General features: G+C 69.0%; 50 protein-coding genes (1 of these 50 only partly in view). 27 read left to right on the top strand and 23 right to left on the bottom strand.

What is annotated here, in order from left to right; genetic code table 11:
* Both ACZ5ZX_RS19665 and ACZ5ZX_RS19660 read left to right on the top strand, forming a co-directional pair.
* Nucleotides 1-450, top strand: partial view of an RsmB/NOP family class I SAM-dependent RNA methyltransferase gene (locus tag ACZ5ZX_RS19665; RefSeq protein WP_465503432.1) — the final stretch only. Its footprint begins 987 nt before the window's first position; the window shows 450 of its 1,437 coding nt (coding positions 988-1,437); the start codon falls outside the window, past its left edge; it ends in the stop codon at nt 448-450.
* Nucleotides 447-953: a flavoprotein gene (locus ACZ5ZX_RS19660; RefSeq protein WP_465503431.1), complete on the top strand. Its 507-nt coding sequence runs from the start codon at nt 447-449 to the stop codon at nt 951-953. The genes ACZ5ZX_RS19665 and ACZ5ZX_RS19660 overlap by 4 nt, the downstream gene beginning before the upstream one ends.
* Here ACZ5ZX_RS19660 and ACZ5ZX_RS19655 read toward each other — a convergent pair.
* The 3 genes from ACZ5ZX_RS19655 to ACZ5ZX_RS19645 form a co-directional block, all read right to left on the bottom strand.
* Nucleotides 950-2,065, bottom strand: coding sequence for a serine hydrolase domain-containing protein (locus tag ACZ5ZX_RS19655; protein ID WP_465503430.1), 1,116 nt, complete (start codon nt 2,063-2,065; stop codon nt 950-952). The two genes, ACZ5ZX_RS19660 and ACZ5ZX_RS19655, sit on opposite strands and share 4 nt — an antisense overlap.
* 336 nt (nt 2,066-2,401) lie before the next feature.
* A complete protein-coding gene (locus ACZ5ZX_RS19650; RefSeq protein ID WP_465503429.1) occupies nt 2,402-3,061 on the bottom strand; it encodes a response regulator transcription factor in 660 nt (219 codons plus the stop codon).
* On the bottom strand, nt 3,058-4,293 hold the full coding sequence (locus tag ACZ5ZX_RS19645; protein ID WP_465503428.1) for a sensor histidine kinase: 1,236 nt from the start codon (nt 4,291-4,293) through the stop codon (nt 3,058-3,060). Before ACZ5ZX_RS19645 ends, ACZ5ZX_RS19650 begins: the two co-directional genes overlap by 4 nt.
* Nucleotides 4,294-4,438: 145 nt before the next feature.
* Here ACZ5ZX_RS19645 and rpe point away from each other — a divergent pair, with 145 nt between their 5' ends.
* The 5 genes from rpe (at nt 4,439) to ACZ5ZX_RS19620 (ending at nt 8,134) form a co-directional block, all read left to right on the top strand.
* Nucleotides 4,439-5,107 (top strand): ribulose-phosphate 3-epimerase, encoded by a 669-nt coding sequence (gene rpe / locus ACZ5ZX_RS19640; protein ID WP_061980667.1) that lies wholly within the window; start codon nt 4,439-4,441, stop codon nt 5,105-5,107.
* 111 nt (nt 5,108-5,218) lie between these two features.
* Nucleotides 5,219-5,842 carry a riboflavin synthase gene (locus tag ACZ5ZX_RS19635; RefSeq protein ID WP_037320883.1) on the top strand — a complete coding sequence of 208 codons (624 nt, stop codon included), beginning with the start codon at nt 5,219-5,221 and terminating at the stop codon, nt 5,840-5,842.
* A 53-nt stretch (nt 5,843-5,895) separates the two neighbouring features.
* Entirely contained in the window at nt 5,896-7,170 is a 1,275-nt protein-coding gene (locus tag ACZ5ZX_RS19630; protein ID WP_177242276.1) for a bifunctional 3,4-dihydroxy-2-butanone-4-phosphate synthase/GTP cyclohydrolase II, read from the top strand.
* Nucleotides 7,167-7,673: a 6,7-dimethyl-8-ribityllumazine synthase gene (gene ribH, locus ACZ5ZX_RS19625; protein WP_037343973.1), complete on the top strand. Its 507-nt coding sequence runs from the start codon at nt 7,167-7,169 to the stop codon at nt 7,671-7,673. Before ACZ5ZX_RS19630 ends, ribH begins: the two co-directional genes overlap by 4 nt.
* 17 nt (nt 7,674-7,690) lie before the next feature.
* Nucleotides 7,691-8,134 (top strand): PH domain-containing protein, encoded by a 444-nt coding sequence (locus ACZ5ZX_RS19620; RefSeq protein WP_465503427.1) that lies wholly within the window; start codon nt 7,691-7,693, stop codon nt 8,132-8,134.
* A 627-nt stretch (nt 8,135-8,761) separates the two neighbouring features.
* Here the strand turns inward: ACZ5ZX_RS19620 and ACZ5ZX_RS19615 are convergent.
* Together ACZ5ZX_RS19615 and ACZ5ZX_RS19610 are read right to left on the bottom strand one after the other, a co-directional pair.
* Nucleotides 8,762-9,541: an exodeoxyribonuclease III gene (locus ACZ5ZX_RS19615; RefSeq protein WP_465466573.1), complete on the bottom strand. Its 780-nt coding sequence runs from the start codon at nt 9,539-9,541 to the stop codon at nt 8,762-8,764.
* Between the two features lie 94 nt (nt 9,542-9,635).
* Nucleotides 9,636-10,373: a S1 family peptidase gene (locus ACZ5ZX_RS19610; RefSeq protein ID WP_465503426.1), complete on the bottom strand. Its 738-nt coding sequence runs from the start codon at nt 10,371-10,373 to the stop codon at nt 9,636-9,638.
* A 239-nt stretch (nt 10,374-10,612) separates the two neighbouring features.
* Between ACZ5ZX_RS19610 and uvrC the strand changes: the two genes are divergently transcribed.
* From uvrC to whiA, 4 genes are read left to right on the top strand one after another with little or no spacing between them, the layout of a single operon-like run.
* Complete coding sequence (gene uvrC / locus ACZ5ZX_RS19605; protein ID WP_465503425.1) at nt 10,613-12,571, top strand: excinuclease ABC subunit UvrC; 1,959 nt, start codon at nt 10,613-10,615, stop codon at nt 12,569-12,571.
* A gap of 50 nt (nt 12,572-12,621) precedes the next feature.
* Nucleotides 12,622-13,479 (top strand): RNase adapter RapZ, encoded by an 858-nt coding sequence (rapZ, locus tag ACZ5ZX_RS19600; protein ID WP_034311885.1) that lies wholly within the window; start codon nt 12,622-12,624, stop codon nt 13,477-13,479.
* On the top strand, nt 13,466-14,443 hold the full coding sequence (locus ACZ5ZX_RS19595; protein WP_465503424.1) for a gluconeogenesis factor YvcK family protein: 978 nt from the start codon (nt 13,466-13,468) through the stop codon (nt 14,441-14,443). Before rapZ ends, ACZ5ZX_RS19595 begins: the two co-directional genes overlap by 14 nt.
* An 18-nt stretch (nt 14,444-14,461) precedes the next feature.
* A complete protein-coding gene (gene whiA, locus ACZ5ZX_RS19590; protein WP_044850376.1) occupies nt 14,462-15,451 on the top strand; it encodes a DNA-binding protein WhiA in 990 nt (329 codons plus the stop codon).
* A 50-nt stretch (nt 15,452-15,501) separates the two neighbouring features.
* Here whiA and ACZ5ZX_RS19585 read toward each other — a convergent pair whose 3' ends face one another.
* Genes ACZ5ZX_RS19585 through ACZ5ZX_RS19570 form a run of 4 tightly spaced genes read right to left on the bottom strand, consistent with a single transcriptional unit; the run spans nt 15,502 to nt 21,328 of the window.
* Complete coding sequence (locus tag ACZ5ZX_RS19585; RefSeq protein WP_465503423.1) at nt 15,502-16,455, bottom strand: prenyltransferase/squalene oxidase repeat-containing protein; 954 nt, start codon at nt 16,453-16,455, stop codon at nt 15,502-15,504.
* The gene (locus ACZ5ZX_RS19580; protein WP_465503422.1) at nt 16,452-17,159 is read right to left on the bottom strand and encodes a class I SAM-dependent methyltransferase; all 708 of its coding nucleotides are present in this window, start codon (nt 17,157-17,159) and stop codon (nt 16,452-16,454) included. Before ACZ5ZX_RS19580 ends, ACZ5ZX_RS19585 begins: the two co-directional genes overlap by 4 nt.
* Nucleotides 17,153-18,367, bottom strand: a complete 1,215-nt coding sequence (locus ACZ5ZX_RS19575) for a glycosyltransferase family 4 protein (protein ID WP_465503421.1) — start codon at nt 18,365-18,367, stop codon at nt 17,153-17,155. Before ACZ5ZX_RS19575 ends, ACZ5ZX_RS19580 begins: the two co-directional genes overlap by 7 nt.
* Nucleotides 18,368-18,370: 3 nt before the next feature.
* Nucleotides 18,371-21,328 (bottom strand): FHA domain-containing protein, encoded by a 2,958-nt coding sequence (locus ACZ5ZX_RS19570; protein ID WP_465503420.1) that lies wholly within the window; start codon nt 21,326-21,328, stop codon nt 18,371-18,373.
* A gap of 81 nt (nt 21,329-21,409) precedes the next feature.
* Between ACZ5ZX_RS19570 and ACZ5ZX_RS19565 the strand changes: the two genes are divergently transcribed.
* Nucleotides 21,410-22,318: a hypothetical protein gene (locus ACZ5ZX_RS19565; RefSeq protein WP_465503419.1), complete on the top strand. Its 909-nt coding sequence runs from the start codon at nt 21,410-21,412 to the stop codon at nt 22,316-22,318.
* 172 nt (nt 22,319-22,490) lie between these two features.
* Complete coding sequence (locus ACZ5ZX_RS19560; protein ID WP_465503418.1) at nt 22,491-23,495, top strand: glucosyl-3-phosphoglycerate synthase; 1,005 nt, start codon at nt 22,491-22,493, stop codon at nt 23,493-23,495.
* An 8-nt stretch (nt 23,496-23,503) separates the two neighbouring features.
* On the opposite strand, the gene ACZ5ZX_RS19555 is transcribed toward ACZ5ZX_RS19560, so the two are convergent.
* The gene (locus ACZ5ZX_RS19555; protein WP_465503417.1) at nt 23,504-24,376 is read right to left on the bottom strand and encodes a sterol desaturase family protein; all 873 of its coding nucleotides are present in this window, start codon (nt 24,374-24,376) and stop codon (nt 23,504-23,506) included.
* Between the two features lie 84 nt (nt 24,377-24,460).
* On the opposite strand from ACZ5ZX_RS19555, the gene ACZ5ZX_RS19550 reads away from it, so the two are divergent.
* Nucleotides 24,461-25,072, top strand: a complete 612-nt coding sequence (locus ACZ5ZX_RS19550; protein ID WP_465503416.1) for a TetR/AcrR family transcriptional regulator — start codon at nt 24,461-24,463, stop codon at nt 25,070-25,072.
* Here ACZ5ZX_RS19550 and ACZ5ZX_RS19545 read toward each other — a convergent pair.
* The 5 genes from ACZ5ZX_RS19545 to ACZ5ZX_RS19525 form a co-directional block, all read right to left on the bottom strand.
* The gene (locus ACZ5ZX_RS19545) at nt 25,047-25,556 is read right to left on the bottom strand and encodes an NUDIX domain-containing protein (RefSeq protein WP_465503415.1); all 510 of its coding nucleotides are present in this window, start codon (nt 25,554-25,556) and stop codon (nt 25,047-25,049) included. The genes ACZ5ZX_RS19550 and ACZ5ZX_RS19545 overlap by 26 nt on opposite strands.
* Before the next feature lie 230 nt (nt 25,557-25,786).
* Nucleotides 25,787-26,731, bottom strand: a complete 945-nt coding sequence (locus tag ACZ5ZX_RS19540) for a hypothetical protein (protein WP_465503414.1) — start codon at nt 26,729-26,731, stop codon at nt 25,787-25,789.
* A 47-nt stretch (nt 26,732-26,778) separates the two neighbouring features.
* Nucleotides 26,779-27,390: an RICIN domain-containing protein gene (locus ACZ5ZX_RS19535; RefSeq protein WP_465503413.1), complete on the bottom strand. Its 612-nt coding sequence runs from the start codon at nt 27,388-27,390 to the stop codon at nt 26,779-26,781.
* A 215-nt stretch (nt 27,391-27,605) separates the two neighbouring features.
* Nucleotides 27,606-30,164, bottom strand: coding sequence for a PQQ-dependent sugar dehydrogenase (locus ACZ5ZX_RS19530; RefSeq protein ID WP_465503412.1), 2,559 nt, complete (start codon nt 30,162-30,164; stop codon nt 27,606-27,608).
* A 256-nt stretch (nt 30,165-30,420) separates the two neighbouring features.
* Nucleotides 30,421-30,858: a PPOX class F420-dependent oxidoreductase gene (locus ACZ5ZX_RS19525; protein WP_465503411.1), complete on the bottom strand. Its 438-nt coding sequence runs from the start codon at nt 30,856-30,858 to the stop codon at nt 30,421-30,423.
* A gap of 375 nt (nt 30,859-31,233) precedes the next feature.
* Here ACZ5ZX_RS19525 and ACZ5ZX_RS19520 point away from each other — a divergent pair, with 375 nt between their 5' ends.
* From ACZ5ZX_RS19520 to ACZ5ZX_RS19500, 5 genes are read left to right on the top strand one after another with little or no spacing between them, the layout of a single operon-like run.
* Nucleotides 31,234-32,688, top strand: coding sequence for a hypothetical protein (locus ACZ5ZX_RS19520; protein ID WP_465503660.1), 1,455 nt, complete (start codon nt 31,234-31,236; stop codon nt 32,686-32,688).
* A 47-nt stretch (nt 32,689-32,735) separates the two neighbouring features.
* The gene (locus ACZ5ZX_RS19515) at nt 32,736-33,476 is read left to right on the top strand and encodes a hypothetical protein (RefSeq protein WP_465503659.1); all 741 of its coding nucleotides are present in this window, start codon (nt 32,736-32,738) and stop codon (nt 33,474-33,476) included.
* Nucleotides 33,477-33,486: 10 nt separating this feature from the next.
* Nucleotides 33,487-37,953 (top strand): hypothetical protein, encoded by a 4,467-nt coding sequence (locus ACZ5ZX_RS19510; RefSeq protein WP_465503410.1) that lies wholly within the window; start codon nt 33,487-33,489, stop codon nt 37,951-37,953.
* Between the two features lie 47 nt (nt 37,954-38,000).
* Nucleotides 38,001-38,267, top strand: coding sequence for a type II toxin-antitoxin system Phd/YefM family antitoxin (locus ACZ5ZX_RS19505; RefSeq protein ID WP_037320919.1), 267 nt, complete (start codon nt 38,001-38,003; stop codon nt 38,265-38,267).
* Nucleotides 38,257-38,676 (top strand): PIN domain-containing protein, encoded by a 420-nt coding sequence (locus ACZ5ZX_RS19500; RefSeq protein WP_465503409.1) that lies wholly within the window; start codon nt 38,257-38,259, stop codon nt 38,674-38,676. The genes ACZ5ZX_RS19505 and ACZ5ZX_RS19500 overlap by 11 nt, the downstream gene beginning before the upstream one ends.
* Nucleotides 38,677-38,824: 148 nt before the next feature.
* Here ACZ5ZX_RS19500 and ACZ5ZX_RS19495 read toward each other — a convergent pair whose 3' ends face one another.
* Nucleotides 38,825-39,772, bottom strand: coding sequence for an AraC family transcriptional regulator (locus ACZ5ZX_RS19495; RefSeq protein ID WP_465503408.1), 948 nt, complete (start codon nt 39,770-39,772; stop codon nt 38,825-38,827).
* A gap of 87 nt (nt 39,773-39,859) precedes the next feature.
* On the opposite strand from ACZ5ZX_RS19495, the gene ACZ5ZX_RS19490 reads away from it, so the two are divergent.
* From ACZ5ZX_RS19490 to ACZ5ZX_RS19460, 7 genes are all read left to right on the top strand, one after another.
* On the top strand, nt 39,860-40,288 hold the full coding sequence (locus tag ACZ5ZX_RS19490; protein ID WP_465503407.1) for a nitroreductase family deazaflavin-dependent oxidoreductase: 429 nt from the start codon (nt 39,860-39,862) through the stop codon (nt 40,286-40,288).
* 54 nt (nt 40,289-40,342) lie between these two features.
* Nucleotides 40,343-41,524 carry a winged helix DNA-binding domain-containing protein gene (locus tag ACZ5ZX_RS19485; protein WP_465503406.1) on the top strand — a complete coding sequence of 394 codons (1,182 nt, stop codon included), beginning with the start codon at nt 40,343-40,345 and terminating at the stop codon, nt 41,522-41,524.
* 184 nt (nt 41,525-41,708) lie between these two features.
* Nucleotides 41,709-42,713 (top strand): type I glyceraldehyde-3-phosphate dehydrogenase, encoded by a 1,005-nt coding sequence (gap, locus tag ACZ5ZX_RS19480; RefSeq protein ID WP_465503405.1) that lies wholly within the window; start codon nt 41,709-41,711, stop codon nt 42,711-42,713.
* Between the two features lie 9 nt (nt 42,714-42,722).
* Nucleotides 42,723-43,931, top strand: a complete 1,209-nt coding sequence (locus ACZ5ZX_RS19475) for a phosphoglycerate kinase (protein WP_465503658.1) — start codon at nt 42,723-42,725, stop codon at nt 43,929-43,931.
* Nucleotides 43,931-44,716 (top strand): triose-phosphate isomerase, encoded by a 786-nt coding sequence (gene tpiA, locus ACZ5ZX_RS19470; RefSeq protein ID WP_465465766.1) that lies wholly within the window; start codon nt 43,931-43,933, stop codon nt 44,714-44,716. Before ACZ5ZX_RS19475 ends, tpiA begins: the two co-directional genes overlap by 1 nt.
* A gap of 157 nt (nt 44,717-44,873) precedes the next feature.
* Nucleotides 44,874-45,104, top strand: a complete 231-nt coding sequence (gene secG / locus ACZ5ZX_RS19465; protein WP_005152283.1) for a preprotein translocase subunit SecG — start codon at nt 44,874-44,876, stop codon at nt 45,102-45,104.
* Between the two features lie 65 nt (nt 45,105-45,169).
* Entirely contained in the window at nt 45,170-45,511 is a 342-nt protein-coding gene (locus ACZ5ZX_RS19460; RefSeq protein ID WP_034311760.1) for an RNA polymerase-binding protein RbpA, read from the top strand.
* Nucleotides 45,512-45,526: 15 nt separating this feature from the next.
* Here the strand turns inward: ACZ5ZX_RS19460 and ACZ5ZX_RS19455 are convergent, their stop codons facing one another.
* From ACZ5ZX_RS19455 to tkt, 7 genes are all read right to left on the bottom strand, one after another.
* A complete protein-coding gene (locus ACZ5ZX_RS19455) occupies nt 45,527-46,729 on the bottom strand; it encodes a sensor histidine kinase (RefSeq protein ID WP_465503404.1) in 1,203 nt (400 codons plus the stop codon).
* Nucleotides 46,730-47,212: 483 nt separating this feature from the next.
* A complete protein-coding gene (pgl, locus tag ACZ5ZX_RS19450; RefSeq protein ID WP_465503403.1) occupies nt 47,213-47,992 on the bottom strand; it encodes a 6-phosphogluconolactonase in 780 nt (259 codons plus the stop codon).
* Nucleotides 47,989-48,993, bottom strand: coding sequence for a glucose-6-phosphate dehydrogenase assembly protein OpcA (opcA, locus tag ACZ5ZX_RS19445; protein WP_465503402.1), 1,005 nt, complete (start codon nt 48,991-48,993; stop codon nt 47,989-47,991). The genes pgl and opcA overlap by 4 nt, the downstream gene beginning before the upstream one ends.
* A complete protein-coding gene (gene zwf, locus ACZ5ZX_RS19440) occupies nt 48,990-50,519 on the bottom strand; it encodes a glucose-6-phosphate dehydrogenase (RefSeq protein WP_465503401.1) in 1,530 nt (509 codons plus the stop codon). The genes opcA and zwf overlap by 4 nt, the downstream gene beginning before the upstream one ends.
* On the bottom strand, nt 50,516-52,135 hold the full coding sequence (locus ACZ5ZX_RS19435; protein ID WP_465503400.1) for a glucose-6-phosphate isomerase: 1,620 nt from the start codon (nt 52,133-52,135) through the stop codon (nt 50,516-50,518). Before ACZ5ZX_RS19435 ends, zwf begins: the two co-directional genes overlap by 4 nt.
* A gap of 8 nt (nt 52,136-52,143) precedes the next feature.
* Nucleotides 52,144-53,256: a transaldolase gene (gene tal / locus ACZ5ZX_RS19430; RefSeq protein ID WP_465503399.1), complete on the bottom strand. Its 1,113-nt coding sequence runs from the start codon at nt 53,254-53,256 to the stop codon at nt 52,144-52,146.
* 17 nt (nt 53,257-53,273) lie between these two features.
* Nucleotides 53,274-55,376, bottom strand: coding sequence for a transketolase (gene tkt, locus ACZ5ZX_RS19425; RefSeq protein ID WP_465503398.1), 2,103 nt, complete (start codon nt 55,374-55,376; stop codon nt 53,274-53,276).
* Nucleotides 55,377-55,675: 299 nt separating this feature from the next.
* Between tkt and ACZ5ZX_RS19420 the strand changes: the two genes are divergently transcribed.
* A complete protein-coding gene (locus tag ACZ5ZX_RS19420; RefSeq protein WP_465503397.1) occupies nt 55,676-56,656 on the top strand; it encodes a heme o synthase in 981 nt (326 codons plus the stop codon).
* Nucleotides 56,657-57,477: the final 821 nt, after the last annotated feature.

Raw genomic sequence — 57,477 nt, 5'->3', positions numbered from 1 at the left:
GAGAACGTCGTCCAGGGCCTTCCGGTGACGGTCCACGTCGCCGACGGCCGCGAGTCCGGCCTCGAACCGGGTTACGACCGCGTCCTGGTCGACGCGCCGTGCAGCGGTCTCGGCTCGCTGCGCCGCCGCCCGGAAGCGCGCTGGCGCCGTCAGCCCGGCGACATCTCGGACCTGACGAAACTGCAGGGCCAGCTGATCACCGCGGCGCTGGACCTGGTCCGCCCCGGCGGCATCGTCACCTACGTCGTCTGCTCGCCGCATCTGGCCGAGACCGAAGGCGTCGTGGGGGAGACCGCGCGCCGCGCGGGCGCCGAGGTCGTCGACGCGCGGGAATTCTTCCCGGGCGTCCCGAAGCTCGGCAACGGCCCGTACGTGCAGCTGTGGCCGCACCGTCACGGCACCGACGCGATGTTCTGCGCTGTCCTGCGGAAGCCGGATTCCGCCGGGTGAGCAGGGTTCTCGGCCTGGTCGCGAGCTCATGCGGCGGACTGGACGTCCGGTTCGCCGCACAGCTCGCGAAACCGGCCGCGGACCGCGGCTGGGAGCTCGCGATCACGCTCACCCCGACCGCGGCCCGCTGGCTGGAGAAGACCGGCGGACTCGGTGACCTGGAGAAGCTCACCGAGCTGCCGGTCCGCAGCACCGCCCGGCTGCCGGGCGAACCACGCCCGCATCCGGATCCCACGGTGTTCCTGTTCGCGCCCGCGTCCGCGAACTCCGTGGCGAAGCTGGCCTTGGGTATCGCCGACAACCAGGCGCTGACCCTGCTCGGCGACGTCCTCGGCACCCCGGGCATCTCGATCGTGGTCGGCTATCAGATCCAGGACACCCGGGTGCATCATCCGGCGTGGCAGCGGCATCTCGACACGCTCGCGTCGGCGGGTGTCACCACTGCCCGGCTGACGCCCGAAGCGCCCTGGACCTCCGTACTGGACCTGCTCCCGGAGCCTTAGCCGGCGCAGAATCCGGTGTCCAGCGCCTTCGCGAGGTCGTCCGACGCCTTGTCCGGCAACGGATCCTGGTTCACGACCACGTTCACCCGCCTGCCGTGCGGGACAGCGCCCGAAAGGTTCGCGAAACCGCGGATGTTCCCGCCGTGCCCCCAGAACCTGCCGCCGCACGAAAGCGGCACGGACGCGATACCGAGTCCGTACTCCGCGCCGGGAAGACCGACGGGCGCCGGAACGGTCCGTCGCATCTCCGCCAGCTGTGCCCGCGGCAGCAGGTGGCCGTCGACGAGCGCGCCGAAGAAGCGGTTCAGGTCTTCACCGGTCGAAACCAGCCCGCCGGAGGCTCCGGCCGCCGACGGGTCGAATTCGGTGAAGTCGACAAGCCCCGGCGCATAACCCCTGGCATGGGGCGACGGCAGGCGCTCGTCGCCGCGTACCGGCAGATACGTGTCGCGCAGCCCGAGCGGTTCGGTGATCCTGCTCCGGATCTCGGCGGTGACCGGGCGGCCGGTGAGCTTCTCGATGAGCATTCCGGCGATGATGTAGTTCGTGTTGGAGTACGACCAGCTCGTGCCGGGTGCGAACAACGGCGGATGCGCGAGGCCGATCGCCACCAGTTCTTCCGGCTCCGCACCGCGATGCCGCCACTCGTCGATATCGAGGTCACGCACGTAGTTGTAGAGACCGCTGGTGTGCTGGAGCAGCTGCCGGACGGTGATCTTCGTGCCGTCGTTGCCGTTCCCGGTCACGAGCCCCGGCAGATACCGGTCGATCGGCGTGTCCAGCCGGACCTTTCCCTCGGCGACCAGCTGCAGCACCACGACGGCGACGAAGGTCTTCGTGACACTGGCCGCCCGGAACTTCGCGCCGTGCGGGAACGGCGTCCGAGTCTCGACGTTCCCGACGCCTTCGCGTTCCGACCACGTTCGCCCGGAAGCGCTCGTCACGGTCGCCTGAGCGCCGGGAACCCCGTCCTGTACCAAGGTTTTCAGTGCCTTGTCGACTTCGTCGCGCGGCTTGGTCACGGCGAGCGCCGGTGCGGCGGTCGTGGTGCCCAGCAACGCGATCAGTGCGCCGATTGCGATGATCTTCCTGCCTGGCAAGGTTTTTCGCATGAGGCAAAGTTAGGGACACCGGAACCGGGCGGCCATGGGGCAGGCCGCCGCGTCGAAGGGGGGTATACCCCACCACGCGCGTGACCGGCACTCTGGCGAACCTCGCGTCCGCGGGAGAAGTGCAATGAAAGGTCCTTTCCTCGCAAAATTTGCAAGGAAAGGACCTTTCATTGCACGCCACCGCAGGGGTGAGCGCCGTCATTCTGTCGTGAAGGCCCCTGCACCGCGTCCAGCTTAAGGAAGGGGTCCGACATGAGCGGCGGGCGTCGGCTTCGAGAGAGCGCACCCAGAACGCCATGAGAGGACCGATCGCGAGACCGGATCGCTTCGGTACCGTCAGCGCAGGCTGTGCCCCGGCGAGACGATGCCGGTCTCGTAGGCGAAGACCACCGCCTGGCTGCGGTTGGCCGCGCCCAGTTTCCCGAAGATGTTGCCCACATGGGTTTTGACGGTTTCGAGACTTATGACCAGGTGAGCAGCGATGTCCACATTGGACATTCCGGTGGCGATGAGGCGCAGCACCTCGGTCTCCCGTTTCGTCAACGAGGACGGCCGGGGCGCGAGACCCGATTCCGCCGGGCGCGCGGCGACCATCCGCCGGATCGCGTCGGGGAAGAGCAGCGTCTCGCCGGCGGCGATGGTCCGGATCGCGTGCGCGAACTCCTCCTTGCGCGCCCGCTTCAGCAGGAATCCGCTCGCCCCGGCGAGAAGCGCGTCGTAGACGTAGTCGTCGTTGTCGAACGTCGTGATCACGAGGACCTTCGGCGGTTCGGGCACTTCCGCCAGCACGCGCCGGGTGGCCTCGATCCCGTCGACGCCGGGCATGCGGACGTCCATCAGGACCACGTCGGGGCGCGTCCGGCGGACGAGGTCCACCACCTCGCCGCCGTCACCGGCCTCGCCGACCACGGTCAGGTCGGGCTGGTTGTCCAGCAGCGACCGCAGCCCGGCGCGCAGCAGGGGCTCGTCGTCGACGATCAGGACCCGCGATGTCATGAGCGCGACCGTAGCGGGATGGTGGTCACCAGCCGCCACAGCGGTTCCCCGTCCATGGCGGGCCCCGCGACGAGCTCGCCGCGCAGCGCCTCGACCCGTTCGGTGAGACCGGGCAGTCCGTTGCCGCCGCGGCCGGAGTCGGTCGCCGCCTCCCGGAGCGGGTTCACGATCTCGATCCGCAGCGCGTCGGCGAGGACCGCGATCCGTACCGTCACCGGACCGGGATGGGCGTGCCGCAGCGCGTTCGTCAGTCCTTCTTGGACGATCCGGTACGCCTCCCGGGAAAGGGTCGCGGGCAGTTCGGCCGCGGGACCGGTCAGTTCGTAGTCGATCTCCGCGCCACCGGATCGTGCCCGTTCGGCCAGTGCCGCGGCCTCCATGAGCCGTCGCTCGGGCTCGCGGGACGACCTGTCCTCACGCAGCAGGCCGAGCACATGGTCGAGGTCTTCGAGCGCCATCCTCGACGACTCCTCGATGGTGCCCAGCGCCTGCCGGGCCAGCTGCGGTTGCGACTCGACCAGCTCGGCGGCCGCGGCGGCCTGGATGGTCGACGTCGTCAGGGTGTGCCCGATGGAGTCGTGCAGTTCGCGGGCCAGCCGGTTGCGCTGCTCGAAATGGTTCGCCCGGATTTCGGCCGCGGCGACGCGTTCGGCGGCCGACGGACCCAGCAGCGCGACCGCGCTGTACTGGAAGAGCTTGGTGAAACCGGCGAGGACGTACGCGATCACCACGAGCGTGAAGAACCCGATCGGCAGCGTCCACGCTCCGGCGATGCCGGGCTCGATCGTCACCTCCTCGCCGAAGATCGCGATGGGACTGCCGCCGCCCCCCGCCCACACCAGGGTCAGAACGAAGCCGAGGAACAGGAAGCAGCCGAGGCCGAACAGCACCCAGCCCAGTCCGGCGTGCACGACCAGCCAGCCTGCCGAACGCCAGCGTTCCGCCCAGGCGACCTTCGTGTTCGGCAAGGGCTGCGCGATCCGGGTGCCCAGTATCTGGTTGGAGAACCAGATACCGACCCGCCGCATCGGTCCCGGCAAACCCGCCAGCGCGACCAGCACCCCCATCGCGAGCATGCCGTAGAGCAGCTTCAGCCGGACGTCGCCGGGGATGAGGACGGCGGGGATGAGCGCGATCGGGAACGGGATCGCCGTGATCGCCATACCGAGGAAGCCGAACGGCAGGCTCCGATAGCTGCCGATCCGCACCAGGGGTTTGAGGGGGTTGACCATGACGGGAACGCTATTCGGCGGGGCGTGCGCGCACCTCCCACCCCGGTGCCATTTCGCGTCATCCTCAAGACCGGCGCGCCGGTCACAGCCGGTTAGCGGACGTTAGCGGCGCCCTCCTACACTCGGGCGCGTGGCTCACCGACCTTTGATCGCACCCAGCATCCTTTCCGCGGACTTCGCCCGGCTCGGCGACGAGATCCGCGCCGTCGCGGGTGAAGGCGAAACCCGCGCGGACTGGGTCCACGTCGACGTCATGGACGCGCACTTCGTGCCGAACCTGACCCTCGGGCTTCCCGTGGTGAAGTCGCTGCTCAAGGCCACCGACGTGCCGATCGACTGCCACCTGATGATCGAGAACCCCGACAAGTGGGCCATCGGGTACGCCGAAGCGGGCGCCTACAACGTCACCGTGCACGTCGAGGCGGCGCACGACCCGGTCGCGCTGGCGAAGAACCTCCGTGCCGCCGGAGCGAAGGCCGGGCTGTCGATCAAGCCGAACACCCCGCTCGAAGACCACCTCGAGACCCTCAAGCACTACGACACCCTGCTGGTGATGTCGGTCGAGCCGGGCTTCGGCGGCCAGTCGTTCATCACCGATGTCCTGGAGAAGGTGCGCACCGCGCGGCGCCTGGTCGACACCGGTCACCTCAAGCTCGTCGTCGAGATCGACGGCGGGATCAACGCCGACACCATCGAGCAGGCCGCCGAGGCCGGTGTGGACTGCTTCGTCGCCGGTTCCGCCGTCTACGGCGCCGAAGACCCTGGTAAGGCGGTCGCGGCGCTGCGCGAGCAGGCGGCGCGGGTCCGGGGCTGATCCCGCCTCTTGATCCGCCGTCGGGTCAGGAGAAGGAATCGGACCGGATGGGTGTTGGATGAAGGGAGCACCGTTCTCAGCGGCGGTGCGACCAGGAGGAGGGCAGCAGGAGTGTTCACCGGCATTGTCGAGGAACTCGGCGAGGTCACCGCGGTCGAGCAGGTACCGAATGCCGCGCGGCTGACCGTGCGGGGGCCGCTGGTGACCAGCGACGCCGGTCACGGCGACTCGATCGCGGTGAGTGGCGTGTGCCTCACCGTGGTCGCGGTGGCGGGCGGTGAGTTTACCGTCGACGTCGTGCACGAAACCCTGCAGCGCTCCAGCCTCGCGAAGGTGAACGTCGGCGACGTCGTGAACCTGGAACGCGCGACGCCGGCGGGCGGCAGGCTCGGCGGGCACATCATGCAGGGCCACGTTGACGGCACCGGCGTTTATCTCAAGCGGGACGAGCAAGGGCTCACCACGTTCGCCCTGCCAGGGAAACTGTCACGCTACGTGGTCGAGAAGGGATCGATCGCGGTCGACGGCGTCTCCCTCACGGTCGCTTCGGTGACCGACGAGGAGTTCTCCGTCGCCCTGATCCCGACCACCCTCGAACTGACCACCCTCGGCCGTAATCAGCCGGGTGACCTGGTGAACCTCGAGGTCGACGTGGTCGCCAAGTACGTCGAGAAGCTGGCCATGCCGCACCTGCGTACGCAGGGGGACAATGGTGGCGCGGAGGAGCGGGCGTGAGTGAGACGAGTGCGATTCCGGGGTCGGCGGATCTGACCCCCTGTGGAGGCGGGGTGGCAGTGAACGCCAATGCCATCGAGGCGGCGATCGCCGATATCAAGGCGGGCCGCCCGGTCGTCGTGGTGGACGACGAGGACCGCGAGAACGAGGGCGACCTGATCTTCGCGGCGGAGAAGACCACGCCGGAACTGATGGCCTTCATGGTGCGCTACACCTCGGGTTACGTCTGCGTGGCGCTGACCGAGGCCGAGGCGGACCGGCTCGACCTGCCGCCGATGTACCACACGAACCAGGACCAGCGCGGCACCGCGTACAGCGTCACGGTCGACGCCGCCGAGGGCATCACCACCGGTATCTCCGCGGCCGACCGCTCGCACACCATCCGCCTGCTCGCCGACCCGGCGTCGAAGGCGTCGGACTTCCGGCGTCCCGGCCACGTGGTCCCGCTGCGCGCCAAACAGGGCGGTGTCCTGCGGCGCCCCGGCCACACCGAAGCCGCCGTGGACCTGGCCCGCCTCGCCGGGCTGTCCCCGTCCGGCGTGCTCTGCGAGATCGTGTCGCAGAAGGACGAGGGCGACATGGCCCGCCGCGACGAACTCGAGGTCTTCGCCGCGGATCACGACCTCAAGATGATCACCATCGCCGATCTGATCGCCTACCGCCGCCGCACCGAGAAGCAGGTCGAGCGGGTCGCCGAGGCCCGGATCCCGCTGTCGGCGGGCACGTTCCGCGCGGTCGGGTACGACAGCCTGCTCGACGGCATCGAGCACATCGCCTTCGTCTACGGCGAGATCGGCGACGGCGAGGACATCCTCGTGCGCGTGCACTCCGAATGCCTCACCGGCGACGTCTTCGGCTCGCTTCGCTGCGACTGCGGTCCGCAGCTGGAGGCGGCACTGGAGGCGGTGGCCAAGGAAGGCCGCGGCGTCGTGCTCTACATCCGCGGCCACGAGGGCCGGGGGATCGGGCTGCTGCACAAACTGCAGGCCTACCAGCTGCAGGACGCCGGCGCGGACACCGTCGACGCGAACCTGCAGCTCGGCGTCCCCGCCGACGCGCGGGACTACGGCACCGGCGCGCAGATCCTGTGCGATCTCGGCGTCCGCTCGATGCGGCTGTTGACGAACAACCCGGCCAAACGCGTCGGGCTGGAGGGCTACGGTCTGCGGGTCAGCGGCCGGGTGTCGCTGCCGATCTCGCCGAACCCGGAAAATCTGCGCTACCTCAAGACCAAACGGGACCGGATGGGGCACGACCTGTCCCAGCTGGAGCATTTCGACCAGGTCGGCGCCGAGGTCGACCAGGGCAACGGAGGTGGCACGCGGTGAGCGGCGAGGGCCGTCCGGACGTCGAACTCGACCTGTCCGACTGTAAGAACATCCGGCTCGGGATCGTGGCCACGCGCTGGCACACGAAGATCACGAGCGCCCTGCTCGACCGTGCGCTGGAGGCGGCCAAGGCCGCCGACCTGGAGGAAGAGCCGACGGTCGTGCGCGTCGCGGGCGCCGTCGAACTGCCCGTCGCCGCGCAGGCACTGGCCCGTACACACGACGCGGTCGTCGCGCTGGGCGTGGTCATCCGGGGCGGGACACCGCATTTCGAGTACGTCTGCGACGCGGTCACCGCGGGCCTGACCAGGGTGGCGCTCGACGAGAGCACCCCGGTCGGCAACGGCGTGCTCACCTGCGACACCGAACAGCAGGCCCTCGACCGGTCCGGTCTGCCGGGCTCCGTCGAGGACAAGGGTTACGAAGCGACCGTCGCCGCGCTGGACGCCGCGCACGCGCTGCGGAACCTGCGCCAGCCGTGGACCGAGCGGGGCTTCGTGTGAGCGTCGAGGCGGATGTGATGACAGAGCCCGAGATCGTGGTGGTGCGGCCCCGCCGTGCCCTGGTGATGTGCTCGGTGCTGGCGGCGATCCTGCTGGCGACGTTCGTGGTCGTCGCGGTCCTGCTGCGCGGCTCGGACACCGGCGTGATCTTCCAGCCGTCCGACCAGGTGGCGATGATCGGCATCGGCGTCCTGCTCGCGGCGGGCACGATGCTGTTCGCGATGGCGCGCGTGAAGGCCGACGCCGACGGCATCGAGGTCCGGAACGTGCTGATGACCAAGCGGTTCGCGTGGTCGGAGGTGCTTTCGGTGAGCTTCCCGGACGGCGCGTCGTGGGCGCGGCTGGAGCTGCCGGACGACGAGTACTACTCGGTCATGGCCGTGCAGGCCGTCGACCGGGAACGGGCGGTGGCCGCGGTGCGGGCGCTGCGGCGGCTGCACAAGGCGGCCTGGAACGGCTGACGCGCTCTTTCTCGGCGGCGAAGTGTTATGAACGGGACTTTCATTGCAAAATTTGTAATGAAAGTCCCGTTCATAACATGGGTTACCTGGTTCGTGGGTGCTTCTCGGTTGGACCGAAGTTCGGATGACGGCTCGTGAAGACGGGCGCAAGTGAGTCGCCTGGGTACGGCGAGCGCGCCGGTCGCGGCCTTGGTCATGCCTCTCACGGGTCAGCGCCCGCCGCCGGCTCTGTACCGACCACACGTCACCCAGGGCGCCCTGGGACTTTCCGTGGACCCTGGTCGTGAGTGTCGTTCTAACGACACTCACCACTCACGAGTTTCAGCCAGTATTGGGCTCGGCAAGGCGTGAAGGTCGAGTTTCCTCGGCTGAGCCGAGGGAAGGGGGCCTTCACGCGCAGCCGGTGTGACTACTGATGCTGGTGTGCCACATGCGGCGAGCATCGAGACCTTCACGGACCGGGCAACGACACTCGCCACTCACGGCCACCTGCACCCACGACTCACCGCTCGTCTGGACCCCTGCCGCTATGAAAGGTCCTTTCCTTGCAAAATTTGCAAGGAAAGGACCTTTCATAGCGTTCGGGGGGGGGCCTTCACCGACCAGCCTTCACCGATCAGCGACCCCTCAAAGCGACAGATCCACCACGATCGGCGCGTGGTCCGAAGGGCCCTTCCCCTTCCGCGCCTCACGGTCCACATAGGAATCGGTGACCGCGCCCGCCACCACGGCGTCGGCGTAAACGAGGTCGATCCGCATTCCCTTGTTGTTCGGGAAGTTCCCGGCCCGGTAGTCCCAGTAGGTGAACGGGTGGTCGTACTTCAGCGGCCGCGGGAACACGTCGGACAGCCCGAGGTCCCGCAGCGCCGCCAATGCCTTCCGCTCCGGCTCGGTCACGTGCGTCGACTCGGCGAACAGGGCGATGTCCCACACGTCCGCGTCGGTCGGCGCGATGTTGAAGTCGCCGAGCACCGCGAACGGCAGCCCGCGCGCCTGCTCCTCGCGCACGGTCGCTTCCAGCGCCGAGAGCCAGGCCAGTTTGTAGTCGTAGTGCGGGTTCCCCAGCTCGCGGCCGTTCGGCACGTACACCGACCACAGCCGGAGCCCGCCGCAGGTGGCGCCGATCGCCCGCGCGTCGGTCTTGTCCTCGAAGGTGGGCTCGCCGGTCAGCCCCCGCGTGACGTCCTCCAGCCCCACCCTCGACACGATGGCGACGCCGTTCCAGCGGCCGATGCCGTACGCGGCCGTCTCGTAGCCCAGTTCCCGCACCGCGTCGACCGGGAAGGCGTCGGTGCCGGATTTGAGTTCCTGCAGGCACAGCACATCCGGTTGCACCGAGCCCAGCCAGTCAAGGACCCTCGGCAGCCGGGGCCCGATCGAGTTCACGTTCCAGGTCGCGATCCGCATGCCCGCGAGCGTCCCACACCGCACCGACACGACGATGCGAAAGGGCCCCTGCCGCGACGGGTCACGTCGCGACAGGGGCCGGCCGGGGTAGAGGTCAGACCCCGGTGGTCGAGCGGATCCAGGAGCGGGCCGAAGCGACGCTGCCGTAGTTGTTGGTGCCGCGGACGTTCGAGCCGCTCTGGTTCTGCACGGTCGAAGCGACACCGACCTGGACGCCGTTGGAGACCTGAGGGCCGCCCGAGTCGCCCTTCCAGGCCGAACCGTCGATGCCGACGCTCTGGATGGCCGGGCCGCCGTAGGCGTCGGTCGAGCTGCCGGTGACGCGGACGTTGGCCACCTTCAGCGCCGAGGCGGGCGGGCCGGTCGGAGTCTCCCGGCCCCAGCCGTAGAGCTGGTTGGTGCTGCCGACCGACGGGTTCGAGCTGGCAAGGGCGATCGGCGTGACACCGGCGTCGGAGGCCAGGTGCAGCAGCGAGATGTCGGAGCCGGCGGGCGAGGACACCTTGCGGTCGACGGCGATCTCGCGGCCGCCCTGCAGCTGGTTGCTGCCGACGCGGACCCGCATGCCGGTGCCGTCGGAGTCCAGGCAGTGCTTGGCGGTCAGGACCCAGCGCTGGGCGATGACGCTGCCGGAGCAGTTGAAGCCGTCCCACTGACGGCCGGGGGTGTTGACGTAGACCTGGGCGCCCCAGCTCACGGTGGGGGCGGTGCCGCCGCCCACGATGTTGGGCTGGACCCCGGTCGGGGTGCCCGCGGAGGCGACCGCGCCGGCGGTCATGGTGAGGGCTGCGGCGGCGAGGGTGGCGGCGCCCAGTGTACGAAGACGGCTCACGGTGCAGGAGTCCTTTCGAGCGTCATGAGGACGAAGAACCGAGTGAAGTGGCTCTGGGACGGAAAGTAATCACCCGATTCACCCGCTAGGAACCAACGAACGTCTGGTCCGATCGAATATCCGACTTAGGTCGGTATACGTAGTGAAAAGCGGCCCGCATCGTGGTACGTGCCACCCGAATGAGCGCTAGACCCTGGGGGCTCGTAAGACTGTCGGTGGGGCCCCATAGGCTTGGCGACGTGGCTGACCCGACCACCTACCGTCCCTCGCCGGGGAGCATCCCGGACGCCCCTGGCGTGTACAAATTCCGTGACGCCACGAAGAGGGTCATCTACGTCGGCAAGGCGAAAAGCCTCCGCAGCCGGCTGAACTCCTACTTCGCCGACATCACCGGCTTGCATCCGCGCACGCGCCAGATGGTGACGACGGCGGCGAGCGTCGAGTGGACCGTGGTGAGCACCGAGGTCGAGGCGCTCCAGCTGGAGTACAACTGGATCAAGGAGTTCGACCCGCGGTTCAACGTCCGCTACCGCGACGACAAGAGCTACCCCGTCCTCGCCGTCACGATGAACGAGGAGTTCCCGCGCCTGCACGTCTACCGCGGCGCGCGCAAGAAGGGCGTCCGGTACTTCGGGCCGTACGCGCACGCTTGGGCCATCCGCGAGACGCTCGACCTGCTGCTCCGGGTCTTCCCGGCACGCACCTGCTCGGCCGGGGTCTTCAAACGGCACGGCCAGATCGGCAGGCCCTGCCTCCTCGGCTACATCGGCAAATGCTCGGCGCCGTGCGTCGGCAAGGTGTCCGCCGACGAGCATCGCGACATCGTCGAGGACTTCTGCGACTTCCTCGCCGGCCGCACCGACGCGATGATCCGCCGCCTGGAACAGGAAATGGCGGCCGCGTCCGAGGAGCTGGAGTTCGAGCGCGCGGCCCGGCTGCGCGACGACCTCGGCGCGCTGCGGCGGGCGATGGAGAAGCAGGCGGTGGTGCTCGGCGACGGCACGGACGCCGACGTCGTCGCCTTCGCCCACGACGAACTCGAGGCCGCGGTCCAGGTCTTCCACGTCCGCGGCGGCCGCGTCCGGGGTCAGCGCGGCTGGGTGATCGACAAGGCCGAGGAGATGGACGTCAAGGACCTCGTCGACCACTTCCTCACGCAGTTCTACGGCGAACAGGCCGAACGCGCCGACGATCCCGACGGCGGCCCGCCGGTACCGCGCGAGGTGCTCGTCCCCGAACTCCCCGCCGACGCCGAGGCGCTCGGCGAATGGCTTTCCGGGCTGCGCGGTTCGCGGGTGAGCCTGCGGGTGCCGCAGCGCGGCGACAAACGCGCGCTGGCGGAGACGGTGACCCGCAACGCCGGCGAGGCGTTCACCCAGCACAAACTGCGCCGGGCGGGCGATCTCACCGCGCGGTCGGCCGCGCTCGCGGAACTGCAGGACTACCTGGCGCTGGAGACGGCGCCGCTGCGCATCGAATGCGTCGACATCAGCCATATCCAGGGCAGTGACGTGGTCGCGTCGCTCGTGGTGTTCGAGGACGGCATCCCGCGCAAGTCCGAATACCGGCGGTTCGCACTGCGCGAGGCCGCCGAGGAAGGCGACGTCGCTTCGATCGCCGAGGTCGTCCGCCGCCGTTTTTACCGTTATCTCAAGGAAAACGCCGAGGGCGCCGCCGTCGATCCGGACCGGCCCGGCATCGACCCGGAGACCGGCAAACCGCGCAAGTTCGCCTACGCGCCGAACCTGCTCGTCGTCGACGGCGCGGGCCCGCAGGCCACCGCCGCCGCGGACGTCCTCTCCGAACTGGGCATCACCGACATCGCCGTGGTCGGCCTGGCGAAGCGGCTGGAAGAGGTGTGGCTGCCCGGTGATCCCGATCCGGTGATCCTGCCACGCACCTCCGACGCGCTGTATCTGCTGCAGCGGCTGCGCGACGAGGCACACCGCTTCGCCATCCGCTACCACCGGGAGAAGCGGTCCAAGCGATTGCAGGTGTCCGCATTGGACGGTGTGCCGGGATTGGGGCAGGCTCGCCGTACCGCGCTGATCAAGCATTTCGGTTCGGTGAAGAAACTCCGCGAAGCACGGATCGAGGAGATCGAGGCGGTGCCCGGTTTCGGCAGGCGCACCGCGGAAGCGGTCGTCGCGGCGCTCGCAGGGGAGCCCGCGACGACGGGGGAGTCAGGTACGACGTGATCGGGGAAAGGACCATCGTGAGTGCGCAAGAAGAAGGCCGCGGTTCCGGGATGGAGGTCGCGGTCGTCTCCGGGTTGTCCGGGGCGGGCCGCAGTACCGCCGCGAAATGCCTGGAGGACCTCGGCTGGTTCGTGGTGGACAACCTGCCGCCCGAGCTGATCGCCACCATGGTCGAACTCGGCGCGCAGGCGCGGGGTGCGATCACCAAGGTCGCCGTCGTGATGGACGTGCGGTCGCGCGCGTTCACCGACGACCTGGCGTCGGTCATCAAGGACCTCGACGCCCGCGGCTACAAGCCCCGCGTGCTGTTCCTGGAGGCCACCGACGCGGTGCTGGTGCGCCGGTTCGAGGCCGTCCGCCGCGGACACCCGATGCAGGGGGACGGCAGGCTCGCCGACGGCATCACCGCGGAGCGCACGCTCCTGGAGCCGCTGCGGGAAGAAGCCGACCTCGTGCTCGACACGTCGTCGCTTTCGGTGCACGACCTGCGCGCCAAGATCGAGGACGCGTTCGGTTCCGAGGCGAGCACGCAGACCCGCGTCACCGTGCTGTCCTTCGGCTACAAGTACGGCCTGCCGATGGACGCGGACCTGGTGATGGACGTCCGGTTCCTGCCGAACCCCTTCTGGATCCCGGAGCTGCGCGATCACACCGGCCTCGAGGGCGAGGTCCGCAACTACGTGCTCAGCCAGGAAGGCGCGGACGAATTCCTGGACCGCTATCACCAGCTGCTGCGCCTGATCGGCGCCGGTTACAAGCGCGAGGGCAAGCGGTACCTGACGCTGGCCGTCGGCTGCACGGGCGGGAAGCACCGCAGTGTCGCCATTTCCGAGGAACTCGCCCAGCGTCTGTCCAATGAGGACGGTATGGCCGTGAAGGTGGTGCACCGCGACCTTGGCCGCGAGTAGCGCACCGCGCGCGGTCGCCTTGGGTGGCGGGCACGGCCTGCACGCCACCCTCACCGCGTTGCGCCGGGTGACCTCGCAGGTCACCGCCGTGGTCACCGTCGCCGACGACGGGGGCTCGTCCGGCAGGCTCCGCCGCGAACTGGGGCTGCTGCCGCCGGGCGACCTGCGGCAGGCCTTCGCCGCGTTCGCCGCCGAAGACGGCGGGACCTTGTGGGCGGAGGTGTTCCAGCACCGCTTCGGCGGTGACGGCGCGCTCGCCGGGCACGCGGTCGGGAACCTGTTGCTGGCCGGGCTGTTCGAGGTGCTCGGCGATCCGGTCGCCGCCCTCGACGAGGCGAGCAGGCTCATGGGCATCTCCGGCCGGGTCCTGCCGATGTCACCCGAACCGCTGGAAATCCAAGGTGAGGTTTCGGGGCTGGACGCCGAGAATCCCGAAGCGCTCAGGCGGATCCGCGGTCAGGTGGCGGTGGCGACCACACCCGGTCAGGTGCACCGGATCAGCCTGCATCCGACGGGACGGGCCGACAGGCCGCCGCGGGGCTGCGCGGAGGCGATCGAAGCGGTACTCGGCGCGGACGTGGTGTTCCTCGGCCCGGGGTCGTGGTTCACCAGCGTGCTCCCGCATCTGCTGGTCCCGGACCTGCACGACGCGCTGGTCCGGACGAAGGCCACGAAGGTGGTCATTCTCAATCTGATCCCCCAACCGGGGGAGACAGCGGGCTTCTCTCCGGAGAAGCATCTGGACGTGCTCTACGAACACGCCCCGGAATTGCGCGTGGACGCGGTCATCGCGGACCGTGACTCGGTGCCCTCACCAGCCCGGTTACGGGAAGCGGCCGAGAGACTCGGCGCACGGGCGTTGCTGGGGGCGGTGGCTGACCCGGTCGTGACGGGGCGGCATGATCCTGATGCGCTCGCGGGCTGTATGCGAGACGCTCTGGAGTCTCACCGGGGGAGGAGCTGAAGGTATGGAGGGGCAGCGATGGCGATGACCGCCGCCGTGAAGGACGAGCTGAGCCGGCTGGAGATCACCAAGATCGGCCCACGCCGCGCGGAGGTCGCGTCGATGCTGCGATTCGCGGGCGGGCTGCATATCGTGGCCGGCCGCGTCGTGGTGGAGGCCGAACTGGACACCGGTTCGGTGGCGAGGCGGCTGCGCAAGGAGATCCACGAACTGTACGGACATCAGTCCGACGTCCACGTCATCTCCTCCAGCGGCTTGCGCAAGGGCACGCGGTACGTCGTCCGGGTGGTCAAGGACGGTGAGGGCCTCGCCCGGCAGACCGGTCTGATCGACCAGCGGGGCCGTCCGGTGCGCGGGCTGCCCGCCGCCGTCGTGTCCGGCGGGGTCGCCGACGCCGAAGCCGCCTGGCGCGGCGCGTTCCTGGCGCACGGTTCGCTCACCGAACCCGGCCGCTCGTCGTCGCTCGAAGTCACCTGCCCGGGCCCGGAGGCCGCGCTGGCGCTCGTCGGCGCCGCCCGCCGGATGGGCATCCAGGCCAAATCGCGTGAGGTGCGCGGAGCGGACAGGGTCGTGGTGCGCGACGGCGACGCCATCGGTGCCCTGCTGACCCGGCTCGGCGCGCACACGAGTGTGCTCGCGTGGGAAGAGCGGCGGATGCGCCGCGAGGTGCGCGCCACCGCGAACCGGCTCGCGAACTTCGACGACGCCAACCTCCGGCGCTCGGCCCGCGCGGCCGTCGCGGCGGCGGCCAGGGTCGAGCGGGCACTGGACATCCTGGGCGACTCCGCGCCGGATCACCTGCTCGCCGCGGGCAAACTGCGGCTGTCGAACCGGCAGGCCTCGCTTGAGGAACTCGGCCAGCTGTCCGACCCGCAGATGACCAAGGACGCCGTCGCCGGCCGGATCCGCCGCCTGCTGGCGATGGCCGACAAGAAGGCGAAGGAACAGGGCATCCCGGACACCGAATCCGCCGTGACCCCGGACATGCTGGAAGAGGACGAGGCCTGAGCACCCCGCGTTTAGTCCTCTGAATGCGTGTACCGGCCGCATTTAGAGGACTAAACGCGGTGTTCGCCGAAGACGTCACAGGTGGCCGGGTCGCCGTCGAGAGCCGCGGTGGCCAGCAGGACGGCGCCCGCGGTCCACGTGGTGCGCTCGTCCGGCCAGAACTCGTCGTCCGCGAACTGATAGCCGGTCCAGTACGAACCGTCCTCGTGCCGTAGCCGGGCAAGGCACGCGAGGAGTTCGGCGGCGCGGGCACGCTCACCGCGGGCGGCGAGGGTCAGGCAGAGTTCGGCGGTCTCCCCGCCGGTGACCCACGGTTCGTGGTGCACACAGCGCACCCCCAGCCCGGGTTCGACGAACCGGCTCCAGCCCGCGGCCAGCCGTGCCGTGGCGTCGGGGCCGGTCACCACCGAACCGAGGATCGGGTAGTACCAGTCCATCGCGTGCGGTTTCGCGGCGAACAACCCCGGCTCGCCGGTCAGCGCCTCGCGGAGACGGCGAGCCGAGTCCCGCCATCGCGGACGGCTCAGGCCCAGCGAAGCCGCGAGGGCGATCGCCTGGGTCAGCGCGTGATGGATGCTGCTGCACCCGGTGACCAGCCGGACGCCGGGATCGGCCCGCCAGGCGACGGCACCCGACGGTTGCTGCCGGGTGAGGACGGCGTCGATGGCCTTGTCCACCACCGGCCACATCCGCTCCAGGTACGCGGGGTCTTCGCGCAGCAGAAAGTGGTGCCGGACCCCGACCGCGACGTAGGCGGTGAAGTTCGTGTCCATAGTGGACGAACTGATCCCGCCGTCGCGGTACTCGGCCGCCCACGAGCCATCGGAGCGCTGGTTGCGCGCCAGCCAGTCGTAGGCGGCTTCGGCCTCGGCGTGCCGCCCCGCGACGTCCAGTCCCATGGCGGCTTCGAGGTGGTTCCACGGGTCGAGGTGGCCGCCGGACCGCCAGGGGATCCCGCCGTCCGGCCGTTGCGCGGCGGCGATGGTGGCCGCGGTGTCCTTCACGGCTTGCGGGCGTAGACGACGAGGCTTTTGCCGAGTACCGGATTCAGCACGCGCTCGGCGAACCTCACCGGGCGGGGACTCCGCATGATGTCCCACACCAGGAACCGGTGGTACAGCGTGCAGAGCCGGTGGTCTTCGTCAGGGCCGACGGCGCATTTCAGCCACCAGTACGGCGAGTGCAGCGCGTGCGCGTGATGGCCGCCCGTCGGCCGCAGCCCCGCCTCCCTGAGCCTGCCGAGGAGTTCCCGGCGCCGGTAGATCCGGATGTGCCCGCCCTCGACCTCGTGGTAGGAATCCGAGAGCAGCCAGCAGATCCGCTCCGGCCACCAGCGGGGAACGGTCGCCACCATCCGGCCACCGGGCGCCAGTACGCGGCTGACCTCCGCGAGGGCCGTCCGGTCGGCGTGGAGGTGTTCCAGCGTCTCGGCCACGATCACCCGCGTGAAGGAGCCGCTCGGGAACGGGAGCCGCAACGCGTCGGCACGGACGGCCAGCGCCGACGCCGAGGCCGGTGCCTCGCCCGCCTCCGCGAGGTTGGCGAACATGTCCCGTACGTACTTCAGCGCGGTGTCGTCGAGGTCGGCGGCGACCACGTCCGCGCCGCGTTTGTAGGCCTCGTACGCGTGCCGTCCGTCCCCGCAGCCGAGGTCGAGCACCCGGTCGCCGGGGCCGACGGGGAACCGGTCGAAGTCGACGGTCAGCACTCGGCACGCTCCTGCCCGAGGAGCCGCCGGTAGTGCGCGGCGGTCTCCTCGGCGGTGCGCCGCCAGCTCAGCGCCTTCGCCGTTTCCAGACCGCGGGCCGCGAGATCGGCACGCAGGTGTTCGTCGCCGAGGACCTTGGTGAGGGCCTCGGCGAGCGCGGGCGCGTCACCCGGCGGCACCAGGATCCCCGCGTCACCCACGACTTCGGGAAGGGCACCGCCGGTCGTCGCGACCACCGGGGTGCCACAGGCCATCGCTTCGACGGCCGGGAGCGAGAATCCTTCGAACAGTGAAGGCACACAGGCGATCTCTGCCGAGCAGAGCAACCGTGCCAGTTCGTCGTCGGTGAGTCCGGTGACGAAGCGGACGTCGGCACTGGGGCCGAGCCGGGCGAGCGCCCGCGCGGCCGGGCCGTCCGGTTTCGGCCTGCCCACGACCACCAGCTCGCCGTCGATCCGGTCCCAGGCAGCCAAGAGGTGTTCGAGACCCTTCAACGGTTCGTCAGCGCTGGCGGTGGCCACCACCCGGCCCGGCACGCGGTCGATTTCAGGCCGTGGCCGGAAGAACCGCGTGTCCGCGGCGAGCGGGACGACGTGGATCCGGTCCTGGAGCACCCCCATTTCACGGCTGATCGCCGTGCGGGAGGCGTGCGACACGGTCAGCGTGGGGAGCCGCCGCGCGACGCGGTGCTGCATGTCGACGAAGCCGTACCACCGCTTGACCCTCGCCGCCTCCCGGCCGGTGACGGTGGCGAGCTTCAGATCGCGGTCCACGGCGATCGGATGATGGATCGTGGCGATGGTGGGTAGTCCACAATGGAGAGTTCCGTAGCCGAGCCCTTGGTTGTCGTGGACGAGGTCGAACTCGCCCCGGCGCTTCGCGAGATGGCGGGCGGCGCGCAGGGAGAACGCCAGCGGTTCCGGGAAGCCACCGCGTCGCATGCCGAGGAACTCGACCCACGACGCCACGTCACGCAGTTCTCGCGGTCGCGGGGTCCGGAACGGATCCGGCTCCGCGAACAGGTCGAGTCCCGGGAGCTTCGTCAACCGCACGCCGTCATCGACCTCCGGATAGGGCGGCCCGGACAGGACCTCGACCCGGTGTCCCAGTGCGGCGAGTTCGCGGCTCAACTGCCGGACGTACACCCCTTGACCGCCGCTGCGGGGGTTTCCCCGGTAGGTCAGGAGCGCGATCCGCAACGCGCTCACCGCTCACTCCCTGGCACCCCAGTATTCGAGCTGCGTACGGATCTTGCGGGTTTCCTGATGCCGTTCGCCGCGGACTTCGACGGAATCGCCGAGCAACTGGGTCCAGGCCGAGAGGGCTTCGGTGACTTGACCGGCTTTGGCGAGGGTGAGAGCGAGCCCGAACCGGAGGTCGAGGACGTCGGGATGCCGGTCATTCAGCCGTCCCGTCGCTTCGTCGAGGAGCCGTCGGTACTCCGAAACAACGGGGGGGGGGTGCTCGATTTCGGCGCTCCAGAAAGCGATGTTGTGCCGGATGTGGCTGACGATCTCGTCGTCGCCCAAGGCCTGTTTCGCCTGCGGCAGCAGTTCTCGTGCCAGCCGGAGGGCTTCCTCGCCGTTCCCGGTCTTGCCCGTCGCCACTGCGAGGAAGTGCCGCGCGTGCAGCGTTTCGCGATGGTCGGGGCCGAGTGCCCTGGTCGCGTCCTGGACCAGGGCTTCGAACGCGGCCCGGGATTCCTCGAGGCGGCCGAGTTCGGCGAGGAGGTGCCCGATGTTGTTGCGGACGCTCAAAACGTCTTCGTCGCCTTCGCTCAGTGTGGCGGTGACGATCGGCAACAGCTCCTCGAACCGCGTGAGTGCCGTGGCGGCGTCCCCTGCCTTGCCGGTCCAGGTGGCGTGCCTTGCCTTGCAGCGCAACGTGATCCGGTCGGTCTCCCCGAGTTGCCGGGCCGCGCGGTTTGCCCAGGCGGCCCAGCGTTCCCGGTTCTCGACGGGAATCGGAGAGGCCCGGCGCTCCAGCGCCCGCAAAGCGTCTTCGTGCAGATCGGCGAGCCAGAAGTACTCGGCTTCGTTGGCACCGGCGTAGCTCTGTTCGAGGGTCGGCTCGTCGTCTCCGGTCACCGGCGGCACCTCCGAGGTCGCCTCCGCCAGCCGGACCCGCAGGGTGCCGGCCGCGCCGGTGAACAGCGAAGACAGGGCGCCCGTCCACAGAACGGTTTCGTCGGCCAGACCCGCCTGCGTCCGGCTGACGGAGTCACCGAGTTCGGCGAGGAAGTCGCGGACGTGCACCTGCCTGTCCGGGCCCCCGCTCGCCGCGCTCGCCTTGGTGAGGATCGAGATCGGGATGGGGCCACGGCCCGCGGCCACCTGCAGCAGGTCCAGGAGAACCGCCCGTGCGGGCTGGGGCGCGGCCGTCGCGCCGGTGTCCTCATCGGACTCCGGCCAGGCTTCCTCCTGGGTGACATTGATGAAGGTGACCGTCGAATCGCCGAGCCGGACGACGTCGCGGTGGGTCAGTACGGCGTTCAGCACGCGGCGCCCGTTGACGAAGGAGCCGTTGGCGGAGTCGAGGTCGGTCAGCCACGCTGTCTCGCCGTCCCAGCGGATCTCGCAGTGGAGCCGGGAAACCCGCGAGTCGTTGAGGCGGAGCGCGGCCTTCCTGCTGCGGCCGAGGGTGATGAGCCCGTAGGACAGTTCGTGCGTGACCGGCGGCTGGCCGGGGACGTCGATGATCAGGGTGCCGGGCGTGAGCTTCGGCGAGGTGGGCGAACCGCCGGGTCGTTGCACTTGTCCCGGCACCGGCCGCGTCCTGCCGTGCACCACCTGAGTCCGGTCCGGCTCCGGTCGGGTGCCGGACACCCGATTACGCCCCGTGGGATACATGTCGACAGTGACGGCGGCGGCCGTGAGGCTGCTCCGCTCACGTGTCGACAGCACCGTTTTGACCCACTCCAGCGCCGGATCGGCCGACAGGATCCGGAGAAAGTCGCTCAGCCGGGCGCCGACGTCCGGGTCGAGGTCGTCGAGCCCGTCGACCGCGATCCGCACGTGGTCGTTCGTCCACTGTGGAGCGAGGGTGCGCAGGGGGCCGAGAAGGACCAGATCGAAAGCGCTTGCGCCGTTGCGCGCGTCGTCGTCGAGCCCACTCGAAAACGTCTCGGACGCCTCGGCGAAACCGGGCACGGTGCGCCGCAACTGGCGGGCCAGTTCCCTCGCGAGCTGCTCCGCGGACTGGCCGCGCGCGGCGAACAGTACGGCGTGCAGGAAGTCCGGCGGCACGTACGCGCCGGCCACCGACGGCCGCGCCAGCGCGGCGAGCATGGTCGACTTCCCGGACTTCTCCCCGCCAGTGATCGCGACCAGGCGCGCCCCGGTGAGCAGATGCCCGACGGTTTTCCCGAGCCGTGGGTCCGGCTCGTAGTCCTCGGTCAGCCGCTCGATCAGCGGGGCGGCGGGGTTGCCGGCCAGCGGCGAACGTCGCCACGCGGGGGAGGAGTTGAGCGCGATCCAGAGTCCCTGATCGGCCTCGGTCACCTCGCGGGTGCCGTCGAAACCCAGGTGCACGGCGGTCTGCATCGGGCAGAGCCCGGCGATGACCCGTTTGAGATCCGCGCAGCGGACGCGCTCGCCGAGGCCTTCGTGCCCCGAACGCAGCACGGTGACCAGCGAGCGGCTGAAGCAGCCGTTGGCCGCGACGCGGTCGTCGGACGCGGTGAGCAGGTCGAACCGTTTCCCCGCCTCGCCGACGATCCGCAGCCAGCGCCTGCCCGCCTGCAACGCCCCGATGCCGGCGTGGCAGGTGTCGAGCAGGATCACCAGGCCGTCCAGCATCGAGTAGCGGCCGAGGAGTTCCTTGATCCGCTGGGCGAACAGGAACGATCTCCGGCTGTCCACCGGCAGGCTGGTGTCCTTCGTGAGGAAGTAGAAGTCGTCGTCGGCGTATTCGCCGTGCCCGACGAGAGAGAGGAAGAGCGTCGCCTCGTCCTCCGACGCGCGCTCGAACGCTTCGGCCAACGCGTCGTCGAGTTCGACCATGGTCGGGTCGACGAGCAGTCCGCGTCCGTCCGCGAGAGCGGGGACGCAGCCGCCGATCTCGGAATCGAGCAAAGCCGCCGAAACCTGCTCGCCGGCGTCCGGGAGGAACGACAACAGATTCAACGCCTCGCACTGCGACGCGACGACCAGTGACCTCCGCTCTCCCACGGAGATCACTTTGTCTCATCGAAGGGTCACCGGCAAGGGCATACGCGATACTGTGCGTGTCGATACGGGAAAGGGGTGCCGGTGGCTCGGATCGTTCTGGTGCACGGCATCGCCCAGGAACAGAAGTCCGCGGACACCCTCGAGGCGGAATGGCTTCCGAGCCTGGCGGGCGGGGTCCGGCTCGCCGGTGACCCGGCGCTGGCCGACGACCTCTGGCGGGACGCCCGGCCGGGCGCGGCGCGGATGGCTTTCTATGGCGACTTGTTCCTCCGTGACGGTCAGCAGGGTGGCGCGGACGAGTTGACCGCCGAGGAATGGGGACTCGCCGAGACACTGGCCGCGGAATGGCTGCGGAACGCGGCTTCGTCGGCCGCCCGCGAGGCGGACCGGACCCGCGCTCAGGCCGAATTGGCCCGGCTGACGGAGGATCGCGGGGAAGAGCAAGGCGTGCGCGCCGCCGCCCGTCCGGTGCTGAACGCGCTGGTGCGGCTGCGGCCTTTCGCCCGCCTCGGCGTCGCGTTCGCCGAACGCGTGGTGGTCAAGGCACTCAAACAAGTGACGCTGTACCTCACCGACGAGACGATCCGGAAACGCGTCCAGGACCGCGTCGCCGAGCACATCGGCCCGGAGACCGAAGTCATCATCGGGCATTCACTCGGTTCCGTCGTCGCCTACGAAGCCGCGCATCTGCACGGCCGCCCGCTGCCGCTGCTGCTCACCCTCGGCTCGCCGCTCGGCTTGCGCACGGTGGTCTACGAGCGGACCCGGCCGCAGCCGCCGTCCGTCCCGCCCGGGGTCGCGCGCTGGGTGAACCTCGCCGATCGCGACGATCTCGTCGCCGCCCGGCCGGATCTCACTCCGCTGTTCCCCGGAGCGGTGGGTGTTCTCGACAGCGCTTACACGGTCGACAACGGGGCCAAACCGCACGAGGCGGCGTTCTACCTGGCCAAGCGCCGCACCGGTGAAGTCCTTTCCGCCGCGCTGAGCTAGTCCTTCGGTCGCGCGGGTCGTGAGTGGCGATTCGTGTTCTAACCCGAATCGCCACTCACGACCGTTACCTGCCCCCGAAAGGCGTAACGCGGCGGTTTCCGCGGCGACGACGGAAGGAAACAGCGTCCCTCGAAGCTCACTGCCGAGGTGATCTTCGAGGGAAGGGGCAGCCATGCGGGTATCGGCGGAGGTGGGCACGTGGCTCACCCGGCGCAGCAGCCGGGCGGGTGACTGGTGGGCGGCGGATCTGGTCGCCGCCAAACGCGGCACCCGGGTTTCGGTGGTGATCCCGGCCCGCGACGAGGAGGAGACCGTCGGCGCGATCGTCGGCACCATCCGGCGCGAACTCGTCGAACGCGTTCCCCTGGTGGACGAGATCCTGGTGGTGGACAGCCATTCCACCGACGCCACCGCCGAGGTCGCGCGGGCGGCCGGTGCGGACGTCGTCAGGCAGGACGCGGTGTTCCCCGAACTGGAAAGCCTGACCGGCAAAGGGGAAGCGCTCTGGAAAGGGGTCGCCGAAACCACCGGTGACCTCGTCGTCTTCGTCGACGGCGATCTTCGCGATTTCACCGCCGGCTACGTGACCGGACTGCTGGGGCCGTTGCTGACCGATCCGGCGATCGCCTACGTCAAGGGTTTCTACCACCGTCCGCTGATCGGCACGGCGGGCACCGAACCCGACGGTGGCGGCCGGGTCACCGAGCTCGTCGCCCGGCCGCTGCTCAACATGTACTGGCCGGAGCTCGCCGGGTTCGTCCAGCCGCTCGCCGGTGAATACGCCGGACGGCGCGAAGTGCTCGAAGGCATCCCGTTCGTCACCCACTACGGCGTCGAAGTCGGCCATCTGATCGACCTGCTCGAACTGCACGGCCTCGACGCGCTCGCGCAGGTCGACCTCGGCCACCGGACCCACCGGCACCAGGGCACGCAAGCACTCGGCCGGATGGCCGCGCAGATCATGCTGACCTTGATGGACCGGCTGGAACGCGGTGGCCGCGTGATCTCGGCGGCGCCGCCGTCCACCTCGCTCGCCCAGTTCAGGCGGGGCGAAGGGGAAGGCGTCGAACGCGAGCTGGTGCTCACTGACGTCGCCCTCACCCAGCGGCCGCCGCTGGAGAGCCTCCCGCCGGAGATCCGGCCGCGGAACGCACCCGCGTTGCGGAGGACGGCTTAGGCCGTGTCCTAGCGTCCGGCGGGAACCGGCGTCTTCGCGGGCTGCCAGCCGGGCGGGCCGAACACGTACCCGAGTTTGTCCCGCCACGACCTGGCCGCGCGGACGTCGCGCAGGATCGACCCGTACTCGTGGAAGCCGACTTTGAGCAGGTTGTAGGTCTCGATGTTCTTGGTCAGCCCGTAGGTCGGCCGTTTGCCCTCGGGCACGAAACTGCCGAACATCCGGTCCCAGATGATCAGGATGCCACCGTAGTTCGCGTCGAGGTACTCCTTGTCGCTGCCGTGGTGCACTCGATGGTGTGAAGGCGTGTTGAACACGTACTCGAACCAGCGAGGCAGCTTCCGGATCTTCTCGGTGTGCACGAAGAACTGGTACACGAGGTCGATCGACAGGCCGGTGAGGATCATCCACGGCGGGATGCCGGCGAAGGCCAGGATCGACCAGAACGGCAGCTGGAAGTATGGGGTCCACTTCTGCCGCAGCGCGGTCGAGAAGTTGTAGTGCTCGCTCGAATGGTGCACCTGATGACCCGCCCACATGAGCCGGACGCGGTGGCTGGCCCGATGGTAGGCGTAGAAGACGAGTTCCTGGCCGAGCAGCATCAGCACCCAGGTCCACCAGTCGGCCGGGCTGAACTTCACCGGCGCCAGCTCGTAGAGCGCGGCGAACACGAACAGCATGGCGATGCGGAAGACGCCGTTGATCACGACCGCCACCGCGCCCATGGCCATGCTGGTGCGGGTGTCCTTGACGCTGTAGCCGATGACGTTGTCGTCGTGCCCCAGTACGTGCAGCGCGAGGATCTCGATCGCGACGAACAGCAGGAACACCGGTGTCGCCATCAGCACCGGGTCACTCAGATGGGCAAGGAAATCCGCCACCGCACCGCTCCCTCTTCTCGTCCCGGGATCTGACCCAAAGGTAACTTACCCTAGGGTCATTTACCTCAGGGTAAGATAGCCGCCGTGACAGAAGCAAGGGCCGTCGGCACGAAGGGCGTGCCCCGTGAAGAGCGGGAAACGCAGATCGTGCGTGCCGGTACGGAGGAGTTCGGCAGGAACGGGTACGCCGGGGCATCGATGGTGGAGATCGCCCGCCGGGTCGGCGTCACGAAACCCTTGCTGTATCAATACTTCGGCTCGAAGGACGGGCTGTACCTCGCCTGCCTGCACCGAGCGGGGGACAGGCTGACCGAGGGCGTCGCCGAGACGATGGCGCAGGAGAGCGAGCCGCCGGAGCGGATGCCGCTGGCGGTGCTTTCGGCCATCTTCGAGACCTTCGACCACGACCGGTACGCGTGGAAGCTGCTTCGCGACCCGACAGTGCCCTCGACGGGGGAGATCGCCGGGGTCGCCGCGGACTACCGCTTCCGGCTCGACGGATTCGCCCTGGTCGGCGCCGCCCAGCTGATGCGATCGCGCGGGCTTGATGACGAGCGTGACATCGAGGCCATCGCCCAGGTGTGGACCGGGGTCGTCGATTCGCTGATCAGCTGGTGGATCGACCAGCCCGATCAGGACGCCGCGGCGATGACCGAACGGTGCGCGCGGATCATGCGGAACCTGTTCGGCTGGTGAGCGCGGCCGCCGCGGCCTCGCCGTCGGCGAAGGCGAGCGGAGGGCGGTCGTTCAGCGGGAACCAGGCGTAGTCGGAATTCTCTTCCGACAGCACGATTTCCGCGTCCGGCGGGAGTTCGCAGGTGAAGGTGAACGCGATCGTCACCAGGCCGGTGTCGCCGTAGACCGACGGATACGACCCGGCGAACCGGAGGTTCCGGAGTTCGCAGCCGATTTCCTCGAGTCCTTCGCGGACGAGGTTCTCTTCGGCGGTCTCGGCGCCGGAAAGGAAGCCTCCGACGGTGTCCCAGCCGCCCTTCCGGGGCTCATGGGCCCGGCGCAGTAACAGGATCCGGTCGCCGTCGAGGACGAGACCGACCGTGGTCGGCAGCGGGTTGTCGTATTTGGTGAAGCCGCAAGCGGGACACTCGACATGGGCGTCTTCACCGGACCCGGCGAGCCGGGTGCCCGCGCCGCAGCGGGGGCAGAACTTCCAGTCCTTCACCGGCCGGAGCCTAATGGCCGGTGAAGGAGAGAATTCATTGAGGGGTAAGCGAAACGTGTCGTGATGGTGGGCGGCTGTTCGCGGGGGCGGGCAGCGCGAAGGCGTAACTCACGTGCCTGGATCCCGCACTCGGGTGTCTCCAGAAAATCCGTGAAGGCCTCCTTCCCTACCTTGAAAGTAGGGAAGGAGGCCTTCACGGACAACGCCACCCTCGGGGGTGACCTCGCACCTTACGAGCAGCGCCAGTACGAAGGCTCGGGCAAGCCCATCGGCGTGGCGATGATCGCGCCGTCCGCGGTCACGAACGCGTTCGAACCGAAGGGATGGGGCACGTCCGAGAAATTCGGCCTCGGGCCGGTGATCGTGCTCTCGTTCGCCCCGTCGCGCCAGACACTCACGGAATCCCCCGAAGAGGCACCGTGGAATCCGAGCACGACTCCCCGTGAATTGGCCGCCTTCGCGGTCGCGCCGGGAATGGTCGAGACCACGTTGCCCACGGCGTCCCACACCACGGCCACGCGCCCGCCCGCGGCATCGACGCCGTAACCGGCTGTCACGCCTTCGTCGAACTGCGACGCGACGATCCCGGTGAGACCGGGCGGGGTCTGGAGCATGCCCCTGGAGCCGTCGGCGTGGTAGATCTCGCCGGTCGAGGCCACCACGCGTCCCGTTTCGTCGATCCCGACGGGGAATCCATCCCCGAGGATCCGGTAACCCGTGCCACCCGCGGGCCAAGAGATGATCTGGGTCTTGCCCGAGGTCTCCACGACCCCGGTGATGTCCCCGCGATCGTTGAGCCACGAGGGGTAGGTGTGCCCTGTCGCCGGTGACGGCAACCAGCGATAGAACGTCTGGTACACGTACGGAACGGCGTTGCGCGAGTTGTCGACCTTCGCTCCCACGACCACCCCGTTCCGGTTGATGTCCCGGGTGTGGTTCCAAGCGCCGTCGCGGAAGCGCAGCATTTTCCGCGGCTGGCCGTTGTGCCAGATGATCCCGTAGCCGGGCTCGGGGTAATTACTGCCGTTCCCGAGGATCCACTCGGTGCCGGCGGAACCGTCGATGTAGGCATAGTCGATCCCGGAGGGCATCGGCAGCTTGGTCTGTCGCCAGGAGCAGCCGGCGGGGTCCTGAGCGGGCACGGCCTGCGCCGTCTGGACCCCGATCGCCGTCATGAGGAGCGCCGCTCCCAGAACAACGAGTCTCCGGCCGATCGCCATACTCAGAACCACCACTGGTTCTTGGCGCCCGGCACGAACTCCCACAGCTGCACGACGCCGCCGTCACGGCCCGCGGTGCCGAGGTCGGAGTCGAGGTAACGGCCGCTGCGGACGTTCTGCAGACGCAGGAAGCCCTCCGGGTTCTCGGTGACGGTGAACCACTGGTTCGAACCACCCGGCATGTAGTCCCAAAGCTGGATCTTGGTGCCGTTGCGGTCGATCGTGCCGAGGTCGGCGTCCAGGTACCGTCCGCTTTGGACGTTCTGGAGGCGGTAGTGCCCCTCGGGGATCTGGGTGATGTACCAGGCCTGGTTCGCCGGGATCGTGTTGTCCGGGGCGATGAGGCAGGTCCAGAGCTGAACCTTGGTGCCGTTTCCGTTGATGGTGCCCAGATCCGCGTCCAGGCACCGGCTCTCGTCGGAGGCGGGGCCGAGCAGGTACGCCTGCTGCTGGACGCTGAACCCGGCACCGCGCACGTTCGCCGGACGCAGCGACAGCTGCCCGACGTCGACACGCTGCTGCTCGTCCGCCGCCTGCGCGGCGGGCGCGCCGAACAGTGCCGAGAATCCGGCCAGCACTGTCACGGACACGAGAAATCGCTTGAGATTTCGCATTTTTCTCCCCAGATCGCCGCAGGTGTCTCCACTGGGCCCCGACCAGGACAGCCTGCTGACCATGATCTTGCCGTTCGGCCGCCGCCACGTCAATGAGGTTCTTTCCCACGAAAACGCCACCCCGACGGGAAATCCCGGACGAGGTGGCGATCGTCGACGTGCGGGGTGGATACGGCTGGGGTGCCCGGCGCCGCTCCGGGCACCCCAGCCGCGTCTCAGGTCGCGGCCTTGGAATTGCCGCGCAGTTTGACGTTGGCGGTCGAGGCGTTCTTGATCGCCGTCTCGATCTGCGCCATCGTCGAGGACGAGGTCAGGCCGGGCACCGTCGCCGTGTTCAGCGCGTAGAGCGTGAACGTGTACGGGTGGGTTGAGCCGCCGGGGCAGGGGCCGAAGTATTGCTGTGCGTTCGACCCGCTGCCCATGGCCTTTTGCTTGGCGCCGTTCTGGTTCGGCACGGTGAAGCCCGACCCCAGGCCCTCCGGCAGTGACGCCGCGGCCGCCGGGATGTCCCAGATCGCCCAGTGCAGTTTGTTGCCGTTGTTGGCCACGTCGGCGAAGACGACCGCGTAGCCCTTGGCTCCCGTGGTCCCGGCGCCCCACGCCAGCGGTGGCGAGGTGTCCTGACCCGCGGTGCCGTCACCGGCACAGGTGTACTTGTCCGGGATGGACGCGTTGTCGGCGAACGCGGAACTGGTCAGCTTGAACGCGCCGGGCTGCGAGGAACCAGGAAACTTCAGGCGCACCACCACGTTGTCGATCGTGCTCGGCGTGCCACCGTTCTTGTCCGCGTTGGTCGAGGTGACCCACAGGCCGCCGTCCGGGGTCTTGGTGACCGAACGGAGCCTGCCCCAGCGGCCGGAGAACAGCGACTGCACCGAACCGACGCCGTTGCCCGCCGCGTTGATCTGCGTGGCGAACAGCTGCTGGCTGGTGACGGCCGCGACGTAGATCCAGTCGTTGACGATCTCGATCCCGCTCGGTCCGCCGGAACTGGTCGGCCAGGTCTTCTTCGGCGCGACCGTGCCACCGCAGGTGCCCGTGGTGCCCTCGCACTGGGGCCAGCCGAAGTTGCCGCCCTTCTGGATCAGGTTGAGCTCGTCCTGAGTGCCGTCCCCGAACTCCGACGCCCACAGCTGGCCGCGGGAGTCCCACGCCAGACCCTGCGGGTTGCGGTGCCCGTAGCTCCAGACGTACCGGGCGTTCCCTCCGGTGGAGAAGAACGGGTTGTCACCCGGCGCCGATCCGTCGGGGTTGAGCCGCAGGATCTTCCCGTTGAGCGAACCCTTGTTCTGCGCGGTTTCCTTGTTCTGCCCGTCGCCCACGGTGGCGTAGAGCTTGCCATCCGGGCCGAAGCGCAGCCTTCCGCCGTTGTGGTAACGGTTCTTGGCGATCCCGGTGAGCACCGGTGTCGACGTCGACGACAGCGTTCCGTTGTCGTAGGTCATCTTCACGATCCGGTTGTCGCCGGACGCCGTGTGGTACAGGTAGACCGCGTGATCGGTGGCGTAGTTCGGTGAGATCGCGATGCCGAGCAGTCCGCCTTCGCCGCTGGTGCCGACCGCGCCGGGGACCTTGCCCACCGTGGTCTTCTGGCCCGACGGCGTGATCCGCAGGATCTCGAAGCGGTCGCGTTCGGTCGCCAGCGCCGTGCCGTCCGGCAGGAAGTCGACGGACCAGGCGAGGTCGACCTTCGTGATGTCCTTGTCGTACTCGGGAATGCCGCCGCCGGAGGCGCCACCCGTCTTGACGGAGAGCGCGTTGCTCGCCGCGGAGGCGTTGCCGTCGAGGTCCCGTGCCTTCACCGTGAACGTGTACGACGTGTTCGCCGTCAGCCCGGTGATGGTCGCTTCGAGCGAAGGTGTCGTCGCGACCTTCGTGGTGCCCTGATAGACGTCGTAACCGGCGATGGTGCCGCTGTCGTCGGTGGAAGCGTTCCACGCCAAGGAGACGCTGTTCGCGGTCACCGATGTCGAGCGCAGGTTCCCCGGCACGGTCGGCGGTGTGGTGTCCCCGCTGGGCGGCGTGGTGAACTGGACGACATTGCTTTGCTGCGAAGGGTTTCCGGCCGCGTCGAAGGCGCCGACCGAGATGTCGTACGCGGTGTTCGGCGTCAGGTTGTCGACGGTCGCGGTGAGCGTGTTGCCGTCGACGGTCTTCAGGACGTTGCCGCCGCGCATGACCTCGTAGCGGACCACGCCGACGTTGTCGGTCGCGGCCTCCCAGGTGAAGGTGGCGGACCGGGCCTTGACGTCCTTGGCCACCAGGTTCTTGGGCGGCGTCGGCGCTTCGGCGTCGAGCACTCCGCTCGCGGTGAGCTTGTCCGCGTTGGGGCCACCGTTCTCGGTCGTCGCGGTGGTGCGGATCTTGTTGACCCCGGTGGCCAGCGCGACGTCCTTCGTCACGGTCTTCCACGTCGTCCACGCGCCGGTTCCGGGGAAGGACAGTGTCCCGGCGGCGGTGCCGTTGATGCTCAGCGCGACCGGCCGGTCGATCGTGGTTCCGTTGGCATAGCGGAAAGTCAGCGTCTGCGTGCCAGCCTGCGCGGCGTTCACGGTGTACTCGACATAGCTGCCGACGACGTTGTCGAAGTTCACGAACCCGGTGCCGGAATAGCCCGCGTGGTTCGATTCGACGGCGCCTCGGGAGATCGTCGCGGTCTCGGATTCGTAGTCTGCCGCCGCCGCGCCGGCGGGCAGGGCCGGCAGGACGGCGAAGGTGATCGCCGTTGTGGCGGCGCAGGTGAACAGCGCGCGCCAGGGTGGTCGGGGTGCCACTGGTGCCTCCATGCGTGCGGTCGGGGTCGGGGAGGTACAACGGCGGACCGGGCGAGCCCGGCGGGGAGCGAGAGTTTTAGTTAGGAAACTTTCCTATCTATGGTTCAGATCACACACCAGCTCGTGCTTTGTGTCAATAGCCAACCACTGTCAACACGGAGCGTCACCCTAGAACGCAATTAGTCCTCTGGTTGCGGTGCTTGCGCGTGCAAGTACCGCAACCAGAGGACTAATTGCGTTCCGGGAGAAGGAGGGGTCAGCCCGCGATGTCGGCCCGCGCGATCACCTTCGTGATCTTGGCGCGCACCAAGGACTCCTCGGGGACGGCGTTGCGCTTGCCGTAGGCCTCGGCCTTGTCCGCGCCCATGTACCGGCCACCGAGCCGGGTCGCCCACTCGAGCATCTCGTCGTAATCGTGGTGCAGCACGGCCTCGGCGGTGAACTGCACGTACGAGAACGGCGGCTTCTGATCGTCGACGGCCAGCGAGATCCGGCCGTCGCGGCGGATCGCCTTCCCTTTGAGCGTGTCCGTCCCGGTGGTGAAGATCAGCTCGTCACCGTCGGGGCCCTCGTTCAGCAGGAACCACACCGGCGTCACGATCGGCGCGCCGTTGGCCCGGACAAGGCCGAGCATGCCCGTCCGGGTGCCCTCGCTCGCGAACTTCCACCACTCGTCCCGGTTCATCTCACGCATGGGCCGAACGCTACCGGGACTGCCCGTCGTGAGCAGTCCCGGTCACCCGTGGGTGAGTCGTGAGTGGGTGTTTCGCGTGACTGGATGGATGACACGCGGGAGCGGCAGGTTTCGTCGGGTGTTCTCCGTTCACTCACGCGTGCCCTCCGTCGGATCACGCGTGTCCGCCCGACAGAAAGAAGGGACCATCACGTACTTCACCGCGAGCAAAGCTCACCGGACGCCTGGCATCCGAAAGAGACGCCGAGGGGGCACTGGACCCTCGATCCTCATCCAGTCCCGCGAGCCACAGTCGAGCCGAGGCCGGTCACCCGTGCGGGGTGCCGGGGGCGGCGACTAGCCTGGCCTGCTGTGCGAGACGACGAGCTGACCGGGATGGGGCTGGCCGACGAGGGGCTGACCCGCCGCCTCAAGGCGCTGGCCTGCACCGCGCCCTTGCACGACCTCGACGCGCGCAAGGCGAAGCTGGACTGGGCGGACGCCACGATCTACCAGATGGCCGAGATCGCGCTGCACACGATCGACCAGGTCACCGTGTCGATGGACTTCGACACCGGCGCGGACCACGAACAGGTGATCGTGCGGCTACTGCCGTTCGTCGCGCTCCAGGCTCCCGGCCGGACCCCGGACGAACACGCCAAGGTCGCCCGCTGGGTGCTCGACAACCTGATCAACGTCGGCACCACCGATCGCGGGTTCCGCCGCGTCTACGGTTCCATCGGCCCCGGCGGCGGGTACCAGCGGCGCCAGTTCGACTTCAAGCTGCTCGTCGAACTGGCCGCGCCCGACGGCGAGGTCTACCTGCGCGCCACCGACGAGGCGATCAACGTCCTCGTCGGCGCGCTGGACACCGACGTCGAATCCGCGCAGATCGCGGCCGAGGTCAAACTGGAGAATCTGATCAACCGCGGCCGCCTCGCCGACGCGAAGCTCGCCGCCGAACAGGCCCGCTACCGCACCGTCCAGTACGGCGAGACGCTGCGCGCCAAACTCGACGCCACCCGGCGCGACGTCCGCGCGGTCGACTGGGAACGTGAGGTCCCGGAACTGCTGGACCAGGCGCTGTCCCATATCGAGTCCCGCTTCCGCGCCGAGAACGCGATCCTCAAGAACATCACCGCCTCCCGCGACGAGACCGAGGACCTCGACCGCAAACGCCGCGCCGCCGAACTCGTCGACATCGTCAGCGACTGCATCCGCCGCCATACCCGGCTGCAGTCGCGGCTGGCCGACGCCGGGGCGGTGTTCCGCGCCGAACAGGACCGCCAGCAGTTCTCCGGGCCGCCGCAGCGCGCGACGATCGACCTGTTCGGCCAGCTCCTGATGCCGACGCTGGGCCTGCCGATCGCCGACGCCGTCGCGCCGGCCGAATCCTTCTTCCACGTCGGCGCCGGGATCTCCCCGCCGACCGTGCCTTCGCTGTCCTCGCTGGTGTCGCTACTGCTCCGGCCCGCGCCGGAACGCGACCAGCTCGTCGGCGAGATCCCCGAACCCGAGCTGATGCCCGCCGAGGTCACCGACAAGTTCGGTGACGAGCAGTGGCGCCTCGCCGACGACCTGCTCGACCTGCCCGAGGTGCCGCGACGGCTGTCCGGGCTGCTCGAAGAGGCGCGCCGGATCGACCCGGGGCTGCCCGCTCTGGTCGCGTTGCGGGCGGTGCACGCCTACAGTCCCGAGGTCGGCGCGGCGCTCCGGCTGGGGGAGCGCCAGGTGCTGCTGGCCGTCGACGACGGCACCCTGCTCGAAGATCCCGAGTTCGGCGGAGCGGATCTGCTGCTTTCGTCGGCGCGGGTGGACCGTGAAGACCAGGAAGAGGAGGAGGTCGCGTGACGACATCAGGGGACGTCGAATCCGCGGCCCGGCTCGTCTCGTTCGGCATGCGCCCGAAGCAGCTGCCGTCGCGGGACGTCGTCTACGGCGATCTCGTCCGGCGCTACGGCGAGGACAGCGCGTTCAAGCAGCTCACGCACGCGGTCGCGGCCGGGCTCGGGCTGATGGTGCTGGAGGTCAACCTCCAGGCCGGTGCGGTGCTCGCGGCGACCGACGAGTCCGTCTTCGAGATCAAGATGGACAGCTACGCGCGGCAGAGCAAGATCCGTGAGCGCCGCGAGACCGAGAAGGTCCTGCACGGCCTCATCCACCTGGCCACCGCCGCACTCGGCTATCCGCGCCCCGACGACCTCGCCAACGACACCTACATCGGCCGCGTCAGCGTCGAACAGGTGGACGCGATGGTGCGGGAGGCCTGCCGGATCCTCGACGAACGCGCGGCCGAGGCCGAGGCGAACAACGACCCGCTCGCCGACGCTCCCGAACTCGAACAGGCTTGGCGCGCTTACGCGAGGCGTCCGGCGGCGGCGGCGACCAAGGACGGCAGGCTGGCGTCGGACACCACCCGCGGCATGGTCGCGCGAGCGCTGCGGTTCCTCGCGGATCAGGGTTTCCTGGTCCAGGTCAGCGGGGAACAGGGCGGGACCTACCGGACCACGCCGCGCTATCAGGTGCAGGTGCGCGAACTCGCCGCCGACGCGGCCTTCGACGATCTGCTCGCGCTGAACGTGGTCTCGGTCGCCAACGGCGGCGGAACGCTGCGCGCGGCCGCGTCGGACACGCTCTAGAGGGGTTGGGATGTACGAGCTTTCGCGGGTTCGCCTGCATTCGGTGGGCCCGGCGGGCGCCCGCTACCAGGACGTCGTGCTGGACTTCAGCGGGGTCGGCGCGGCCATCACCGCGCCCAAGCAGGACGCGCTGTTCAGCGCCGGGATCCACCTGGCGGGCGAGGGGCCGCCGCGGCGCCCGTCCCCGGCCAGCGTGCTGTTCCTGGAGAACGGCGGCGGCAAATCCGTGCTGATCAAGCTGATCTTCTCGGTCATGCTGCCCGGCCGCCGTCAGGTCGTCGGCACGACGAACACCAAGGTCCTGGAGAAGTTCGTCGCCGCCAAGGACGTCTCGCATGTGGTGCTGGAGTGGCTGCAGGTCGAGACCGGCCACCGGGTGATCACCGGCAAGGTGTCGGAATGGCGCGGGCACGTGGTGTCGGCGGATTCGGAGAACCTCGTCGACTCCTGGTACTGCTTCCGCCCGACGCCCTCACTCGACCTGGACTCGCTGCCGCTGACGTCGGACGGCAGGCTGCTGACGATGTCGGGCTTCCACGACCAGCTCGACAAGGTGCACGGCGGGGAGCCGGAACTGGAGCTGTTCTGGACCCGGCGCCACCACGAGTGGACGTCCCGGCTGGACGGCCTCGGCCTCGACACCGAGCTTTTCCGCTACCAGCGCGCGATGAACGCCGGGGAGGGCGAGGCCGCGGACGCCTTCGCGTTCAGCACCGACGAGGCGTTCGTCGAGTTCCTGCTGCGCGCGGTGCTGTCGGAGGACGAACCGAAGGACCTCGCCGAGGTCGTCGCGACCTACGCGCACAACCTCGCCCAGCGCGGGGATCTGTTGTCGGAGCGGGACTTCGTCGCGGGCGCGCTCGATCTGCTGACGCCGCTGGCGGAGGAGGAAGGCGTCGCCGCCGCGTCGCGGAAGCTCGCCGACGCCGCCCGTGCAGAGATGCGGACTCTCGCCGGTCAGGTGGCCGCTCGCGACAAGCTGGAGAACGAGCGGCTCAGCGGCCTCGAACAGCACGTCGACGAGGTGAAGTCGGCCGAGAAGCTGGCCGAGGGCGACCACCGCCGTCTCACCGCCGGGGTCACCGAACTCCGCCGCCTGGTCGGGAAACTGCGGCTCGACGAGGCGCAGGAGAGCAAGAAGCGGATCGACGGCGAACTCGCCGAGGCCAAGACCGCCGCCGAAGCCTGGCGTGAATGCGCCACCGTGCTCAACCACCTCAACGCCGCCCGCAAGGCCCGCGATTTCCGGGAACTGGTGGGGAATCGCGAGCAGAAGGCCCAGCCCGCGCTGCAGGCGCGCAACACCGCCGCGGCCGCGCTCGCCCGGGGGCTGCTGGCGCTGGCCAAGAACGCGACCGATCAGGCGTCGAAGGCCGAAGCCCACGCCGACGCCCTGCGTGCCGAAGCGGAGAAGGCCCAGGCGGAACGCGACGAATCGGCGAACCTCGCGGCCTCGCGCCGGGCGGAGGCTCGCGGGCTTGGCGCGCGGATCGCCGAAATCCGGGAGGAGATCGCGGAGACCGTCCGGTCCGGCGCGCTCAAGGCCGGGGCGGACGTCGCCGACGCGGCGCGCGCGGCCAGGACCGAGGCCGAGACGACCGCCGCGGAACTCGTCCGCCGCGAACAGGAACTCGAACGCGTCGCGGAGGATCTGCGCACCGCGCAGGCGACCGTCAACGACGCGCACCGGCTCGCCGGGTCCACCAAGGACAGGCTGGAGCGCGCCGCCGAAGAGCTGGACCGCGCGAACCGGCGCACCGACGCGCTCGCCGTCGAACCCCGGCTGGTCGAACTCATCGGCGCTGACGACGTCGCGCTGGAGACGGATCTCCCGGTTCTGCTGGAACGTCTTCGCGAGGCGGCGGCGACCGCGGAGAAGGAACAGACGGCGTTGCGGATGGAGGAGTCCGTCGACGAGCGGGCCCTGAACGCGCTCGGATCCGGCGGTCTCCTGCCCGCCACCGAAGAGGTCCAGGCCGCGTTGGACGCGCTGGAAGCCGCGGGGATGAACGCGTGGTCCGGCTGGCGCTATTTGTCCACTTTGGACAAGAAACGGCGGGCGGCCGTGCTGGCCCGCGCGCCCCAGCTGGTCTCGGGGATCCTCCTCAACGAACCGGAGCAGGTCCGGCTCGCCGAGAAGGTGCTGGCGGAGCGGCGCTTGCTGCCCACCACGATCATCCCGGTCGCCACCACCGAGGCCACCACGACCGACCGCCTGCCGGGTGAGGCGGGTATCGAGTTCCTTGTTCCGCCCAACCCGGCGATGTACGACGAGGAAGCCGCCGACGCCGAGCGCGAGGCCATCGCGCTCCGGCACGCGGAACGGCAGCGTCGCCTCGAAGCGCTGACGACTTCGCTGGCCGACGACAGCGCGCTGTCGTGGAAACTGAAGACCTGGCGCGAGGACTACCCGCCCGGCAGCATCGCGACGCTGGCCGAACAGCTGCAGAACGCGCGTACCGCCCACGAGACCGCGCAGACCGCGTTGGACCAGGCCGAGAAGGAATTCCAGCGTCTCGGGGAGAAAGCGGCCGGGCTGCGGGAGCGGATTCCCGAATTGCGCACGGCTTCGGCCGAGGCGGGGGAGCGGGCTCGCGGGCTGGAAGCGCTCGCGACGCGTGCCGCGAAGATTCCCGAGTGGACGGACGACGTCGAACGCGCCACCGAGACCGCCGAGCGGGCCGAATCGACGGCGTCGGAAGCCGCGGTGAAGGCGTCCCGGCTGCGCGAGCAGGCCGGTGAGGAACAGCGCACCGCCGACGGGCACCGGAGGACGGCGACGACGGCGAAGGCGGAGCTGGCCGAAGTCCCGGGTTCGAGCGACGTCACCGAAAACGACCCCGCGCCCGCCGAACCGGTGGACGCGTTGCGGCGGACCTTCGCGTCGGCGTCCGAGGCGTACTCGAAGGTCGAGGTCGGCAGCGATCTGCGGGCCGAACTCGAGCAGGCGGAAAGCGTCGAGGCGTCCGCACGGGCGGCCGTCGAAGCACTGGACGACGCGGTCCGGGAGCGGGCCTTGACGTTGCTGGAGACGCCGGACGGTTCCGACGCTTCGGCGCGCGCGGCCGCGCAGGCGCGGGCGAACCGGGCCGTCGCGGTGCTGGAGGAGGAACGCACCGAGATCGTCGGGCTCGTCGCGACCCGCAAGGCGGAACTGAGCCAGCTTCCGGAACAACCGTCCGCGCTTGCCCTCGATGCCCGGCCGAAGGATATCGAGCACGGCTTGGAGCTGATCGACGAAGCGAGTCTCGAGGTGTCGGCGGCCGCCCGGAAATGGGAGGAACTGCAGGAGCGCCGCGCCGAGGCAGAAGCGACGCTGGAGTCCGCGAAGACGTCCGCCTCCGGATTCGGCCTGCTGGCCGAGTCGATGGCGCATCTTCTGTCCAAAGAGGACGACGCGGCGGCCTTCGACGGCGACGTCGAATCCGCGCGGACCAAACATTCCCGGCTCAACGCCGCGCTCACCGAGGCGCAGGACTCGGCCGACGCCGGTGACCGCCGGGTGCGGGCCGCGGCCGACCAGCTGGCGCAGTACGCCACCGACAAGCGCTTCGAGAAGCTCAGCACCCCCGTGCGGCAGCAGGTGATCTCGGTCCGCCGCGACCAGCTGCCCGCGCACGCCGCCGAATGGGCCGAGGCGCTGCGCCCGCGGTTGCGCACGCTCACCGACGATCTCGCGCAGATCGACCGGCACCGCGGCGGCATCATCACCCGCCTGCAGGGCATGGTCGACGGCGCCCTGCGCACGCTCCGTGCGGCACAACGGGTTTCGCGGCTGCCGGACGGTCTCGGCGACTGGTCGGGCCAGGAGTTCCTGCGGATCCGCTTCACCGAACTCGAAGAGAACGTGCTCGCCGAGAAACTGGGCGAGGTCGTCGACGAGGCCGCGGTGGGGAAGACCTCCGACGGCCGGGACGTCAAACGGGACGGGCTTTCGCTCGTGCTGCGCGGCGTACAGGCCGCCGCTCCCAAGGGTTTCCGCGTCGACATGCTGAAACCGGACTCCGTGCTGAGGACCGAACGCCAGCGCGTCTCGGAGATCCGGGACGTGTTCTCCGGCGGCCAGCAACTGACCGCGGCGATCATCCTGTACTGCACGCTCGCCGCGCTCCGCGCCAACAACCGCGGAAAGGCGCGCAACCGGCACTCCGGCGTGCTGTTCCTCGACAACCCGATCGGCCGCGCGTCGGCCGGGTACCTGCTGGAACTGCAGCGGGCGGTGGCCGAGGCGCTGGGTGTCCAGCTGATCTACACGACCGGTCTGTTCGACGCGGGCGCGCTGAGCGAGTTCCCGCTGATCGTGCGGCTGCGCAACGACGCGGACCTCCGGGCCGGGCGCAAATACCTGTCCGTCGACGCGACGATCCGGAACGCGACCGACGAACTCGGGGAGCCGGACGGCGTCGCGCGGCTCTCGGCGACACGGCTGTTCACGCGGCCCTCGGACGAACCGGAGCCGGAGGAGGAGACCGCCTAGGTGGCACACGGTGGCACTTTGGGGCACAGGAGCGCTATAGTGCGCTAATGAGCGTTCAACACGAGATCTCCCAGCGTGATCTCCGGAACCGTTCCGGCGAGATCATGGACGCGGTCGAGCACGGTGAAACCTTCACCGTGACCCGTAGCGGTTCGCCCATCGCCCAGCTGGTTCCGTTGTGTCGACGGCACGCCGTTTCCCGTGACCAGTTCGCCACTGGCTCGGCCAACGCTCCGCTCATCGACCCGGACAGGTTCCGCGCGGACCTCGACGACGCTTTCGAAGGGGAGGCGGAAGATCCCTATGGCCGCTGAGGTCCACGGCCTGCTCGACACGAACATCCTGATCCTCCGTCGGACGATCGACCACGCCCAGCTGCCGGATCTGATGTCGATCAGCACGATCACGCTCGCCGAACTGTCGGCGGGGCCGCACTATGCCACCGATCCGGCCGAGCGAGCCCGGCGTACGGATCTGTTGCAGCGCGTGGAATCCGAGTTCGACCCACTGCCTTTCGGCACCGAGGCGGCGCGGATCTTCGGCCGGGTTTCGGCGTCCGTGCTCGCGCTGGGCAGGACGCCACGGCGGCGCGTGGCCGACCTGATGATCGCCAGTGTGGCCATCGCGCACCGGATGCCGCTGTACACCACCAATCCGCAGGATTTCGAAGGCCTGAAAGAACTTCTCGACGTCGTCCCGGTCACCCGGCCGATACGGACCTGAGAGGGCGTCGGGAAGCGCGTGTAGGCCCCCTTCCCTCGGCTCAGCCGAGGGAAGGGGGCCTTCACGCGCAGCCGCTACGGGCCCACCCACCAGTAGGTATCTAAAACACCCTTGGCCAGAACGACACTTACCATTCACGACCAGGGGCTCAAGGGACACCGGCCTTTTCGCGGGACCGGCCGCGGATCGAGCTGCGGTACTGCCCCGGGGCCTGACGGCGGGCGCGCCGGAAGGCCCGGCTGAACGCGTACACCGACGTGTAGCCGACCGAACGGGCGATGGTGTCCACCGTGTCGTCGGTGTCACGGAGCCGGACCGCGGCCAGATCCATCCGCCACCGGGTCAGGTAGTCGCCGGGGGTCCGGCCGGTGGTTTCGCGGAAGCGGCGGGTCAAGGTGCTGCGTGAGGTCGCCAGTTCCGCCGCGAGCAGCTCCGTCGTCCACGGTTTCGCCGGTGCCTCGTGGATCTTGGCCAGTGCCACGCTGATCACCGGGTCGCCGAGGACACCGAGCCAGGTTCCCCGCGTCTCGTCCGGTTTCTCGGTCCGCCACGCGCGGAGCAACTGGACCAGGAGGATGTCGACGAGCCGGTTGAGGACGAATTCGGTGGCGATCTGGGGCGAGGCGAGCTCCCGCGACAGCAGCCTGACGGTGTCGTCCAGTCCGCCACCGACGTGGTTCGCGCGGATGTGCACCAGCTCCGGCAGGGTGGCCAGCACCTGGGTGGACACCGCCGGGTCATAGTCGTAGGACGCGCCGAGGACATGGGTCTCCACCTCCCCGGAACCGAGGCGCAGCACCCCGCCGCATCTGCGCGCCTTCTCCGCCGCGGTGCACACGTTGGGAATGATCGCGACGTCCGGTGCGCTGCGCAGGGTGTGCTCCGGCCCGTTCGGCAGCAGGACGACGTCGCCGGGCATGAGTTGCCGCGGCGGGTGGCCCGGCAGGTCCAGCCAGGCCGTCCCGCAGGTGACGGCGTAGAAGGCGGCGCCGGCGATGCCGTGCCAGAGGACGCCCCACGGCCCGGACGCCTCGATCCGCGCTCCGGCGGTGCCCCGGACGCCGCCCAAGGCGAGGGTTTCGGCCAGCAGGTCCATATCGGCGAGGGTAGTGCGACAAACGGATATGCCCATGGCGATTTCAGGCATCGAGACGGTCACGAGACAGGTCATACGATCGAGGTCATGGCAGACACGATCGACTTCGACTTCGACGAGATCAACCGCGGCGTGATCGCCGAATTCCGGGAGAACGGCGGTAAGGCGGGCGGAATGTTCGAGGGCGTCCCGCTCGTCCTCGTCCACCACACCGGCGCGAAGTCCGGAACACAGCGGATCGCGCCGCTGGCCGCGTACCTGGAGGACGACCGGATCTACATCTTCGCCAGCAAGGGTGGCGCCGACGAGAACCCGGCGTGGTACCACAACCTGGTGGCCAACCCGGAGACCAAGGTCGAGTTCGGCACCGAGACCTTCCCGGTCCGCGCACGGGTGCTCACCGGCTCCGAGCGTGACGACGTCTACGCCAAGCAGTCCGCCGTCCTGCCCCAGTTCGCCGAGTACCAGCGCAAGACCAGCCGGGTCATCCCGGTGATCGAACTGGAACGGATCTAGCAGCTTCAGCCGTTCCGAACCGGGATTGTCGGGGGCCGGTGGTAGAACCGATTCGTGCTCCCCAAGATCGGCCTCCAGCAGCGCCGCGCCCGGCTCGCCGTGCGCCATCACCTCGCCACGCCCGCGCCGTCCGTGCACGCCGCGGCGGACGCGGTCGTGGCGCTGCACGCCACGGATCCGGCGACGGTCCACCTCTCGGCGTGGGCCCGGGTCAAGGGCGATGGCGTCGCGGAACTGGAGAACGCGCTCTACGAAGAGCGCACGCTGGTGCGGATCCTCGGCATGCGCCGCACGGTCTTCGTCCTCGGGCACGAGAACGCGGCGCTGGTACAGGCGGCCTGTTCGGCCGACATCGCCAAGAAGCAGCGCCGCCTGCTCGAACAGCACCTCGGCCAGCAGGGGCATCCGGAGAACGTGCCCGATCCGGAACGCTGGCTGGCCGAGGTCGAGGACGCGACAGAGCGCGCTCTGAAGGCCCGCGGTTCCGCCACGGCGCAACAGCTGTCCGAGGACGAGCCCCGGCTGAGGCAACAGCTCCTGATGTCGAAGGGCAAGCCGTACGAGGCGATCGCCAACGTCACCAGCCGGGTCCTGTTCCAGCTCGCGGTCGACGGCCGCATCGTGCGCGGGCGGCCGCGCGGCAGCTGGCTCAGCAGCCAGTACTACTGGGCCACGATGGCGGACTGGCTTCCACAGGGGCTCGCGGTGTGGGACGCCGACCAGGCCAGAGCCGAACTGGCCCGGAAGTGGCTCTACGCCTACGGACCGGCCCCGGTCGCGGATCTCCGGTGGTGGACGGGCTGGACGGTCGGGCAGACCAAGAAGGCGCTCGCGGCCGTTCAGTCGATCGAGGTCGATCTCGACGGTGTCCCCGGCGTGCTGCTCGCCGACGATGTCGAGCCCGTCGCGGAACCCGAGCCCTGGGTCGCGCTGCTTCCTTCTCTCGACCCGACGTCGATGGGATGGCTCGACCGCGACTGGTACCTCGGCCCCCACCGGGCGCCGCTGTTCGACGGCACCGGCAACATCGGCCCCACGATCTGGGCCGACGGCCGGATCGTCGGCGGCTGGGCGCAGCGTCCCGACGGTGAGGTGGTCCATCACTTCCTGGAGGACGTCGGCGCGGACGTCGAACGGGCCGTCGAGGCGGAGGCGAACCACCTGGCCGAGTGGTTCGGAGAGGTGCGAGTCACGCCACGGATGCGTACGCCGCTCGAGCGACGGCTAGCACAGTGAAGCTGAGAGTTTCCCCAAGACGTCCTGGTAGCGACGCACTTAATCGATTCTTGACCTGACCCACCGAGTGGTGGAAGTCTCGTCAGGGCAAAGAGGGCCGCCCGAGCGCGCACGCTAGGGTTGCGCCCGAGTAACGGACGTCTTTCCGGGGCGATCCCGGACGAGTCTCAAGGGAGTGGCAGCAGTGACGGTTCGCGTAGGTGTCAACGGCTTCGGCCGCATCGGCCGCAACTTCTTCCGGGCCGTGCAGGCCGCCGGTCACGACATCGAGGTGGTCGCGTTCAACGACCTCGGCGACGTCGCCACGATGGCCCACCTGCTCAAGTACGACTCCATCCTCGGCCGTTTCCCGGGCGAGGTCAGCGTCAGCGACGAGGGCATCGTCGTCGACGGCAAGACCATCAAGGCCCTCGCCGAGCGCGACCCGGCCAACCTGCCCTGGGGCGACCTGGGCGTGGACGTCGTCGTCGAGTCGACTGGCTTCTTCACCAGCGGTGACGCCGCCAAGGCGCACATCGCCGGTGGCGCCAAGAAGGTCATCATCTCCGCGCCCGCCAAGGGCGAGGACCTGACCGTGGTGCTGGGCGTCAACGACGACAAGTACGACGGCTCGCAGACCATCATCTCGAACGCCTCCTGCACCACCAACTGCCTCGGCCCGCTGGCCAAGGTCCTCAACGACGCGTTCGGCATCGAGCAGGGCCTGATGACCACGATCCACGCGTACACGCAGGACCAGAACCTGCAGGACGCCCCGCACAAGGACCTGCGCCGTGCCCGTGCCGCCGCGCTGAGCATGGTCCCGACCTCGACCGGTGCCGCCAAGGCCATCGGCCTGGTCCTGCCGGAGCTCAACGGCAAGCTCGACGGCTTCGCGGTCCGCGTCCCGGTCCCGACCGGTTCGGCCACCGACCTCACCGTCACGCTGACCAAGAGCGCGACGCTCGAGGAGATCAACGCCGCGTACAAGGCCGCCGCCGAGGGCCCCTTGGCCGGCATCCTGCGCTACAACGAGGACCCGATCGTTTCGGCCGACATCGTCACCGACCCGGCGTCCTGCATCTACGACGCGCCGCTGACCAAGGTCATCGGTAACCAGGTCAAGGTCATCGGCTGGTACGACAACGAGTGGGGCTACTCCAACCGCCTCGCCGACCTCGTCAAGCTCGTCGGCAACAAGCTCTCCTGAGCCATGGCGCTGAAGAACCTCGAAGACCTGCTGGGCGAGGACGTCTCGGGCCGGTACGTACTCGTACGTTCCGACCTGAACGTCCCGCTCGACGGGGACAAGATCACCGACGACGGCCGCGTCCGCGCGGCCCTGCCGACCCTCAAGCGGCTCGCCGAGGCGGGCGCGAAGGTGGTCGTCACGGCGCACCTCGGCCGTCCCAAGGGCGAGCCGGACCCGAAGTTCTCGCTCGCGCCCGTCGCCGCGAAGCTCACCGAGCTGCTCGGTGTCGACGTCTCGCTGGCCGGTGACCTGGTCGGCGAGTCCGCCAAGGCCACCGTCGCCGGCCTGACCGACGGTCAGGTGGCCCTGCTGGAGAACGTGCGTTTCGACGCGCGCGAGACCAGCAAGGTCGAGGCGGAGCGCCAGGAACTGGCCGCCGAGCTGGCCGCGCTGGTCCCGGGCGGCGCGTTCGTCTCCGACGGCTTCGGTGTCGTGCACCGCAAGCAGGCTTCGGTCTACGAGATCGCGCGGGCGCTTCCGGCGTATGCGGGCGGTCTGGTGCTGGCGGAGGTCGACGTCCTCAAGAAGCTCACCGAGGACCTCGCGCGGCCGTACGTCGTCGTCCTCGGCGGCGCGAAGGTGTCGGACAAGCTGGGTGTCATCGCCAACCTGCTGACCAAGGTCGACAGGCTGCTCATCGGTGGCGGCATGGCGTACACCTTCCTCAAGGCCCAGGGCCACGAGGTCGGGAATTCGCTGTTGCAGGAGGACCAGCTCGAGCAGGTCCGCGGTTTCCTCGCCGAGGCGGAGAAACGTGGTGTCGAGCTGATCCTGCCGGTGGACGTCCTCGCCGCGAAGGGCTTCGCGGCCGACGCGGAGTTCGACGTCGTCGACGCGAAGGCCATCCCGGCCGACCGCATGGGTCTCGACATCGGCCCCAAGTCGCGCGAGCTGTTCGCGGGCAAGCTGGCCGACGCGGCGACCGTGTTCTGGAACGGCCCGATGGGCGTGTTCGAGTTCGAGTCCTTCGCCGGCGGCACCCGTGCCGTGGCCGAGGCGCTCGTCAAGAGCGACGCCTTCACCGTGGTCGGCGGTGGCGACTCCGCCGCGGCCGTGCGGCAGCTGGGCCTGCCCGAGGACGGTTTCTCGCACATCTCGACCGGCGGCGGCGCGTCGCTGGAGTACCTGGAGGGCAAGGAACTGCCCGGAGTCGCTGTGCTGGGAGAGAACGACTAGTGGCGCGCAAACCGCTCATCGCCGGCAACTGGAAGATGAACCAGAACCACCTCGAAGCCATCGCGCTGGTTCAGAAGATCGCCTTCGCCCTGCCGGAGAAGTACTACGCGAAGGTCGACGTCGCGGTCCTGCCGCCGTTCACCGACATCCGCAGTGTCCAGACGCTGACCGACGGCGACAAGCTGTCGCTCACCTACGGCGCCCAGGACCTGTCGCCGCACGACTCCGGTGCCTACACCGGTGACGTGTCGGGCCCGATGCTGGCGAAGCTGGGCTGCAGCTTCGTCACCGTGGGGCACTCGGAGCGGCGCGAGTACCACGGCGAGACCGACGAACTGGTCAACAAGAAGGTCAAGGCCGCGCTCAAGCACGGCATCAAGCCGATCCTGTGCGTGGGGGAGAAGCTCGAGGTCCGTGAGGCGGGCGAGCACATCGCCCACACCACGACCCAGCTGGTCGAGGGCCTGAAGGGGCTCAAGGCCGAGCAGGTCAAGGACGTCGTCGTCGCCTACGAGCCGGTCTGGGCCATCGGGACCGGCAAGGTCGCGACCCCGTCGGACGCCGAGGAGGTGTGCGGAGCCATCCGCGCCACCCTCGCCGAGAAATACGGTGCCGAGGTCGCGTCCTCGGTGCGCGTGCTCTACGGCGGCTCGGCGAAGGCCAACAACATCAGTGACCTCGTCGCCTGCGAGAACATCGATGGTGCCCTCGTTGGTGGTGCCAGCCTGGATGGTGACGAGTTCACCAAACTCTGCGCACTCGCCGCGGGCGGGCCCCTGCCCTGATCGGGGCACCTACCGGGTAACCTGTGTATCCGGTCCGTCACACAGCAGTGGACGAGTCCAGGAGTACGGTGTGTTCTGGTGGTACTGAGCCGTTTTCGAACTTCGGCCACCCGCGGCACACCGTTTTCCTGCATTCTCCAAGAGCGCAGAGGATGACATGAAGCTGTTCCTGCAAATCCTGTTGATCGCCTCCAGCTTTTTCCTGGTGGTCGCCGTGTTGCTGCACCGCGGCCGTGGTGGCGGTCTGTCTTCGCTGTTCGGTGGCGGTATGCAATCGAGCCTCTCGGGCTCGAGCGTGGCCGAGAAGAACCTCGACCGGATCACGCTGCTGCTGGGCGCGGTGTGGCTGATCAGCATCATCGGCCTCGGGCTCCTGCTCAAGGTCTGATCGATCCAGGTGTTTCGGCGTGCCTATGGGGGGCGCGCCGCCGATCCCTATAGGTGTGAGGATTCATGGTTGGCGGTAACGCGATTCGAGGCACCCGTGTGGGTGCCGGTCCTTCGGGCGAATCGGAACGGGGTGAGTCGGCGCCGAGGCGCCGCATTTCCTACTGGTGTGCCAACGGGCACGAGGCGCAGCCCTCGTTCTCGATGGACGCCGAGATTCCCGACGAGTGGGACTGCCCGCGTTGTGGGCTCCCCGGCGGGCAGGACGAGAAGAACCCTCCTGCCGCGCCGCGGACCGAGCCCTACAAGACCCACCTGGCTTACGTGAAGGAACGGCGTTCCGACGCCGACGGCGAGGCCATTCTCGCCGAGGCGCTGGAGCGGTTGCGCCAGCGCCGCGAGATCTAGGGGCGCCCTAGCCGCTCACCGGTCGAGCGGGTACCGGGCACGCACCCGGAACCCGCCGTCCTCGGTGTCTGCGGTCTCGAAGCTCCCACCCAGCAGTCGAGCGCGTTCGGCCAAACCGGTCAGCCCGTGCCCTCCCGAGGGCAGGGCCGCACCGGGGGTCCGGGCGCGCTCATTGCGTATCTCGACCTTGAGTGAGCCGTGCTCGCCCTGGATCCGGATGGTCGCGGTGGCGCCCGGTGCGTGCTTGTGCACGTTGGTGAGGCATTCCTGCACGGTGCGGTAGGCCGCCGCGGAAACCTGGCTGGGCAGCAGTTCGGGGATCCGCTCGACGGTGAGGTGCACCGGGACGTCCGAGCCACGGATGAGCCGGTCGAGCTCGTTGATCCCCGGCCGCGGCCCGTCGTCCTCGGAACCCGAACGCAGCACGCTCACGAGTGAACGCAGTTCTTCGAGCGTTTTGGTGCTCAGTTTCCGGATGACCTGCGCGGTTTCGAGCGAACGGGGATCGGTCGTCTGCGCCTGCAATGCGCCGGCCTGCATCGCGATCAGCGTGATCTGGTGCGAAACGACGTCGTGCATCTCCCGCGCCAGCCTGGCGCGTTCCTCCGCGCGGACGGCGTCGGCGTGGAAGCGGCGCTCGCGATCGCGGCTGGCGGCGAGTTCGGACAGCTTCTGCGAGATCTCGGTCCGCGCTCCGATGAGCAGGCCGATGGCCACCGGCATCCCGGCGACGATGACGCCGTAGATCCCGTCCAGCACGTGTTCGCGCCAGCTGAGTTCGACGAAGTCCGGCAACGGCCATTGGACGAACCGGCAGGTGAACACGAGCGCGAACCCGGTCCAGGTCTGCCAGTGCATCTGCTTGCGGGTGGCGAGGAAGCCGAGCGCGATCATCGCGGCGAGCTGGGACCAGCCGGCGAGGAAACCGGGGACCGTGGCGATCACCGCGAGGAACGGCAGCTTGCGGCGCAAGGCGAGACCGAGGCAGGCGGCGCCGGAGAGATAGATGGAGTACGGCTGGGCCTTCTCCGGGATCACCAGCCAGACGTCGAGCGCGGCCAGGAAGATCGCGAGCGTGTCGACGCCCAGCGCGACCAGCGCCGGACGTTTGATCTTGGCGAACGACATGACCCCGGCAGCACGGCGCATCCGGTCGGCGGCGTCCGCTCCGGAGCCGCCCACCGAGATACCTGGCATCGAGAGACCCTCTGTGCTCATCGCTGGCGACCTCACTCGTCTTGTGGACTTGGATGGTGAGACGTGTTCTTCGCCCGATCGGGACGCGCAGGAACGAACAAATGTGCGGATGCTAACGGCGGGATGTACGAAGGCGGTAAGTTTCCCCCAGTCGGGCTAGCGACTGTCTGGTCACTGTCCGTTCTGCGGACAAGTGCATGAACGTTCGGTCGGTCAAGGCGCGGACCGGACCACCCGGGCTCGGTGGTCCGTTGATCGTTCGACGCGCGAACAAGCCCTCTCTGATGCGGATGTCGGTAAGAGTTGATCTACGTCACGTTTCGTGGTCGCGCGGTGACCCTGCCGCGCGAAGGTCCGTGAAGGCCTCCTTCACTACCCTCAGCGTAGTGATGGAGGCCTTCACGGACTATGGCCCACGCGGGTGCCTGCCCTTGTCTCAAAGCGCGTGAAGGCCCCCTTCCCTCGGCTCAGCCGAGGGAAGGGGGCCTTCACGCGCGATCAGGGTCAGGCCGTCGGAGGCTGATAGACCTTCGTGAGCTTCGAAGCGGCACCCCGGTCCAGCAGCCAGAGCGTGCGGCGGTCGCCGCGTGCTCCCGCCACCGGGATCTGGACCTCGCCCGCACCGGCCAGCGCCAGCGCGACGGCGTCCGCCTTGGCGTCGCCGCCGGTGACCAGCCAGACGTCCCGCGCGCGACGGATCGCGGGCAGGGTCAGCGAGATCCGGGTCGGCGGCGGCTTCGGGCAGTTGCGCACCGCGACGACCGAACGCTCCTTTTCGTACACCGCCGGGCTCTCGGGGAAGATCGAGGCGGTGTGCCCCTCCCCGCCGAGGCCGAGCAGCATGATGTCGAACGCCGGGACGTCGCCGTGGTCCTCGGGACGGGTGTTGGCCGCCAGGACCTCCGCGTAAGCGGCGGCCGCGGCGTCGACGTCGTCGCCGAACTCGCCGTCCGAGGGCGCCATGGCGTGCACCCGCTTCGGGTCGATCGGAACGTGATCGAGCAGGGCCTCGCGGGCCTGCTTCTCGTTGCGCTCGTCCGAGTCCGCCGGGACGAAACGCTCGTCGCCCCAGTAGAGGTCGAGACGCGACCAGTCGATGGCGTCACGGGCACTGGACTCGCGCAGTTCCTTCAGGATCGCGATCCCGGTGCCGCCGCCGGTGAGCACCACCGAAGCCGAGCCCTTGGCCGCCTGGACGTCCACGATCCGGGTGACCAGCCTGGCCGCCGCGGCGGCGGCCAGGAGGTCCGGGTTCGCGTAGACGACGACCTCGGTCTTGCTCATGATTCGCTCTTCTTCGCGGCGACCGCGGCCTTCTTCTTGGCGGCCGCCGGAGCCTTCTTCGCCGGGACGGCTTTGGTGGCCGTGCCGGAGGAGATCTTCGTGAGCCCGTTCAGCGAAGCCTCGTAGACCTCGTCCGGGTCGAGCCGCCGCAGCTCCTCGATCAGGCAGTCCTTGTTGTCCCGCCGCTGCAGGGCGATCCGCCGCGTCGGCTGGCCGGGCTGGGTCAGTGTGCCGACCCGCCCGTCCGGCCGGTGCAGCTCCACCGGACCGGAACGCCGGTCCAGCGTCACCGAGATGATGCCCGCGGCGCCGGTGCTCTTGACCCGCTTGACCGGCACCTTCAGGTACTCGGCCAGCCAGCCCGCGAGCAGCTCGGTCGACGGCGAGTCGGCCTCACCGGTCACCGTCGCCCCGGTGACCTTCTCATGCGGCGGAAGGTCCAAGGCGGACACGAGCTGCGCGCGCCAGCTGGTCAGCCGGGTCCACGCGAGATCGGTGTCACCCTCCACATAGGACTTCGCCCGCGTGGTAAGTGCTCTTATCGGCGCCTTCTCCGCCGCGGAGTCGGTGATCCTGCGCTGGGCCAGTTCACCGAGCGGGTCCTTGGCCGGAGCCTTGGGACCGGTTCCCGGCCACCAGGTGACGATCGGCGCGTCCGGCAGCAGCAGCGGCACGACCGCGCTCTGCCCCTGCGAGGCCAGCGGGCCGTAGAGCCGCAGGACGATGACCTCGCTCGCGCCGGCGTCGCCGCCGACCCGGATCTGGCCGTCGATCCGCGGTGCCGCGGTCCGCGCGCCCTTGGCCACCACGATCACCCGCGAGGGGTGCTCCCGGCTGGCTTCGTTGGCGGCTTCGATCGCCTCTTCGAGCTTGTCGTCGTCGTCGGCCACGATGACGAGCGTCAGCACCCGCCCGAGCGCCACCTGCCCGCCCTGTTCGCGGATCTCGACGAGTTTCTTGTTCAGCTGCGACGTCGTGGTCGACGGCAGGTCGATGATCACGGACGCCTCCAATTCCGGCCGGTACGCTCCAGCATTTCGTCCGCGGACGGCGGGCCCCACGAACCCGGCGGGTACTGCTCGGGTGCGCCCTTCTTGGCCCAGGCGTCGAGGATCGGGTCCAGGATCTCCCAGGACAGCTCGACCTCTTCGTTCACCGGGAACAGCGACGGCTCGCCCAGCAGCACGTCCAGGATCAGCCGCTCGTAGGCCTCCGGCGAGGACTCGGTGAAGGCGTGCCCGTAGCCGAAGTCCATGGTGACGTCGCGGACCTCCATCGTGGTCCCCGGCACCTTCGACCCGAACCGCAGCGTGATGCCCTCGTCGGGCTGCACCCGGATCACCAGCGCGTTCTGGCCCAGTTCCTCGGTCGAGGTCGAGTCGAACGGCAGATGCGGCGCCCGTTTGAACACCACGGCGATCTCGGTGACCCGGCGGCCCAGCCGCTTGCCCGTCCGCAGGTAGAACGGCACACCCGCCCACCGGCGGTTCTGCACCTCCAGGGTCACCGCGGCGTAGGTCTCGGTCGTCGAGTCCTTCGCGAAGCCCCCTTCCTGCAACAGGCCGGGCACCTTCATGCCGCCCTGCCAGCCGCCCGCGTACTGTCCGCGCGCGGTCGTCTCTTCGAACGGCCCCAGCGGTTTCGTCGCCGAAAGCACCTTGACCTTCTCGGCCCGCAGCGCACGCGGCGCGAACGAGACCGGCTCCTCCATCGCGGTCAGCGCGAGGAGCTGCAACAGGTGGTTCTGGATGACGTCGCGCGCGGCGCCGATGCCGTCGTAGTACCCCGCGCGACCGCCGAGGCCGATGTCCTCGGCCATGGTGATCTGCACGTGGTCCACGTAGTTGGCGTTCCAGATCGGTTCGAACAGCTGGTTCGCGAACCGCAGCGCCAGCAGGTTCTGCACCGTCTCCTTGCCGAGGTAGTGGTCGATGCGGAACACCGACTCCTCGGGGAAGACGTCGTTCACGATCTCGTTGAGCTCCTTGGCGCTCTTGAGATCGCGGCCGAACGGCTTCTCGATGACGACGCGGCGCCAGGTCTCCTCGCTCGCGTCGGCGAGACCGGAGCGGGCGAGCTGCTTGGTCACCACCGGGAACGCGCTCGGCGGGATCGACAGGTAGAACGCGGTGTTGCCGCCGGTCCCGCGTTCGGCGTCGAGGTCCTTGACCGTCTGCGCGAGTTTGTCGAAGGCCTCGTCGTCGTCGAAGGTGCCCTGTACGAAACGGATCCCCTCGGCGAGCCGGTTCCACACCGACTCCTTGAACGGCGTCCGCGCGTGCTCCTTGACCGAATCGTGCACGAGCTCGCCGAAGTCCTGGTGCTCCCAGTCCCGGCGGGCGAAGCCCACCAGGGAGAACCCGGCGGGCAGCAGCCCGCGGTGGGCGAGGTCGTAGATCGCCGGCATCAGCTTCTTGCGGGCGAGGTCACCGGTGACGCCGAAGATCACCAGACTGGACGGCCCGGCGATCCGCGGCAGCCGCTTGTCGCGCGGATCGCGCAGCGGGTTGTTCCAGGCTCGGGTCACTCGCCTGCCTCCTGTACCGCGCGGACCAGTTCGGCCAGGCCGGCGGCCCGGTCGGTGAGGTGCAGGCGCAGCACCGGACGACCGTGCTCCGCGAGCACCTGGCCATCACCGAGTGCCTGCGCGTGCTGGAGCACGCCGAGCGTGTACGGCCGGTCCGGCACGTCCAGATCCTGCTCGACGGCGCCGGTGATCTGCAGGAAGACCCCGTTCTGGTGGCCGCCCTTGTGGTACTGCCCGGTGGAGTGCAGGAACCGCGGCCCCCACCCGAAGGTGGTCTGGCGGCCCGTGCGCTTGGCGATCTCGCCGCGCAGGAGGGCCGTCGACGCGTCGTCGAGCCGGTCGAGGTAGGCCTGCACCGCGATGTAGCCGGTTTCCGGGGCGGAATCGAAGAAAGCCCGCAGGAGCTTTGAAAGTGACCCCTCGGCCAGTACGCCTGCCGAACCGAACACCTGGACCGAGCCGTCCACAGTGGACGGCTCTTCGCCGCCCTTGAGCGCGTCCGGGTTGTCCAAAAGGGAGCGTGCGGCCTTCTTGGCGGCCTCGACGTCGGGCTGGTCGAACGGGTTGATCCCGAGCAGCCTGCCGACGAGCGCGGTGGCGAACTCCCACAGCAGCATCTGGGCACCGAGCGGTCCGGTGACCGAGATCTTCGCCGCGCCTTCGGCCGGACCGACCGCCACCGGGGTGGCGTCGGACTTCGCGTCGGCGAAACCGGGGGAGTCCGGGCCCTCGACGGCGACCGGCAGGAGACCGGTGCCCTGCTTGCCGGTGGACTCGGCGATCAGCTGCTCCGCCCAGTCGGCAAAGCCCTTGATACCGGATCCGGTGTCGGCGATGACGACCTTTTCCGCGCCGTCCTCGTGCGCCGCCGCCCACGCCGCGGCCAGCTGCACCGCGGGGTTGTCGGTCGAATCGGTCGCCAGCGTCTCGGCGACCGAAGCGGCCTGGTCGAGCAGGCGGGCGATGTCCGCGCCAGCGAGCCCGGCGGGGACGAGGCCGAACGCGGTCAGCGCCGAGTAGCGGCCGCCGACGTTCGGATCGGCGAGGAAGACCTTGCGGTAACCCTCCTTTTCGGACAGTTCCGCGAACGGGGAGCCGGGGTCGGTGACGACCACGATCCGCCGGGCCGCGTCGATGCCCGCGTCGGCGAAGGCCTTCGCGAAGATCCGCCGGTGGCTGTCGGTTTCGACGGTGCCGCCGGATTTGGAGGAGACCACGATGACCGTGCGCTCCAGATCACCGGCGAGCGCGTCGGCGACCTGGCCGGGATCGGTGGTGTCGAGGACGGTCAGCGCGACCCCTTCGGTCGCGGCGATCACCTCGGGTGCCAGCGACGAACCGCCCATGCCGGCGAGGACGACGCGGTCGACCCCTTCCGAGCGCAGGTCGGTCCGCAGTGCCTCGATCTCGCCGATCAACGGCCGCGAGGACTTGTGCAGCGTCGTCCACGAGAGACGGATCGCCGCTTCGGACTCGGCTTCGGGACCCCACAGTGTGGCGTCCTGGGACGCCAGTTTCGATGCGACCTGGTCGGCGACAAGCCGCTCCGCGAACGGAGCGGCTTTGCCGGCCAGGGCGGCGTCGGCGATTGCGACGCCGGTCGTTTCCCCTGCCATGGTCCAGATCAGTCCTTCGCCTTAGCCAGCTGTCCGTTGACGGTCTCGAGAAGCTCGGTCCACGACTTCTCGAACTTCTCGACGCCTTCGTCCTCCAGGACCTTGAAGACGTCTTCGATGTCGATGCCGACCACACGCAGCTTGTCGAAGACAATCTGCGCGTCGGGGCCCTTGCCGGTCACCGTGTCACCGGTGACGTCGGCGTGGTCCGCGGCCGCGTCGAGGGTCTTCTCCGGCATCGTGTTGACCGTGTCCTTGACGACGAGCTGGTCCACGTAGCGGGTGTCGGAGTACTGCGGGTCCTTCACGCCGGTGGAGGCCCACAGCGGACGCTGCGCGTTCGCGCCGGCCTCGGCGAGCGCCTTCCAGCGGTCCGAGGAGAACAGCTCTTCGAACGCCGCGTACGCGAGGCGCGCGTTGGCGATGGCGGCCTCACCGCGCAGCGCCGTGGCCGCCTCGGTGCCGATGGCGTCGAGCCGCTTGTCGATCTCGGTGTCCACACGGGACACGAAGAACGACGCGACCGAGTGGATGCCCTTGAGGTCGTGGCCGTTGGCCTTGGCCTGCTCCAGCCCGGCGAAGTACGCCTCGATGACCGCCTTGTAGCGCTCGACCGAGAAGATCAGCGTCACGTTCACGCTGATGCCTTCGGCGAGCGTCTTGGTGATCGCCGGAAGACCCTCTTCGGTGGCCGGGATCTTGATCAGCACGTTCGGCCGGTCCACGGTCTTCCACAGGTCCTGCGCCTCGGCCACCGTCTTGTCGGAGTCCTTGGCCAGCCGCGGGTCCACCTCGATGGACACCCGGCCGTCGACCCCGTTCGTGGCGTTGTAGACGTCGCGGAACAGGTCCGCGGCGTTGCGCACGTCGGTGGTGGTCAGCTCGCGGATGGTGGCCTCGACGTCGGCGCCGCGCGCGGCCAGTTCGCGAGTCTGCTCGTCGTACGCCTCACCCTTGGACATCGCGTTGGCGAAGATCGTCGGGTTGGTCGTCACGCCCACGACGTGCTTGTCGCGGATGAGGTCGGCGAGGTTGCCGGTGTTCAGGCGCTCACGGGACAGGTCGTCGAGCCAGATCGATACCCCGGCCTCGGACAGCTGAGCGAGTTTGTCGTTGCTCATGTGCTGCGTCATCCCCTTCAGTTCTTCGTGTTGGCGATCGAGCGACGGGCGGCCTCGACGACTGCCTCCGCGGTGAAACCGAACTCGCGGAACAGCGTGGCGGCGTCGGCCGAAGCACCGAAGTGCTCGATCGAGACGTTCTCCCCGGCGTCACCGGTGAAGCGGTGCCACGACTGGGCGATACCCGCTTCGACGGAAACGCGTGCCTTGACCGACGGCGGGAGGACGGAGTCCTTGTAGGACTGCTCCTGCGCGTCGAACCACTCGACACACGGCATCGAGACGACGCTCGCCGGGATGCCGTCGGCTTCGAGGGTCTTGCGGGCCTCGACGGCCAGCTGGACCTCGGAGCCGGTCGCGATCAGCACGACCTCGGGGCTGCCGTTGGACGCCTCGGCGAGGACGTAACCGCCCCGCTTGACGCCCTCGGCGCTGGTGCCCTCCAGCACCGGCACGTTCTGCCGGGTCAGCGCGAGGCCCGACGGGTGGTGGACGTCCTCCAGGACGGCCTTCCACGCGTACGCGGTCTCGTTGGCGTCCGCCGGGCGGACGACGTTGAGGCCGGGGATGGCGCGCAGGGCGGAGAGCTGCTCGATCGGCTGGTGGGTGGGGCCGTCCTCGCCCAGGCCGATCGAGTCGTGCGTCCACACGTAGGTGACCGGCGCCTTCATCAGCGCGGCCAGCCGCACGGGCGGGCGCATGTAGTCGGAGAAGATCAGGAACGTCGCGCCGTAGGGGCGGGTGCCGCCGTGCAGCGCGATGCCGTTGAGGATCGAGCCCATCGCGTGCTCACGGATGCCGAAGTGCAGCGTCCGGCCGTACGGGCTGGTCTTCCACATCTCGGTGGAAGCCTTCTCCGGGCCGAACGAGTCGGCCCCCTTCATCGTGGTGTTGTTGCTCTCCGCGAGGTCCGCGGAACCGCCCCACAGTTCGGGAAGCGGCTCGGCGAGCGCGTTGAGCACCTCACCGGAGGCCTTGCGGGTCGCGATGCCCTTGGCGTCCGGCTCCCACTTCGGCAGGTTGTCCGCGAAGCCCTCGGGCAGCGTGCGGGTCGACATCCGGTCCGCGAGCTTCTTGCGCTCCGGGTTGGCGGCGCCCCACGCCTCGAACTTCTCCTGCCATTCCGCGCGCGCGGTCTTGCCGCGGTCGACGGCCTGGCGGGTGTGCGCGATGACCTCGTCGTCGACCTGGAAGGTCCGCTCCGGGTCGAAGCCGAGGATCTCCTTGACCGCGGCGACCTCTTCGGCGCCCAGCGCGGCGCCGTGGGCCTTGCCGGTGCCCATCTTCTTCGGCGCCGGGTATCCGATGACGGTCTTCAGCGCGATGAACGACGGGCGCCCGGTCTCGGCCTTGGCGGCCTTGATGGCCTCTTCGATCGCGACGACGTTCTCGCCACCCTCGACGACCTGGGTGTGCCACCCGTAGGCCTCGTAGCGCTTCACGACGTCCTCGGACAGCGCGATCTTGGTGTCGTCCTCGATGGAGATCTCGTTGTCGTCCCAGAAGACGATCAGGTTGCCCAGCTCCTGGCGACCGGCGATCGACGAGGCCTCGGCGGTGACGCCTTCCTCGATGTCACCGTCGGAGGCGACGACGTAGACGTAGTGGTCGAAGATGCTCTCGCCCTGCGGAGCGTCCGGGTCCAGCAGGCCGCGCTCGCGGCGGGCCGCCATCGCCATGCCGACCGCGTTGGCCAGGCCCTGGCCGAGCGGGCCGGTGGTGGTCTCGACGCCCTTGGTGTGGCGGTACTCCGGGTGACCCGGGGTCTTCGAGTCCCACTTGCGGAGCTGCTTCAGGTCTTCCAGCTCCAGGCCGAACCCGGCGAGGTACAGCTGGATGTAGAGGGTGAGGCTCGAGTGACCGGCGGAGAGGACGAAGCGGTCACGAGCGGGCCACTCGGGGTCCGCGGGGTCGTGGCGCAGCGTCCGCTGGAACAGCGTGTAGGCGAGCGGCGCCAGGCTCATCGCGGTGCCGGGGTGGCCACTGCCGCAGTTCTCGACCGCGTCCGCGGCGAGCACCCGGACGGTGTCGACGGCCCGCGTGTCGAGGTCGGTCCAGTCGGCGGGCACGTTGCGCTCCAGGAGTGGGTTCTTCTCGCTGGTAGAGGCGGTTTCGGACACTGAACTCGAACTCCCCGTCATCAGGTTGTGGCTTCTCTTCCCTCGTGGATAGCCCACGTGTACCGCTACTAATCTCAATCGATCCGGAAGGGACGATATTCCTGCTCCGGACCGTTCGCAGAAGCACGCCGCGAGCTACCCCGGCCAGCCTAATGGTTCGGCCGGTGAAGGACCCGCGATCACCCTCTGGAAACAGCACGTCTACCATCGAGGGAGGGTTCAGAACGCGGGGATCCGGGGCCGCCACATCACCCGGAAGCCTGGCGGGACCCGGCCCGAAAACTGACGCAGGGAGTGAAATGTCGTTGGTGAACGCTGCGCACGGACGCAGTGACAGCACCAGCGCCGTACATCCGACCGGTGAACGACCGCACGGTGGCCGGCGAACAATCCGCCAGGTCGTCGGCGCGTACGCCGCCCTCGCGAAGCCCAGGGTGATCGAGCTACTCCTCGTCACCACGATTCCCGCGATGTTCCTGGCAGGCCGGGAGATCCCGTCGCCGTGGCTGGTGCTCGCGACGCTCGTGGGCGGCACCATGGCCGCCGGCAGTGCCAACGCCTTGAACTGCGTCATCGACGCGGACATCGACAAGGTGATGAACCGCACGAAGCGCCGTCCGCTGGTGAAGGAATCGGTGCCCCGGCGCGGCGCGCTGATCTTCGGCCTCGCACTCGGCGTCCTGTCGGCCGTCGTGCTCTATTTCACGGTGAATCTGCTCTCGGCGATCCTCGCCGTCGCGACGATCCTGTTCTACATCTTCGTCTACACCCTGGTGCTGAAGCGGCGTACGTCACAGAACGTGGTCTGGGGCGGCGCGGCGGGCTGCATGCCGGTCGTCATCGGCTGGGCCGCGGTCACCGGCACCGTCGAGTGGCCCGCGTTCGTGATGTTCGGCGTCATCTTCTTCTGGACCCCGCCGCACACCTGGGCGCTGGGGATGAAGTACCGCGACGACTACGAGCGCGCCGGCGTGCCGATGCTGCCGGTGGTCGCCACCCCGCAGCACGTCGCGCGGCAGATCGTCATCTACTCGTGGGTGATGGTCGCCTGGACGCTGCTGCTGGTCCCGGTGACGAGCTGGATCTACACGACGTTCGCGATCCTGGCGGGCGGCTGGTTCCTCTTCTACGCGCACAGCCTGAACGCGGCGGTGCGGCGCGGCGAGGAGACCAAGCCGATGTCGCTGTTCCACCGGTCGAACACGTACCTGATGATCGTGTTCGTCGCGCTGGCCGTCGATTCGGCCATCGGCCTTCCCGCCATCGGCCTGCCCTTCTGAGCAGCCGTGGGTGAGCACCGGTGTCGCTCGGCGGCTCCATGCTGGTCCGACGTAGGACACAAACCCGAGGCCGTCATGTACTTGGGGGAGGTGTGAAGGTCGAGTTTCCTCGGCTGAGCCGCGGGAAGGGGGCCTTCACGCGGCGCCGTCGCGACTTGGTGATTGGCGGCGATGGCCTTCCGGGCGGCTGCCGGCCTCGCCTGCCGTGGGCACCTGAACACCCTTGGTTAGTGAGGGTCAAGGCAAATATGGCGTGTCCTGAAGGACCCCTTTGAGACGTTGAAGGTCTCAAAGGGGTCCTTCAGGACATCACGCTTCGGCGCTGGGGCTGCGGTGTTCGCGCCTGTCGCGAAAGCCCCTTTCAGGACTCGTCTTTGTCTACCTACTGGTGTGGAGCTTGTGCGGGTTGCCGACGCGGTCCGGGTGGGGGAGATTCCGGGCGTTGAGCGTCCGGAATCTTCCCCGCTCGCTCTCCGGTCCACCGGTCGTGCTCGACCACGAGCTTGATCAACGGAAGATCCGGGACGTTGAGTGTCCCGGATCTTCCGTTGATCAAGGGGGCGAGACCGGGCAACGATGCCCGCGGAGCCGCCCTCGTCCAGGTCGGGCGTAGGTACATAAATGCGGGTTCCCCTTCGGGACATGTGGTGTCCCTAAAGGGGCTTTCGCGACACGAGCAGCGGGCGCCGACCGCGCCATATTGCCTTACCTCTCAAGAGAACCCCACTTAGGGGTCCTAACAGAATGAGTGGGCTTTGAGTCGGCGCCAGCAGATAATGGCGCAGCCGATGGTGAGGAAGGCTTCGTGGAGGTCGTCGCGA

The sequence above is a fragment of the Amycolatopsis sp. NPDC033938 genome (assembly GCF_055575975.1).
The sequence above is the reverse complement of the archived record's forward strand: the minus strand, read 5'-3'. Positions and strand labels throughout refer to the sequence as shown.

Excerpts from the sequence above, each read along its gene's own strand:
- ACZ5ZX_RS19655 (WP_465503430.1), bottom strand. The coding sequence starts at position 2,065 with ATGCGAAAAACCTTGCCAGGCAGGAAGATCATCGCAATCGGCGCACTG.
- ACZ5ZX_RS19650 (WP_465503429.1), bottom strand. The coding sequence starts at position 3,061 with ATGACATCGCGGGTCCTGATCGTCGACGACGAGCCCCTGCTGCGCGCC.
- ACZ5ZX_RS19645 (WP_465503428.1), bottom strand. The coding sequence starts at position 4,293 with ATGGTCAACCCCCTCAAACCCCTGGTGCGGATCGGCAGCTATCGGAGC.
- ACZ5ZX_RS19620 (WP_465503427.1), top strand. The coding sequence starts at position 7,691 with ATGACAGAGCCCGAGATCGTGGTGGTGCGGCCCCGCCGTGCCCTGGTG.
- ACZ5ZX_RS19615 (WP_465466573.1), bottom strand. The coding sequence starts at position 9,541 with ATGCGGATCGCGACCTGGAACGTGAACTCGATCGGGCCCCGGCTGCCG.
- rapZ (WP_034311885.1), top strand. The coding sequence starts at position 12,622 with ATGGAGGTCGCGGTCGTCTCCGGGTTGTCCGGGGCGGGCCGCAGTACC.
- whiA (WP_044850376.1), top strand. The coding sequence starts at position 14,462 with ATGGCGATGACCGCCGCCGTGAAGGACGAGCTGAGCCGGCTGGAGATC.
- ACZ5ZX_RS19560 (WP_465503418.1), top strand. The coding sequence starts at position 22,491 with ATGCGGGTATCGGCGGAGGTGGGCACGTGGCTCACCCGGCGCAGCAGC.
- ACZ5ZX_RS19540 (WP_465503414.1), bottom strand. The coding sequence starts at position 26,731 with ATGACGGCGATCGGGGTCCAGACGGCGCAGGCCGTGCCCGCTCAGGAC.
- ACZ5ZX_RS19535 (WP_465503413.1), bottom strand. The coding sequence starts at position 27,390 with ATGCGAAATCTCAAGCGATTTCTCGTGTCCGTGACAGTGCTGGCCGGA.
- ACZ5ZX_RS19525 (WP_465503411.1), bottom strand. The coding sequence starts at position 30,858 with ATGCGTGAGATGAACCGGGACGAGTGGTGGAAGTTCGCGAGCGAGGGC.
- ACZ5ZX_RS19520 (WP_465503660.1), top strand. The coding sequence starts at position 31,234 with ATGGGGCTGGCCGACGAGGGGCTGACCCGCCGCCTCAAGGCGCTGGCC.
- ACZ5ZX_RS19515 (WP_465503659.1), top strand. The coding sequence starts at position 32,736 with ATGCGCCCGAAGCAGCTGCCGTCGCGGGACGTCGTCTACGGCGATCTC.
- ACZ5ZX_RS19510 (WP_465503410.1), top strand. The coding sequence starts at position 33,487 with ATGTACGAGCTTTCGCGGGTTCGCCTGCATTCGGTGGGCCCGGCGGGC.
- ACZ5ZX_RS19505 (WP_037320919.1), top strand. The coding sequence starts at position 38,001 with ATGAGCGTTCAACACGAGATCTCCCAGCGTGATCTCCGGAACCGTTCC.
- ACZ5ZX_RS19500 (WP_465503409.1), top strand. The coding sequence starts at position 38,257 with ATGGCCGCTGAGGTCCACGGCCTGCTCGACACGAACATCCTGATCCTC.
- ACZ5ZX_RS19495 (WP_465503408.1), bottom strand. The coding sequence starts at position 39,772 with ATGGACCTGCTGGCCGAAACCCTCGCCTTGGGCGGCGTCCGGGGCACC.
- ACZ5ZX_RS19490 (WP_465503407.1), top strand. The coding sequence starts at position 39,860 with ATGGCAGACACGATCGACTTCGACTTCGACGAGATCAACCGCGGCGTG.
- secG (WP_005152283.1), top strand. The coding sequence starts at position 44,874 with ATGAAGCTGTTCCTGCAAATCCTGTTGATCGCCTCCAGCTTTTTCCTG.
- ACZ5ZX_RS19460 (WP_034311760.1), top strand. The coding sequence starts at position 45,170 with ATGGTTGGCGGTAACGCGATTCGAGGCACCCGTGTGGGTGCCGGTCCT.
- ACZ5ZX_RS19455 (WP_465503404.1), bottom strand. The coding sequence starts at position 46,729 with ATGAGCACAGAGGGTCTCTCGATGCCAGGTATCTCGGTGGGCGGCTCC.
- pgl (WP_465503403.1), bottom strand. The coding sequence starts at position 47,992 with ATGAGCAAGACCGAGGTCGTCGTCTACGCGAACCCGGACCTCCTGGCC.
- ACZ5ZX_RS19435 (WP_465503400.1), bottom strand. The coding sequence starts at position 52,135 with ATGGCAGGGGAAACGACCGGCGTCGCAATCGCCGACGCCGCCCTGGCC.
- tal (WP_465503399.1), bottom strand. The coding sequence starts at position 53,256 with ATGAGCAACGACAAACTCGCTCAGCTGTCCGAGGCCGGGGTATCGATC.
- ACZ5ZX_RS19420 (WP_465503397.1), top strand. The coding sequence starts at position 55,676 with ATGTCGTTGGTGAACGCTGCGCACGGACGCAGTGACAGCACCAGCGCC.